This is a genomic window from Streptomyces sp. NPDC046349, assembly GCF_055587885.1.
Genome location: NZ_JBVJFK010000023.1, coordinates 1 through 55,743 on the forward strand (window position 1 = coordinate 1; position 55,743 = coordinate 55,743).

Consider the following 55,743-nt stretch of genomic DNA (forward strand, 5'->3'; position numbering starts at 1 on the left):
ACCAGGCCCTCCGCGTATCCGCCGAGAACCAAGCGGCGCACTTCCAGGTAGCCCGGCCGCCAACGCGGGTCCAGAGGCCGCGTTGCGTCGGCGATCTCTCGCACCACCCGGTGGCCTTCCCGCTCGGCAAACCGGCGCGCGGCCGCCAGCGCCTCCACCGTGAACTCCCCCGGCCGAACGACGGCGTACGCAACAAGGCGGCGGGAGTCGTCCCCCAGCCGGATGTTTCGCAGCGACTGGCGGTTGTAGTCCTCGCGCAGCTCGCCAAGGGCCTCGATGTGGCTACGCGGCCGGGTCTCCCACCGCTGTGTCCCTGTCCGCCGGGCGGCCGGCCGCTCGTGTTCGGCCCGGATAGCTGGGCGCAAAAAGCTGATCGTTCCCATCGCTTCCCTCTCCAGTCGGTCGGGGACGGTGTGAGGCCGGGGGACGGCGGAGCCAAGGACTCACACCCCGGCCCCACACCAAGGGGGGGCCGCCACGGAGCGGCCGGTAACTACGTTCCTCCTCCTTCGACTTGAATTTCAATCTGTATCCACCTTGATTGCGTCTTGAAGGCAAAGTGGTATATGACAGACGCGAACCGAGGCCAACTTGCCGCGAGCCGGGCCGTGTTCGAGGAACACCGGGGGACTTTCGAAGCACACCGGGGTATCCCAGAGACGAACCGGCGCGATGCGACAACGAACCGAACGGGGGTGACCAGGTGGCAGCGAACGTCGGCAAGACGTTCCTCCGGATCGTGCTGGGCCAGGAGCTCACACGCCTGCGGGAGCAGGCCGGGCTGACACTCGCACAGGCGGCGAAAGACGCAGGCTGCGCAACGTCGACCGTGCACAATGTCGAGAGCGGGACCACCGGCTTCCGACGTATAGAGCAGCTTGCCGCCCTGCTCAGCGCTTACAAGCTGGACAAGGCAGACCGGGCGATGCTGATGGATTGGCACCGCCAAGCCAAGGGTGATGACTGGTGGACGACCAGCGTCTCCCACCTCCCCTCCGGCATGAACCTCTACCTCGCCATGGAGTCGGGAGCGAGTGACGCGAAGTGGTGGTGTCACGGAGTCATCAACGGCCTCGTTCAGACGCCGGCCTACGCCCACGAGCTGATCAGGTCGGCGAAGGTAGCCAACGACACGACGGAGGAGTTCATCGAACAAGCCGTCGACGTTTGCATCAAGAGGCAGAAGCGGATCACTGAGGAAGGGATGGAGCTAACCTGCATCATGGACGAGGCCGCGCTCACCAACGTGGTCGGCAGCTCCGAACTCATGCGCAAGCAACACACGGCCATCGCCGAAATGAACGAGCTGCCCAACGTGACGATCCAGATCATCCCGAAGAGGGCACCCACCTACCGCGCTGTTGGCGGAGACTTCGGGATTTTCAGCTTCGCCCCCGCTCAACGGCTGGAGCCAGCGGTCGCCAGCGCCACGGTGGATGGCACCACGCGGGTCTCCTCGAAGGAAAGGCAGACCAAGCAGTTTCTTCGACGCTTCGAAGTGCTGGCCAGGGGCGCACTACCCCCGTACGAAACAGCGAATTTCCTCAAACAACTCGCACGAGAGGTCTGATCGACATGAGCACCACCCCCAACGACGGCTGGTTCAAGTCCTCGTACAGCGGCGACCCCAACGGCAACTGCGTGGAGGCCCTCTACCAAGCCAGCAAGCAGGTGAACATCCGCGACTCTAAGCAGCTTGACGAGGCCAGCGGCTACCCCTTCCTGTCGTTCTCGCGGGCCGCCTGGTCGGCCTTCACCAAGCACACCAGCGGTCGCTAGTCTCCGAGGGTGCCCTCCCCGCGGTCATCGGGGAGGGCACACCTGGCGACCAGCTTGCCGCACCACACGGACAGCCAACAGTCACCCGGCGGCGAGCCTGGCGAGCATCTGTCTATTCGCGGCCGGAAACCGGGACTGAGTCAGGCGACCGGAAACACCTCACCGCCATCATGCGTCCACTCCTTGAAGACGGTGCTGGGATTTGTCGACTCGCTGGGCAGCTGGATCCGCGCAGTCGGGTGGCTTTCGTACAGCCCGATCCACCCGTTGTACGTCCGCTCAGCCGCCGCGAGGTGCCCCACCAGCCAGTATCCGCGGGCCCCTCCTCCGAAGCGGAGGACGACCCGGTAGCCCCCGCTCACCGCGCTGACGACTCGGTCGCGGTGGCCGCAGCGCGGGCCTGCGTAACTGCGGCATGTGCGGAGCCCCCGTACATTGGCCCTGACGCCGTTGCCAAACCGGCGCGACTGCTCCCCAGTGGCGCAGTCCCGGTACGTCGGGGCTGCGCGGATCAAGAGGAGGGAGGGCGCGGTGGGAGCACTGCGGATCGACACGGACGGCACGGTGGGAGTCGTGCCGTGGCCGGAGGAGGATGCGGAGCGGCGGGACGTGGTGCGTTCTGCGGTGGGCGGCTTCCCGGATGAGGCGGTGTATCACCGGCGGGCTTCGCTGCACGTTCGCGGGAGCGGGCAGATCGAGCGGTTGCCCTTGAATCTGTCGGCGTGGGTTCTGGCGTCGAGCTGGCGGGGGATGGAGATCCCCTACGGTCTCTACGGGCCGGCCGTCGTGACCGGGCCGCAGTTGGCTGGCCTGGACGAGGACCTCGCAGGCGCGGTGCAGGCGGTGTGCGCGGCGGTGGCGGAGATTCGTCTGGAGTGGGTGACACGGCCGCCGGTGGGCGAGCCGCAGGCCCGGGCGGAGCTGCTGGCTGCGGCGCGGCATGCGATGTCAGCCTTCATCGCGTAGGGACAGGTGCGCGGATGCCAGTGGGGGCTGCCTTTGGGCAGCCCCCACTCGTTCCCGGTGGGCGCGTCAGCCGGTGGTGAGGGGGGTGGGCCGGTTGGACAGGACCAGGTTGATGGTGTCTTCGGTGAGGCTGTCCAGGGTGATGTCGTAGGTCCGCGCCATCTGCTGGAGGCGTGCGACGGTCCTGCGTACGGCGGCGGGGTTTCCTGCCGCCCGTTCGATGTGGAGCAGGTCGCGGTAGAGGACTTCGGACGTCTCCTCGATGTCGAGGGCGTGCAGCACGGTCCGGCGGGCGGCATCGAGGTCGGGTGTGTCGCCGTTGGTGTGCCAGCGGGCGAGGGTGTGGGCGGTGTCGGTGATTCGGGACAGCATTTCCTGGATGACCGGGTCGGCCCATGGCAGAGTGCGGCCGTCGAACGGCCTCCCACGCACCAGCGCCATCGCGCTCTCCAGGTCGGCGATTCCTTGCGCCGGGCCGCCGGCCAGACCGGCGGCGGCCAGCTGTTGGAACTGCTGCCAGTCGGACGTTACGGCGGGGTGGAAGACGTATCCGGCGCCGTTCTTCGGGCGGGGCAGCAGCGGGGTCTCGTCGTCGGCCAGGCCGATCTCGTTGCGGAGTTCGGACAGCCGTGAGTGCAGGGTGCGGGTGCTCCACGGGTTCACGGGGTCCATGGCCCGGCACAGGTATTCGGTGGTGCGGCCGGGCCGGAGGTGGATCAGGGCGGCGACGGCTGTGGTCCGCAGGGTGTGGGCGCCTGTGGCGCCGGTGCCGCCGGTGATCCGCAGCGGTCCCAGCATCTCGATCCGCACCCCACCATCCTGGTCGGCCGGTTCGGCACGCGGTCCGGCGGGCTGCTGGGGGAGTGCCGGAGAGGCATTGGCGCTGCGCTCGGTGTCCTCCTGGCCGTCCTTGCCGCGGCGGGTGTCGGCGGTGTGGGGGAGTTCGAGATCAGCCGGCGGCGCGGTGGCGGCTCCGACGAGCAGGGCAGGGAAGGGGTTGCCGGGGTCCTGGGTGGCGTCGGCGCTTGTGATGCGGACCGTCAGCGGCTTTCCCGCGGCCGCAGGCGAGGCGTGGTCCTCGCTGAACTCCCAGGGCCCGGTCGCGGGGACCGGCTCCTCGGTGGAGACCGACAGGGCGTGGACGTACTCGCGGTACTGCTCGTCGGTGACTCGCTGCAGGGTGACCGGCGTCTCCAGCGTTGCCGGAACTGGCTGCTTGCCGTGGGTCGCGTCCAGGATCTCGGCGTGGGGGAACGTGCGGCGGGTGTGGTCGGTGGCGGGCAGGACCACGGCAGTCTGCAGGTGTCGGGCGGTGGAGAGGGCGTCGGCGAGCTGGATGACGTCGGTGTCGGCGTGGTCGCCGGCGCCGATGAGGAGCCAGGGCAGGACCTGCTCGCCGCTTTGGTGGGCTTCGAGGAGGAGTTCGCCGAGGTCGGCTGCGACGGCGGGCAGGTGGGGCATCGTGCGGATGCGGCCGTGCGGCAGCAGGCCGGCGAGTCGGGTACCGAGTCCGGTGGTGAGGATCTCGCTGTAGTCGGTCCACCGGCAGGTGCCCAGTTCCAGCGCGAGGGCTCGGGCGACTTCGAGGACCTCCTCGTCGGTGCCGTCCAGGAGCAGGACCCGGCAGGTCGTGAGGTCGGTCAGCAGCAGTCCTTGTTGGTCGGCGCCCAGGGTGACCAGTCCCGGATAGGGCGCCTGTACGTCGTGCACTTCCGCGGGGCTCGCGATGGTGCCCTGCGGGTCCAGGATCCAGGTCCGGGTGTCCGGGCCGGCCGTGAACGGGGGGAGGGGATCGGCGGGCTCGTCGAGCAGCAGGGTGACGCCGTCGTCCTTGCTGAGGCGGGCGCCACGCAGGGCGGGAAGAGCTCGACCGGTCTCGGCGCTGTGCTGGGCGAGTGTGCGCAGGACGGTGTCGAGAAGCTCGACGCCGGCGGGCTCCGCCGCAGCGGCCATGGTCTGCTCGGTGGGGGTGGGTTCGGCGTCCTGGGCGATGGTCTGCCCGGCACGGCGCTGACGTTGCTGCAGGATTCGCCGTACGCCCAGTGCGCCGGCGAGGGACGCGGCCAGCAGCGTTCCGACCCCTGCGACCAGAGACCAGTTGATGCCCGCGCTCGGCTTCGTGGGGTCGGCGGCGTCCGGGGCGCGCGTCGTGTCGGCCGGTGTCGGCGTACTGACGCTGGGCGCCGCTGTGGGGGCGCTCGTGTTCGGTGCCGAGGTCTCCGGGGCGGGTGCGGGGGTGGCACGCGGTTGCGTCGTAGCCGGTGGCGGCGTGGGCGTTGCCGCGACTGGGGGCTTGGCGGCCGCTTCGCCTTCGGCTTCCCTGGCATCCGGGGTGGCGGCGCTGGGCTCGGTGGGGACGGCGCCGCTGTCCTTCGGGAGGGTGAGTCGCTGCCCCGGGTAGATGAGATCCGGGTCGGTGAACCTGCCCGCGCCGTCGGGGAGGGGCTCACCGCGGTTGAGTTCGAAGATCTCCGTGTACCGGTCGGCGTTGCCCAGCTGGGTGCCGGCGATCCGGGACAGATTCTCGCCTTCCTGCACCGTGTACTCAGCACCCCCGCCGTCGACGCGGTCGGTGAACGCCCCTTGTGTCTGGATCCCGGGCGTCTCGGCCGTGACGGGAAGGGCGAGGACCCAGCCGGCTTGGATCGGGTGGTTGGCACGGAACAGGGATCCGTCGACCATGGTGCGCCCCTCGTTCAGCTGGGCGATCTGCTCCCATCGCTGTCCGTCGCCCAGGGTCTGTTCCGCGATCGACCACAGGCTCTCTGCCGGCTTCACGTCCCGCACCGTGTAGGTACCCGGTGTGCTGGTGCCGTCGTCGCTCGCCGCGGTGGCGCCCGGCACGGCACCGCTGACGGTGGCGCTGGGCGCAGGGGCGCTGACGCTCACCGGCGCCGTGGGGGCGTGGGCTGCGGTGGCCGGGGCGGCGAGGGCGGTGGTGGTGGGCAGGGCCAGCAGGACCGCGCCGACGAGGGTGGCGGCGGCGCGCTGGCCGACCAGGCCGCGGATCTGCGGGGCGGCGCGGCCGCGGAGCTGGGCGGGGATCTCCAGCAGCACCGCGCACGCGAACAGGGCCCAGCCGATCCATCCGGCGATGGCGAGGGCCAGGAGGAACACCTGGCCGGAGTCGTCGGTGGAGAACAGGGAGCCGAGCGCGGCAACTCCGGGCGGGCCGACGATCGAGGTGGCCCACCACAGCAGGATCGGCAGGCCGGCCAGGAGCCCGGCCAGGAGGAGAAGGCTGAGCAGGCCGCGGGCCACGGCGGCCGCCGTCTGGGCGCCGCCGCGCGCGGGCCGCGACGGCTTCGGGGTGGGCTTGGACATGTTCGGGTCCTTCTCGATCGACGCCCTATTCGGGCTGGGTCACGCCGTGCAGGAGGCGGGCGCTGCCGTGCCCGGAGACGCTCATCGAGCCGATGCCGACGACGGACAGGAACTTGGTGGCATAAGAGCCGTTCACGGTGACGGTCAGCTGGGTGCCGTCGGCGGAAAGGCCGACGCTGCCGCGGGCGTCGGCCCGGGAGAGGTAGGCGTGCGCGGCGGCCTGGGCGGCTTCGGGGTCGACGCGGATCTGCTCGCCGGTCACGGCAGCGCCCGGGTCGATGGCCTGTCCGGCCGCGCGGGCCGCTTCCATGGCGACGGCGTCGGCGCGTTCGGTGGCGCGCAGCTTGCCGCCGCCGTCGATGGCGAGGCCGATGATGCCCAGCAGGGCGATGGTGCAGATCGCGGTGTAGACGGCGACGCCGCCCTCGTCGCCGCGCAGCCGTCGGCGGCCACGGTGGGGTGCGGGATCGGGCACGAGGTCACCCCTCCCGGGAGCGGTAGGCGTCCACGACGGACGTGAACGTGCTGGTCATGGTCTTGGAGCCGGGCATCCCGGGCAGCAGGAGGTCGGACAGCGGCACGGTGCAGGAGATCGTCACGGTGACGGTGCCGACCTGGCCGAGGGGGACGGCGAGCCCGGAGGCGTCGATGCTCGTGGACGTCGAAGCGCACCGGATGCCCTGGTCGTTCAGCGAGCGGGCGGCGGCCTCGGCGGCCTCGCTCTCGGCGCCGGCGTGGGTACGGGAGATGGAGGCGGCGCGTGCGGCGTCCTCGGCGGCGGCGTCGACCTTCGAGCCCGAGGTGACGATCCGGCCGCCGGCGATCGCCGTACACAGCAGCATCAGCAGCAGCGGGGCGACGATCGCGGTGGCGATGGCCTCACTGCCCCGGTCTTCCCGCAGCCGCCCACGCCAACCACCACCGGAACTCGTGCCGGTCATGGCGTGGTCCACCGTTCGCGGGGAGCCGACGCCGACTGCGACACCGACAGCCCTGAGAGGCCCGGCACCATCGAGGGGGCGCTGCCGGTGACGGTCACCCGCACATCGGTGGCCGTGCTTCCGGCGGTGCTGACGGTGGGCGCGCGCAGGCTGTCGCCGGCGATCCTGCCGAGCGTCTCACGGGCGCGGTCGGCTCCCGCGCCTTCCGGGGACTGATAGGTGCGGGCGGCGGCCACGCCTTCGCGTGCGGCGGTGAGCGCGACGTTGCGGGCGTGGACCCACATCGCGGCCTGCACCACGGCCACCGTGAGCAGGATGACTAACGGGAACACGATCGCCATCTGGATGGACGACTCACCCCGATCACCACACGCCAGGCCTTGGGCACGGTCGGCCCGTTGCTGCCGGTCGGCCTGGACGTCGTTGTCGTGCGGCACGTTCCTCCTTCCCCCGCACACTTCGGTTTCCGTCTCGGGCGCGGTCAGATGCCGGAGAGGGTGGTGTTGTAGCGGCCGATGACCACCGCGATGGTTCCGGCGATGGCGATCGCCCCGGCCACCGCGGCGACCCAGATGATGATCGTGGTGATGGAGATGTCGCCCCGGTCGGCCGGGCCACCCTGCTCCAGGCGGGACTTGTACCAGCGCACAGCGGAGTGGGCGGCGGTCGTGGCACGAGCGGTGATCTTGTTCAGCATGGTGTGTGGCCCCTTTCGGGTCAGGTGTTGAGCATGCGGATGATGGCGGGGAAGGCGATCAGGAGCATCACCAGGACGGCGAGGAGCGCACCGGGGGCGGTCATCTTCTCGCTGTCGGCGTTGGCCTCGGTCGCCTGCGCGGTGAGGAGCTCGGTGCGCAGGTTCTTCGCGCGGGAGCGCAGGGTGGCGTAGACGGAGGCTCCGTCGTCGGCGGACTGCCTCATGATCGCGGCGAGGTCGTCCAGGACGGGCAGGTCGAGCTCGGCGGTGAGGCGGGCCAGGGACTCCCAGTGGGGGACCTTGTCCACCCGCGAGCGGGCCAGGGCCTGCTGGATACGGACGAAAGCCCAGCCCTGGCCGGTCTGCGCGGCCTGTTCCATGGCCTGCTCGGCCGACACGTTCCCCGCCCGGCGCAGCGCGACCAGGTCGAGGTAGGCGGCCATGGCGTGCGCGAACTCCGCGCGGGCCCGCTTGGCCCTGTCCCGCAGCGCCAGGTCGGGCGTGAACCACAGCAGGGCCGCAGCGAGGATCCCGACGATGGCCGGCAGGTACAGGGGCAGGCCGAGCAGCAGGAGCGGGATCGTGGACAGCGGCGGCAGCAGCAGACCCCCGGCCGCCAGAGCGACCTTGGTCAGCATGAACTTCGCCGGGGTGGTGCCGGTCAGCGCGAGATCCTTGTGGGGGATCCGTACGCCGGGGACGTCGGTGAGGTGCTCGACCAGCCACTGTCCCCACCGCTCGTCCCGGTCGGCTCCCGCATCGGCGGGGCGGGGTGGGGCGGGCTGGTTGAGGCGGCGCAGCGCCGGGGCGAGGGCGGGTGCGGGGCGCAGGACTTCGCGGATCAGCAGGGCTGCGCCGGCGCCGATCGTCGCCCCGGACAGGATCGCGGCCACGGGCATCATGCCGGCACCTCCGTGCTCTCGTGCCCTGCCGGATCGGCGGCCGCGGCGGGCGGGGTGACGGCGCTGCGCGGGTCGGCGACCAGGAAGCGGGGGACCGGCTTGGTGTCGGCGATCTGCCGCATCAGCGCCAGCACACCCACGAAGCCGGCCGCGAGGACGGCAAGGACCAGCTGGCCGAGCAGCGTCCCGTAGGGGGCGGTGTAGGAGGGGATGAGGAAGCCGAGGCCGATCACGGCCAGGGTGATGATGGTCATCCACCGCATCGTCGTACGCGGCTTGGCCCGGTCCGCCTCGATCGCCCGCCGTCGGGCGACTTCCTCGTGCACCGACTCGGCGAGGTCGTCCAACGCCTGCGCCAGGCCCGGGCCGCGGTCGGCGGCCGACAGCACGAGCGCGGCCACGACCTTGTCCGCGGTCACGTCGTTCAAGGCGTCGCCGAACAGGCGCAGCGCATCGGCCGGGCGCCAGCCGACGTGCAGCCGGTCGACCAGGTCGCCGACCTCGTCGGCGATGTCCTCGGGGCAGCCCTTGCGGGAGATCTGCAGGGCCTCGTCCAGGCCGCGGCCGAGACGGAGCACGTTGGCCAGGCGCTGGGTCCAGTCGCCCAGCGCCTCCAGCTTCCCGATCCGGGTCGTCGCGGACTTGGTGGGCGCGAGCAGCCACGGCACCCCGATCACGGCCAGGAACACCAGCGCCCCGGCCACGAACACCCCGGTCACCAGCCACAGCACCACCGAGGCCACAGCGCCGCCGGCCAGCCGGGTACGGCGGGCCATCCGCTCGTCCCGGCCGGCCAACTGCCGCCCCGCACGCAGCCGCGCAGCGACCGTAGGACCCTGGGGCGCGGTGGTGCCCACGATTGCGGCCACCAGCCCCACCAGCCCGCCCGCGAGGGCGAGTCCGGCCAGCACCCACATCAGCAGCGTGGTCACAGGGCGGCTCCCTCATCGACGAGGAGCGGCAGGGCCGCGGGCCAGGCCCCGCCCGGGACGTTCAGCAGGCCGGCGTCGAACCCGGCGCGGCGCAGGTCGTTGATGCATCGGGGGTGAATGAGCGGCACCGCCCGCAGCTCACCCCACTCCGGGCGCGGCCCGAAGATCGCGTTCGTCTCCGGCCGGCCGCCCTCCCCGATGCCGGTGACCTCAAGGACGTGGGAGACGAACCGGTGGCGGTGACCGCCGATCTTCGTCTCGTCGATGGAGGAGACGAACACGATGAAGTGCAGCCCGTTCGCGGCCTGCCGGTAGGCGAGCGCCTCGCTCATGTTGGCCTGCGCGAGCAGGTAGAGCTCGGCGATCCGGTCGAACACCACCGACGGGTGGATGGCGTGCAGGGTGCACAGGTTCCCGCCCGCACCGTTGGTCATGGCCTGGAGCATCGCGACGATCTCGGGTCCGCGGACCTCACCCACCACGATCCGGGTCAGCGTCATGCGCAGCGCCCGGTACATCAGGTCCATGAGCGTGATCTCACCGGCCGCCTGCCCGGCGACCATCTCGCCGTTGGACTCGCGTGCCTCCATCGGCACGACCTGGCGGTGGTGGCCGTTCTCGTGGGCGAACAGCTCGTACTCGGTCTCCAGGGTGGCGAACCGTTCGTCGGGGTCGATCTCCCGCAGCAGGGCGCGCAGCAGGGTGGTCTTCCCCGCAGCCTGGCCGCCCACGATCATCACGTTCTTCTCCGCGCGCACGCAGGCGCGCAGAAACGCCTCCAGGGTGGAGTCGAGCATGCCGCGGTCCACCAGCTCCGGCAGGTCGGCGTGGCGCATGCTGTGCCGGCGGATCGTGACGTAGGTGCCGGGAGTTACGTCGATGACGGCCTGAAGGCGGGACCCGTCCGACAGCCGCAACGCCAGGAACGGGTCCGCCGTCGACAGGCTCCGCTCGGCCTGCCCGGTCGTACGCCGAGCCAGGTCCCGCAAAAGTTCGCGCAGCTCCTCGTCGGAGTCGGCCACCGGTGCGACCTGGACGCGGCGGCCGTCGGTGAAGTCCAGCCACACATCGGCGTACCCGTTGATGAAGATGTTCTCCACGGCCGTGTTGTCCAGATGCTGCTGGAGCCGGCCAGCCCGGAACTGCAGGTCGAACACGGCCTGCGCGATCGCCGCGTCCTCGGCCGGGCTGGTGGCGGCGCCGCGCTTGACGGCCTCGGCGTCCGACCACACCGCCACCTGCTCGTTGATCAGGTGCCGGCCCTGCTGCTCCTGCGCTGCCGCGCTCATCCCCGGCCGGGCCCGCAGCAGATCGGTGAGGCGGTCCCCGACCTCCTTCTTGATCAGGCGGACCGCCGCATAGTCCATCGTCGCCACTGCCGACGTCACCGCAGGGGCCAGCGCCGCCCGGGGATCCGCCGACGCCAGCCGGGCCGGGGATGCACCGCCCGCCGGTACCGGGCGGGGAGCGGCGAGGCGGGCCTGCAACGTGCCTGCGGCGACCTGCGGGTCACCGTGCAGAGGGCTAGCGCGCATGACTGACCACCCGCCCCTCGACCGGCCCGGGCGGTGGGGCGAGCCGGGAACGCCGGATCTCCACCAGCTCCCGCACCCGCACCGCAGCGGACCGCGCGGAGCGCATCAGCGCCCCCGACTCGAACCGGCGGGGCTGCTCAGCCCCGTCGGACAGCACCTTCGCCTCTTTGGGCTGCCACGGCAGGACCGCCGTGACCGGTACGCCGAGCGTCTTGCGGACCTCCTCCTTGGAGAAGGGACCCTCGTCGACGAGCAGCATGCCCACCTCGACGCTGCCGCCCACGCTCTCGCGCAGGGCCTCCAGCCGGACCTGGGCGCTCTGCAGGCTGCGCAGGGTGGAGCGCGCGACCACCAGGACGACGTCGGCCCGCTGCGCCAGAACCGCCGACGGCCCGAACGCACCACGCCGGCCGAGGTCCACCAGGACGTCGTGCCCGTGCTCCTCGATCCCGGCGAACAGGCGCGCCAGCGGCGCCCATACCGGTTCCATCGCGGAGGCGTGCGCGGGGTCGTAGAGGCCGGGCAGCACCAGCCGGTCGCGGCTGCCGGCGTCGGTGACATCGACCAGCTGACGCCAGAACGCCTCGACCAGCTGCCCCTGACGGGCCGCGATCGCCAGATTCCGCAGACCGTGCGTGTTGCCCAAGGTGCCCTGGAGCGCACCGGGCAGGATCGCCCCGCCGTCCGGGTCGGCCTCGGCCAGTATCACGCGGTGCCCGTCCTCGAGCGGCCACGTCATCAACAGCGCCATGGCGGCCGTGGTCACCCCCGGAGCCCCGAGCCCACCGGCCAGCGCGACGACCGCCATCAGCTGCCCTCCTGCGGCGCCAGGATCAGCGCGATCGCGCCGGTCGCCACCCGCGCGGCCAACGCCGGCCCATCCGTCGCCGGCACCGCCACATCCACCACCACAACACCCGTCGCCGGCGCGGCCGCCCCCACCGCGACCACCGTCGCGGCCACCGTCTTCGGCGCACCAGCCAGCTCAGCCGGCTTCGCCCCACCCACCGCCTGGGCGCTGTCCGGAGTGGAGACGATCAGCACCTTCTGGCCCGGCGCGAGCCGGCTCGCCGGCAGCTGCGACGGCTTCAACGCCACACCCACCAGCTGCTCACCGGCCTTCACCAGAGACACCGACGTGACGTGCCCCGGGGACAGCAGCGCACCGGTCTTCAGCGCGACCGCGGCGCGCTGACCGACGATGGACTTCTTCTTCGTGACGGGGACGGCCTTGACGGCCGGGTCCAGTGCCAGCGACGCCGGGGCCAGGTCGGCGTCGGTGACCGCAGCCCCCACCGGCACATCGCGAGCCACGACCAGGACGGCGGTGCGCTGCCCCGACGCGGTAAACAGCAGCGCGCCGGACAGCCCGCCGGCCGCGATCAGGGCCACGGACAGGGCGATCAGCCCCGGGCGCCGACGCCGCTGGCGAACAACGCGGGGGGCTGCCGCCGGCTGCCCGCCGGGGCCACCGGGCGCCGGTACGGCGGCCTGGCCCGGCGTCGCGGGCGTGGTGGTGGTACTCACGTGCTGTGCCTCCTGAGAGGGGAAAGGAAGTACGGGTCGTGTGGCCTACTGGCCGACGACCTGGAGTTCTCCGATGCGCACCGCGGCCTGCGAACTGCGCGTCGTGGTCAGATCGCCCTGCTGGCCGCCGCCGACCCAGTGCACGGCCCACGTCGTCGTCGCGGTCACCGCGTACTCACCGACACGGGAGTAACCGGCGATGCCGCACTGACCGCTGGCCTGGCTGGGCGGAGTCAGCCCGAACGACGGGCTGTAGGGGGTGCCGGGGAACGGGCAGGACACGCTGGTGCCGTTGCCGAAGTTCCACACGACGTCCTGCACGGTCGCCGTGGCGGTGACGGTCACCCCGAGCGCGGTCGCACTGGCCGACGTCGGCCCGGTCGTCTGCGGGCTCGGCCCGTTCCACACCCAGACCGGCACGCCGACCGTCCCGGTACCGCCCTGCTTCGGAGCGATCCCGATGTCCGCACCCATCAGCCGCATCTTCGTGACAGCCTCCTGCGCCAAGGCCTCCAGGTTCGGGCCGCCTCCGTATCCGGGAGGGGGGTTCTGGAACCAGCGCAGCCCGCCCATCACGGGCTGGCCGGGGCACTGGCCGTTGTAGACCGCGCCGTCTCCTGGTGCGTGCCCGTCCCACACAGGGTCATTGGCGGCTGGTGGCGGTTCCAGGAGCCGCCAGTAGCAGGAGCTCGACGCGTCGAACCAGCCTGATTCCTCGTCGTAGCAGGGCACCTCGAACGTCCCGCCGGAGCCGTCCCGAGCCATGCACTTCGTTGCCCCGCCCCCGCCCCCGCCTCCGCCACCCGGCTTACCGTCATCGCCGGGCTTGTCGGGCTTCGGAGGCTTCTTCCCGTCGGCGTAGACGTCGCAGTCGATTGCACCTGGCGGGCAGTTGGCGCCCGGCTTGGGCTCGTCCGCTGCGGCGGGGACGGCATACAGCGCCCCCGCGAGCAACAACCCCACGGTGGCGATCCGTCTCGTCCCGCTCAGCACAGCCGGTCCCGGGAGATGTCGAAGTCACGGATCTGCCAGGCGCCCCCGATTTTGAGAGCCGTATACGTGGCAACGTGGCGACGATTCTGGTCCATCGTTTCCACGGGCTTCCCGCTTTGCTTCTCCACCTGGATGTAGTTCGTGCTGTCGATGCAGTCGGTGATGGTCGCCTTCGGAGGCTCGGCCGCCGACTCCATGGCTGAGACCTGCGGCGACAGGGTGGGCGCACCCGTCATGACGTAGCCGTTGTCCCGGTAGTAGATCTGAGTCGCCTGGACCTTCGAGTAGGCCTTGTCGGCACCCACCGCTTCCATCCCGCTGTTCTTCATCGAGCCGGTCGAGTAGGCCTTCACCGATGCGTCCCAGAAGGCCCGGTAGACGCCGAGGAGTGCGTCCTTCTCGGCGGCCTGCGGATCGGCTGTGGGGGTCGGGGACGCGGTCGGGCTGGGTGGAGGCGCGGCCTTGTTCTCCTTCGTGCAGCCGGTGGTGACAGCCGCAACGGTTGTCGCGAGCGCGGCGGCGGTGAGGAGCATGCGGAACCGTGTGGTTCGGGTGTGGTGCTGGCGTGCTGTGGTCACGTGGAAACCCCCCAAAGTCACCGTGCAGGTTGGATGGACAGCAGGCCCCGTCATCGCTTTCGCAACGTGTTCGCGGCATCGCGATCTGTCGGTACAGCGCACCCTATGACGCAAACGGCCGGTAGGCCTATGGGGTTCTTGGGGCGCAGGTGCTGATCGTGTTGTTTTGACCGCAATGCCGTTGCGGAATATGCCAGTTCAGCGTTGCGTCGCGTACTGCCTGGTGGGAGGGTCGTCGGCCCCGGAGAGGCAGTGCCGCACCGAATCGGCCACGTGGCGTGTTCTTTGCGCTTGTGACGGTCGGGCGAAAGGTGCGGCCGCTGCTCACAGCTGCATCCAGCCGCGGCGCTCGCCAGCACCGGCCAGGGGCGTCCACACCGGACCGGAAGGGCCGGCCTCTTCGAGGTCTTCGAGGACGGCGGCGCCGAGCGGAACGTGGGAGGCGAGGCGGGTGACCAGGTCGTGGTCGGCGGTCATCCGCCGCAGGTCCGCGATGCGGGCCGTGAGCGTCGCGCGGGGGGCCCCGGTGAGGACGAACAGGATGCGGGGGAAGCGGGGGTAGAAGCGCTGCCACGCGAACAGGGCCGCGCCCTGGTCGGCGACGGTCCCGCGGCGTCCGGCGGGCTGGGGGGTGTAGTCGTGGAAGCGGGCGTATGTGATGAGCTTGCGGGCGAGGCGCTCGCTGCTCATGGTGGTGCGGTCGATCTCCACGAACGCCCGGTACTGCAGACGGCGGGGCCGGGCGGCGGTGTAGTGGAGGACGGCGTCGGCGATGAGCCGGTCCTCCCCGCCGGTGTCGGGCAGCCGGTGGGTGACCTCGGGCACCCAGTCCAGCGCCTGGTACTCGTCGCCCCGTTTACGGGCTTCGGCGAGGAACGCCAGGTGGGCGCGGACACCGGTGAGGGTGTGGGCCGCCCGCATGGAGGCCGCGGCGGGACTGGCGATGACGGTGGCGGTACGGCCCCGGAGCTCGGGCCAATTGGCTACGGCCTGGGCTCCGGCGGCGGTCAGGAAGTGGGCTTTGAGGCCGCTTCGGACACCCAGCGCGGTGTGCGCGATGAGTCCCTCCGCGCGCAGCGGGGCGAGGACCTTGTGGATCTTCCGGGGCGGGACGTGGGGCATGAGCATTTGGTGGAGCTGGGTGCTGGTCAGCAGCCGGTGCTGGGCGATCAGGGCGAGTGCCCGGTGGGCGTAGGTGTCGGCGGCGTCGGGCTGGATGACTGCAGGGGCGGTCACGCGAAGTGCTCCTGTTCCTGGTTCTGGTTGTCGGTGGTCGGGGTCAGGCCGGTGAGGAACTCGCGTACCTGCTCTTCCTGGCTTGCGGCGAGGGCGCTCTGCTCGGTCAGGGGCCGGGCCCCGGTGTTGGCGTGGGCGGCCCGGAGCAGTCCCTGGGTGCGGGAGGGTTTCGCGAGGCGGCCGAAGACCTCTTCGAGTTCAGGTCCGCGGATCTGCAGGGGGCCGAGGCGTTTGCCGGCGACGGTGAAGGAGGCGTAGTGCCACCACCGTTCCAGCCCGGCTGCGTCCTGCGGAGTGACGCTGCTTGCCCACTGGGTGGTCACCGGCGTGATCGCTTCGACCGAACCGGCGGTGGTCGACAGGCAGGAGGCGTTCTGCAGGAGCGCCGCGCGGGTGGTGGGGCTGAGCCGGTGCAGGAGCTGTGTCATGCCGTGCAGGCGCCCGCCGAACTTGCGGAGCTGTTCGGTGATCTCGGCCAGGACGGTGGCGCCGCCGTCCAGGGAGATCATCTCGTCCAGGTAGAACCGGAACGGGTGCCTTTTGCCCTCGGGCAGGTCGCGGCGGGACAGGCCGGCGCGCAGGAAGTCGCGTACGAGCAGGGAGATCAGCAGCCGGTCGGTCGGTCCGGTGCCGGGCGGGCAGATCCACACCACCTGGCTCTCGTCCATGGCCCGGCGGATGTCGTAGCCGCTGACCGGGCACCCGAGGAACGCCCGGATCACCGGGTTGGCCCCGAGCCGCTCCAGCGGGTTCAAGACGGTGCCCAGACCGTCCTTCGGCAGGTCGGGGAAGGTGCCGGTCCACCACCCCCGTGTTTCCGGATCGAGCGCGCCGACAACCAGGTACCGGAAGGTCGGGTCGGTCAGGAGCGGACGGATCTGGAAGACGGTGGCCTGCCGGTCGGATGCGCCTGCGGCGACAGCGAGGGCGTTCACGCAGACCAGGGCCTCCACGGCCTTGGTCAGGATCGTCAGGGCCCGCGGCGCGCTCGCGTCGTCCCACCCCAGGGACGCGGCAATCGCATCGACCACCGCGGCGGACACCTCGTACGGGCGGGGACCGCCGGACATGTCGAGCAGATTCCAGCAGGCCAGCAGGGCACTGTCGTCGTGCACGGTGAGGTCGAAGACGGCGATCCGTTCCATGATCTCGTCGTGGGCCAGGTAGCGGGCGACGTCGGTGAGGGAGTCGCCGTGCGGGTCGACGAACGCCAAGCCCCGTCCGTTGTGGGCGCTGGCGACGGCCTGGACCTGGGCGCGCATCGTCTTGCCCCACCCGGCCTTGCCGGACTGGACCTCGAAGAGGGTGTCGTCCTCGTGGGTGGCCAGCAGCCGCTCCCGCCCGTCCGGGCCCCGGTACCAGCCCTGCGGCAGCAGGTCCTCGCCCACCTTGTAGGTCGGCATGTCGCTCTCCAGCAGCGGCAGGTCTGCCAACGCGGTCGGCGGCTTGAGGAGTCCGGCGATCTCCTCCAGATGCGCCCACCCGCTCCGGGCCGGCCGCATCAGAGCCTGCTGCCACCGCTCGTCGAACCGCGGCCGCCACGGCCACCGGTCCGGCCCGATCCGCACCGGCCCCAACGACCACCCCTGCGACGCCAGACGGGACGGACCCGCATACACGTCCATGGCCGCGTTGATGCGTGCCAGCCGGGCCTGCGCACGGTCGGCCTTGTCGGAGGCGCAGCGCACCAGGATCTGCACCCGGACCAGCCCGGCCCCTTCGGCGAGTTTGCCCAGCACGGTCTCCCGGTCGACACGGCGCGGCTGCGGCGACATCACCAGCTGCCCACGGGGTGCACCCCGCCATTGCGCCGGGTCCAGCAGCTTGCCCACCGTCACGGGCAACGGGTCGGTCGATTCCTGGGTGAGCCAGCGTGCCTCGCGCTGCGCCTCACGTCGGGCTTCCTCCCGGGCCAGGCGCATTCCCTGCGCGCGCCGGACGGCGAGGTGCCAGCGCGAGGCGGGTGACAGGTCGACGCAGACCTCGGCCAGGTCCCCGAGTTCGGCGCGCAGGCCGGCCACGGCGTCGATCAGCGGCTGGAGCGGGTCGGGCTCCAGGGGTACGTTCCGCAGCCGGGAACCGGGCTTGCCGCGCAGAGTCAGGACGGCCCGCACGACGTGCTCGCGGTGCTTGTCGGCGATCGGGCCGACCGGCTTGGCCCGGACCCGGGCGCCGTAGGGGGTGGTGGTCAGCAGCGGGTGCGCGGAGGCCGGTGCCTCGATGCGGTAGGTCAGGGGCCGGGTTCCGTCGGCGCGCAGTCGCAGCCGCACCGTGCGGGCACGGCGCGGAACCCACCACGGGCCGGATCCGGCGGCCCGGATCAGGAGCAGGCCCTGCCGCCAGATCTGCTCGAGACTCGGCTCGAACGTGGCACTGGGCACCAGCTCCACGCAGGCCCGCTCGGCCAGAGCCCGTGTGGCGAGGCGATGTTGCAGCGCCTCCCACCCGATCACGAAGGCGCCGAGGAGGCATGCCAGCCACCAGGAGTTGGCGAGCCCCCACCGGGCGAGATCGCCGAATACGTCGACGATGCTCGCGGCGGTCCCGAGAGCTTCTGCTGTCGTCACGTACGCGTCCATGATCCTTCTCCGTTGCGGATGTAGTGGAGGGCCGCGGTTCGGCCGTCCAGGTAGGTACCGGCCGGGTCCGCGCCGGCCCACACCAGGCGCACCACCGCACCATCACCGTCCTGGTCGGGCGCCCGGCGGGCGGTCGCGGCCTGGATACGCACCTGCGTGTACCGGACGGTCTCGGCCAGCCACGCGGCACGTCCGGCCGTGACCAGGTGCTGCTCGTCGGCGGGCGGCAGGTCGGGCCGGCTGGCCCGGTCGAAAGCCTGCTGGATGAGCGGATCGGCTGCCGGGCCCTCGCCGGGCGGAGGGAGTTGGTCCGCCGGTGCCGCACCGCCCGGCGAACCGGCGGGGCTTGGGGAGGCGGCCGTCGGTGCCGCGATCGCCGGCCGTGAGTCCGATGGGGTCACGACTTCGGGAGTCACGTTCGGGGCGCTTGCACTGGACGCTGCAGGTCGAGCCGGGGCCGCGGGCACAGGACGGTTTGTGGGCGCGACGAACCCCGGTGAGCCGGCGGTCGGCTCGGTGGCGGCGGAGGTGAGCCCGGTCGACAGCATCCAGATTCCGGCGCCGGCGAGGAGGCCGGCCGCAGCCAGGAGGCGGCCGCCGGTCCACCAGGAGGAGGTGTTCACAGCAGTCGTGCCCCTCCCGCGTAGTCGGGCAGGGCCGTGACCGGGTCGATGCGGACGGGCTTCCCGGGCCGGGGCGCGTTGATCATCTGGCCGTCTCCGAGGTAGAGGCCGACGTGGTGGATGGTGGAGTCGTTGGTGGGGCTGTAGCCGTAGAAGACGAGATCGCCCGGCAGCAGCGCACCGACGCCCGCCGAGGCGGGGATGCGGCGCCCGGCGCTGGCCTGGGCGGCCGCGGTACGCGGCAGGTTGATCCCGGCCTGGGCGTAGGCGTAGAGGGTCAGGCCCGAGCAGTCGAAGCCGTTGACGGTGCGGCCGTCCTGCCCGCCGGGGGAGCAGCAGATCCCGGTCGAGCGGCCGCGGGCGTTCCCACCGCCCCAGGAGTACGGGATGCCCTGCTGGGCGAGCGCGGCCTGGATGACAGCCCCGACATTCCCCGAGGGGATCTGCGGGCTTGCGCCGAGGGCGTCGTACCGGTCGATCCCCGAGAGGACGTCGTCGACGTACGCCCACGACCGGTTGTAGGTGTGGATCGCCGCGCGCAGCTGCTCGCGGTCGGTGAGGTCGCGGCCCTTTCCGCACAGGTAGACGGCGGCGGAGGCGGCGGCGTCGTCGGCGTTGTGCGGGTTGGTGATGCCGTCGCGGTTGCCGTCCTTGCCGTAGGCGCGGAACGTTTCGGGCAGGAACTGGAAGGGGCCGACGGCCCGTTCGTATGTGCTGTCGCCGTCCCACTGGCCGTTGTCGGTGTCGCGGATGGCGGTGGTGTTGCCGCCGGCACCGGAGCCGTCCAGGCGGGGGCCGGTGATGGGCGGGGTGATGTCGCCGCCCGCGCTGACGGTGCGGCCGGATGCGTGGTCGGACTCCACCCGGGCGATCCCGGCGAGGATCTGCCAGCGCATCCCGCGGCAGGCGGGGACGTGGGCACTGATCTGGGAGGCGCCGGTGAGGTAGGCGGCCAGCATGCGCGGGGGAATCCCGGCCGCTGCCGCGTCGACACCGGCACCCGCGGCAGGGGCGGTCTGGCTGCGGGCCGCTGCCAGCAGGACGGGGCCGGTGCAGCACACCGCGGCGAGAAGGAGCAGCAGCGTGAGGCAGCCCATCTTCTTCCACCGCTTCACCGGCCATCGTCCTCACGACGTCGGCGGGCGGCGGCCGCCCGCTCGGCGAAGATCCGGCGCAGCCGGGCCGCGTTCGCCTCGGCCTCGGCGCGTACCCGGTCCTCATCAGTCGCCTGACCTGCACCCTGGGGTGCTTGCGGGGCCTCCACCCGGTGTCGGGCCGGACGGCTGCGGCTCGGGCTGGTGCCGCCGACTGCCGGGGCGTGAGCCGCGGACACGGGGGAGGGTCGGCGGCCGGCGGGGGTGCGCGGGGCGGACACGTTGGTGTTCGGACGGCCGGCCGGGGTGCCGGTCAGCGGGGCCGCATGGAGGGCCGCGGCGAGGGCGGTGTCCCGCACGGTGCCGGCCGGGTCGTGGACCTGCCAGGCGGTGGCCAGGGCCTGCCCGGCGTGGTCGACGGGCTGCATCCAGCGGCCTCCGTCCTGGCGGACCCGGTGGACGGCGACCCTCAGCTGGGTGCGGGCATCAGTGGTGAACTCCGAGGCCGCCGCCCGCGTCGCTGACAGGGTGCGAGGCAGCCCCAGAGTCGCGCCGTAGGTGACGCGTGCGGCGCGGGACGCGCCGCGGTAGCCGCGCAGCCGGCTGGCCCGACCATGGATCCGGGATCCCAGCAACGGCCGGTCGGTAGCCGGGTCATACAGGATCTCGCCCGTCCACTCGTCCACCACCATCTCCCCGCCACCCGCACCGCCCCCGGACCGGCCTGTAGCCGCCCCGTTCGCGTACGCGTGCAGCCGGGCCGCGGCCGGATGCCGGCCGGGCGGCGGCCCGATGAGTGCGGTGTGCGCCGCGCGCAGCGCGATGGCCAGCGGTGCAATTCCGCGTCGTCCCTCGGCGACGGCGTCGCCGAGCAGCCGGCCAGGGTTCATTGGCATGCCCGTGGGGTCGGAGAGCGCGGCGAAGCTGCCCAGAGACCGCAGCCGAGCCCCGAACGCACCGTGCGCCGCGGAGGCCCCGCCGCCCAGTCCGCCGGACCCGCTGCCCTGGGTGGAGCCATGCATGGCGAGCGCGGCGCCGAGTTCGGAGTTGTCGCCGGGCAGGTGGCTGCCGCCGACCTTCGCGTAGCGCATGCGGGTCGCCATGCGCTGCCCGAATCCGGCCGTCGCCCGCAGGATCCGCCGGTGCAGCACCAGAAACGCAAGCGCGAGGGCGTCGACGAGGAACAGTCGCTCCATCATCTGATCAGGGCCGCTGTCCGCCAGAATCGCGTCCACAGCGATCCCGAACAGGGGGAGCGCCATGGCGGCCATGAACGACACCAGCGCGGAGATGACGAATACCCCGAGCCACCGCCAGAGCAGCATCCGGGAGGGGCCGGGCAGCATCGCCCACACCCACGCGACCGGCCCGCCGGCCGCTGCGGCTGCGTCGGCGCCCTGGGCGCCGAGCATCACCACCGACATCGAGACGACCATCAGAGCGACCACGATCACAGCGATCAGCAGGGCCAACACCGACCACACTCGATCCCATGACGGCTTCTGCGCGTACGCGGCCGCCGACTTGCCGACGGCGCCGGCACTCTCCAGTTCCTGGATCAATCCCGGAAAGCCGTCCTTGCCGACGACCTGGTCGCGGCACCGCTTCTCGCTCTGCGGGTCCAGGTGTTCGCAGTTCTTGGCCTTCTCCCGCCGCTTCTGTGCGTCCTCGCAGTACGTCTTTGATGGGCCGTCGAGCAGCGCGCACGGGTCGTCCCCGTCGGCCGACGGCTGTGCGGCCGCCTGCCCGGCCGCGTTGCCCTTGACCCACTTCAGGTGCGCCTCGTACGCGGTCTTCTCCCCCTCCTTTTTCGGGTCCAGGATCCGGCCGTACTGCAGGAGCATGTAGGGCTTGACGACGAGGGCGTCGGTGAGTGCGGCCTGGATCGGTGCGGTGACGGTCTTGGCGTCGGCCTGTTCGGCCACGCATGCGTCGTGGGCGGGGCCGACCGCGGTGTCGCAGGGGCGGCCGCCGCGGGCTGGGGTGTCGAAGTAGGAGGCGGTGGTGATGGAGGCGACTTCGATGGCGGCCTGGTGGGTCTGCTGCAGCGGCCCGTCCTTGCCCAGCAGGTAGTCGGGCCGGACGAATGCACTGGCGGCCAGCGCCGTGATCACCAGGGTCAGCACGATCTCGCCCAGCCCCTTGCCGACCTTCCCGCGGACGAAGAGGATCAGGCCGAAGACGAAGGCCCACGCCAGCAGAAGGCCTTCGAGGCCGAGCGCGCCGACGACGTGCCGCTGGTAGGCATCGGCCAGACGCTGCGCCGGATCGGTAAGGAGACGCAGCACGGGGAAGTCGAGGACGGTAGCGCTCGCCCAGCCGGACAGACCGACCAGCAGACGCACGAGGGTGAACAGGCCATTGAGCAGGAGACGCTGGGTTTCACCGATGACGTCGAACGGCATGCTGCCTCCCACGACGACGTCCTCGACACGGTCCCCGACGGTCTGGGAGGCGACGCTGCTCTCCAGCTGGTAGCCGCTGAGCGGCACGCCCTCGCGGGTGATGATGTCCAGCGGCCCGAGCAGGCCACCGCCCGCCCCGGATCCGTCGGCGGCCGCCGCCACCGCAGTGTTGGTCACCAGGAAGACGACGGTCAGCAGCGCCACAAACCCCGCGGACCTCAGGGTGCCCCGGTCGAACCGGCCTCGTACGCGGATCACCGGGTGCTCCCCTCGGCCGGCTTCTTTGGGCGGCCCGGGGTGGTGAAGATGTTCTCCTTCAGGCGGGCGACGGGCGGGACGACGACCTTGATCCGGCCGACCTGCATCCGCGGGTCGCGCAGCAGCATCTCGCCCTCCCGGCCGGCCTGCCCGACGGGGGACAGTCCGGTGGTCACCAGTCGGATCAGGTCCTCGTCCTCGCTGTCCAGTCCGAGGAACTTCAAGCCCCGGGCGGCGCGTGCGCTGTCGGCGGTGCGAGCCAGGAACCGGTAGGCGATCAGCCCGGAGTCCTTCCCGAGCTCCGCCTCGTCGTGGGCGCCGAGGAAGACACCGGCGCCGTGCTTGCGGCCGTCGTGGAGGATCTCGTGGACCAGGGCCGCGCCTTCGGCGGAGGAGGTGAGCCAGTAGCACTCGTCCAGCGCGACCAGGCAGAACCGGCCCGGGTCGGTGAACGCGGCCTGCCGGGCGATGGCCGCGATCAGGTACAGCACGGCGCGTCCGATCAGGGCCTCCAGCGGCTGCTGGCGCAGGACCTCGACGTCGGCGAACGCCTCCCGCGGGGGCAGGGTGAGGCCGGTGGTGGTGACCACCACCATGTCGGCGCCCAGGTCGCCGTCCAGGCTGACCGCGGGCAGGCCTGGGTCGAAGACCATCGCCGCGAGGGGGTTGCCGGCGACGATCCGCAGCAGGTCGGCCATGGTCGCCGCAGCGTCCGCGCGACTGCTGGTGCCGGTCGCGGCCAGCGCGGTCAGGACGTCCAGGACCTTGCCCATGGACGGCTCCGGCCCGTTAGAGACCTCTTCCACCGCGTGGTGCAGGACCGCGCCGGCCGAGGTCATCGCCCCGACTCCCAGTTGGAGGGTCAGGTAGGAGAGGGCGTAGTGGGCGCCGACCGGGCCGCCGAACACCCTTAGCGGGTCGATGGAGATGCGGGCCTGGGCGGCGTCGATGATCTGGCAGCGCTCGCCCACCGCGGCCCGGGCGAAGCTCGCCCACTCGCGGATCGGGGTCCGGTCGATCACGATCGCCCTGCCGCCCCGGTCCACGACCGCGGAGGTGACCAGCTTCTCCAGCACGCTTTTGCCGCTGCCCAGGTCACCGATCACGGCGCTGGACGCGGACGCGTTGACCTGCGGGGCGTCGGCCGGGTTGAGCAGAACGGGACGGATCGTGCCGCTGTCCAGGTCGTGCCCGATGAGCATCCCGGCCGGATCACCCACCCGTGACAGGGTCAGCGCCCCACCGGCAGCCCAGTCCTCCGACAACTGGTGCTGGGTGAACTGGCCCACCTTCGGCGCCCGGACAGCGCCCGGCAGCCCCAGGGCGAAGAGCTCCTCCTGCATCCCGTAGGGGCGCTCCACCCGGTAGTCGCCGCCCGACAGGGCCGCGGACAGCTCCCGCGCCCGCGCATCACAGGTCGCCGCGTCCGGGCCCCACACACTGAGGACCGTGACGGACTGCACCTCGACCTCGACCGAGGTCCGCGCCATCCGCGCGTCCTGCTCGGCCAGGTCCCCGGCCGCCTCCGGCAGCGAATGCGGCATCCCGGTGGGCTGCGCACCGTACTGCTCGGCCTGGTCCAGAAGTTCACGCTTCTTGCGCTGCACCTGCTCCCGCGCCTTCTTCGCCGGAACCACGCGCAGGTCCACCGCGACATCGACCGGGAACGGCAGCCCCTCCAACTGCGCCAGGACGTCCGCGCTCTGCACCGCCACCGCCGGCGGAAGCTCCGCGAGCACCAGGTGCGCCTGGTAGCCGGTGCCGGCGTCGGACTCGACCTGCAGCCACTTACGCCCCAGGGGCGAGGACGCACCAGAGCGCCACCACGGCGTCCTGTCCGCCTTCACGGACTCGCCGAGCCCGCGGCCGCCCTCGGCGAGCCGGATCTGCCCGAGGTCAGCGTAGGAGGGAGAGGACAGCTGCCCGTCGCGGACACGGCTGCCGAACAAGGGGCTGTGCTCGGCGTCGCCCAGCAGCGGCTCCTCCGCCAAGCCCCGGTGGACGGCGTGCTGGAGCATCCACACGATCTCCGCCGGCGACGCCGGGCGCAGGCCGAGCCCACCGCCCAACGACGTCTGCACCCGCCCGGCCTCCTCCACCGCGGCCTGCACCTCCGCCTCCGCTACGGCCACCGGAGGCAGATCCAGCGCCGCCGACAGCTCCGCGTACAGGGCACCGAGCGAGGCACCGGCGGCGGACTTCTTCGCTGCGAGAGGGACGGCGAGCCACAGGGTCCGCTCGTGCATCTCCTGACCGGTCAGCAGATCCACCGCAGCCGCGCAGCTCTGCGCCCACGCGGGCAGGCGCTGCCAGTCGACGCCGGCGACCATGCGCTCGGCGATCTCGCCCGGGTCGGTCCGGGCCGCCAGTACGAACAGGCGCGGCTCCATCCCCGGCATCGAGCGGACCAGGGCGGTGACCCGCCCGAGAAGCTCCTGGTGCACCCGGGCGGGCAGGTAGCCACCGGGCAGGGGCGTCACCCGCCACAGCGCCCACACCTGCGACGTGGTCGACCAGAGCAGATGGCCGTGGATGTGCCTGAACGGAGTCCGCATCACGCCGCCTCCTGTCCCGCGCCGGCCAGCAGCCGCGACAGACCCGAGCCGGCCGCCGCAGCCACCGGCAGCGCAGTCACCGCTGCCGCAGGGGCCGGAACTGGCGCCATGCTCAGGGCCGGGGCCGCGAGCGGCTTGCCGGCCGGCGTGAGGGTGAAGCGGCAGCGCAGGTAGGAAGGACGCCGGTCGCGGGCGATCCGACCGCCCACCCGCCCGGCAGGATGCCGGGTGAGCACAACCAGCACGCCGAGGAACGCGGTGAACGGGTTCTGCCCGGCGATCTGCGCACCGCGCACCGCCCACACCGCCCCGATCCACAGCACCACCGGGACCGGACCCGCCCACGACCACAACGCGTACGACTTGATCAGGGCGAACGCCCCGCCGCCCAGCACCACCAGCTGCGCCGGCGTGTACGGGCCGAACGGCACCGTCCAGTCGCCGAGCTTGCCCAGCACCCACGGGTGCCGGCGCGCACTGGTGTAGACGCGGACAACTGCCTGCCTGCTCACGGCGTACCGCCGTCCGCATCGGCGTGCGGGGTGACCACCACGACGGTCTGGCCGGTGCTTTTGGCCGGGTTCTTGATCTCGTCGGAGAAGATCGACGCGAGCGAATCACGCGAGTTGTAGATGCCCAGGGCGAGCACCATAGCGATGAGCGCGCCGATACCGGCCTTGAGAGAGAACTTCCGCGCGACGGTGATCACGACCACCAGCGTCAGCGCGGCCTTGAGTCCGCTATCGGCCCAGCCGGCCAGGGTCCCGATCAGGGAATCGCCGAGGACGTCCAGCTGTCCGGCCAGCACCACGGAGTTCGGCGTGGTCATCGCCCACCACCCGAGACCGCCGCAGGAGAGGAAGAGCTCGTACCTGCTGGCAGGTCGGTGATACCGGACTCCAGCGCGCTGACTTCCCACCGCCCGGCCCGGGCGGTCACCTCCGCCCGGTACACCAGCGGCCACCGGACGCCCAGCTTGTCCTCACCGCTCACGCGGATCCGCACCCGCGCCTTCGTCCCGTCGGCGGGGACCGCCGCGACGGTGGCGGCCTCGGCGTCGGCGAGGACGTCGGCGACCTCGATGCGCACGTACGGCGCAGTCTTCGGCGCGGACACCCGCAGCCCCGGCGACAGGTACCGCTCCAGTCCACCGCCCTGCCCGCCCCCGAGGTACGCACGGACGAACTCGCCCAGGGACACCTCCAGCGCCCCACCTGCGCGGACCCGGTGGGTGAACTGTGCAGCAGGAACTGCAGCCGCGTCGGGGGCGGCGACCTCGGCCGGTGCGCCGCCGATCGTAACCGGCGCGCCTTCGGTACCGCCGGTCCCGGACACCGCGTAGTACCGGACGAGAGGCGCCACGGTGTCCGGACCGCCTGCGGGGGCCGGATCGGCCTGGTCCCGGAGGGCCGCGACCACCACCGTCCACGTACCCGGCCCGACCACCGTACGGACGGCGACCACCCGCCCCGCGACCGCGACAGGGGCGTTGGTGGAGCGTGGCCGCTTGGGCAGGTCCACTTCGGGAGCAAGCGCCCGCACAGCGGTCGCGATGCTGCTGTCGGTCTTGGCACCGTCGGCACGCAGCCACAGGTCCACGAACAGCTCCGCCGCACCCCGGGGATCAGCGGGCGTTCGTGCCTCGGTGGAGTGCGGTGCGGGTGCAGCCTGCACCACAGCGGTCGGCGGCGCGTAGAGCGTGGCGGCCAGGGCGAGCGGGCCGGCGCCCAGAGCGCTCCACATCGCAAGACGGACCAGCCGGGGCCCGCGGGGCGCCGTGCGGACCGGAACGGTCTCAGGGCAGCGCTTGCGCAACGACGGCAGCACAGACCGATCGGCGACACGGCTGCGGCGCCTGCGAGGAGGAGGAAGTGTGGGAGCCATGGGGTGCCTTCCGGGTGAGGTGTTCTGCTCTGCCCTCACGAAACGGCGGCGTCCTCACCAGGCGGCTCACCAGGACAACCCCCACCGCATCACGACTCGAACCAGCCCGCAGTGGTGACTCCCCAGGACCTCCCCACCGCAGGCCACAGCCTCAAGACGGCCCGACCGGTGCAGTCCAAAGCCTGTGCACGCTGTAAGGACCGAGGCGAAGGCGCAGGAGTAGCTCCCTGGTGGCAGATAGCGAGTGCAGCTGAAGGTGCCCGGTTCCCGTCACAGCGCGGGCGGCCCCATGCCCTGTTCGGCAACTCTCGCAGTGGAGGGCCTTCCGCGCCCGCCACCCCTACCCAGTCCGTCCCTGCAGCCTGCGGGCGCGCCCAGCTGCGGAAACCGGGAGCGGTCGTGGCGTGGGTGGGCTGTGCTGCCGGATCCGGTGGCGGAGGGCTTCTACGGCAGGGATGGGGTGGGGTGGTGGGGTGTGATGAGGGTGGTGAGGTGGCGATGGGTTTCGGGGTCGGTGGAGTGGACGCGGGTGGTGTGGGTCCCGCGGGTGAGGAGGACTCGGTAGATGTTGAGGGCGAGGGGGAGGTACTCCTCGGATGTGAGGTCGCGGAGTTTGGCGTCATGGCTTTTGTCGGGTTGGGCGGTCCAGCGGTTGTCGCGCCAGGTGAGGTCGGGGCCGATGATGACGGCGGAGTGGTGGTACTCGAGGCCTTGGGCGGTGTAGACGCAGCCGACTTGCTGGTGGCCGCCAGTGTGGCTGGCCCAGAGTTGGCTGGGGGGCGCGAGTGGTTCTCCGTCGGCGGTGGTGAGGGCGGTGGAGGCATTCCACGCTGCTTGCCAGACGCTGGTCCCGCCGTTGGGCGAGGTGACGGGGATGCGGATGTCCAGTGGCAGGGTTCGATCGGCCTGGCGGGTGGGGGTCCACGGCCAGCAGAACCCGGCGGTGATTCGCGCGCTGTGTCCGGCGGCGGTGGCGCGTTCGACTTCCTCCTGGAGCGCGAAGGGGCTCTCACACAGCCCGAGATCATAGCCGGCCTGTCCCGTCCAGGGCTCCGGTGAGCCGTAGAGGAGGCCTTCGACCCAGTCGGTGTAGGCCTTCGAGCCCTGGCAGCGGAATGAACCGCTGAGCTGCAGGGCGTGGTGGCGGCGTCCCGTCGCGTGAGCCAGGGCTGCGATCTCGGCGACGGACACGCCTTCGTTGGGCCGGATCACCTGGCGCTCGTCCATGAACACCACCACCAGTGGGACATGCGAGAGGGCCGCGGCGAGTTCGGGCGCCATCCGCCCGCCGGTGCGCGCCATGCGCTGTGCCTCGTCGATGACGACGGCTCTGGCTCGGCTGGCGGTGCTGCGCAGGCTGGAGGCGGCGGGGAACAGCTCGCGGGCTCCGGGGTGGCTGGCGGTGGCATCCAGGAGGTGGGCGCGCAGTGTGCCCGAGGGGGTGACGAATCGAGGGGAGGCGTCGGGGTGGGCACGCATGAAGTGGCTGAGCAGGCGCACGGCCAACGCCGATTTGCCGCTGCCGGGCCCGCCGTGGACTGTGATGATCGCCCCCTGTTGCGGAGGCGGGCTGTCGGAGCCGGCTTCGCCTTGGGGGCGGGGTGCGCTGCGCGGCAGGCTGCGGGCGGCCTTGTCGCGGATCCGGTTGAAGGCGTCCTGCTGGTCGCCTATCAGCGCGAAGGCCGGCTGGCCAGCCAGGACGGACCCGACGTGATTGAGGAGGCCGGCCGACGGCGCCCAGCGAATGCCCTCGAAGACGGCGCTTTGGGTGGGGCTGATCGTGCCCACATCGTCGCAGCGCAGCAGGCGAGCCAAGGCCGCTGGGGGAGCTGTCAGATCGCCGGCGGTCAGGACGGGGATGTCCTCGAAGCCTCCGGCGGCGGAGCTGAGGGCGGCGCCCTGCTCGGCGGTTGCGTTGTGAAGGACCACGGCCGCACGCGACTCCAGGCGCGGTGCCCCCTCGGGCCGCCAGTATTCGAAGAAGCTCCGGTAGGCGGCGACCTGGTGGACGGGATGCGTGGTCACCACCCCGTCGCTGCGCATGACCCGGCCGCCGTCCAGGATCCGGCAGGTCTGCCACTGCTTGAGCTCGACCACCACGAGGGTGAGCCCGCCATCCGGCGCGGTGCCAACCAGCAACGCGTCCAGGCGCCTGCCTCCGCCAGGAGTCCCGTACTCCAGGTACACCCGCAGATCCGACAGCCCAGCCCTCACCATGGCCGCGAAAAGGGGCGGCCAGCTCGCACGCCAGCTTCGCACCTCACCCTCGTCTGGAGTTCCGAACCCCGAGGCTCGGTATCGGTTGACGCACCTTGCGATGAACGCGGGGCTGTGCACCAAGGCGGCGATCTTCCCTACCGTGCCCGCCGCCGCGCATGCGACACCCGCCGACTGCTCCTCGTCGAAGTTCTGAAGCCCTAACCGGACGGGAACGAAGTCCCTCTCATACGGCATCTCCATGTCGCTCATGGTGGTTCCCCCGGCATCCTGTCGACGAGTGCGCTCGCCCGCTGCCGCCGAGCCCACTGGGCGTGCGAGTCAGCTGCCATGCGGTCGCGACGCACTCGCTGATTTGTTGTCAGTGGGTGCCTGCACACTGGGAGTTCGCTCCCCAGCACCCTCGATCATGAGACGAGGAAACACTATCGACCTGTCGATAGCAACCTGCTTATGATGGCCTGCATGAAGATGTCGACGTTCGTCATGGTCCATGTCGGCCAGAGCACCGAATCCCAGCGAAACCTCGAGCACGGCATCGAGACCCTCTCCTGGGGCTTCCCCGAGAAGAAGCCCGAATACGACACCGCACAGCCCCGCTTCGCGATCCTCGCCACCGGAGCCTCTCCCCGCGTACAACTGCCCGACTGGCTCGGCGGCACCGCCACCCTCTACCTCTTCCAGGTCCGCGGCGGCTTCTACGAAGGCCAAGCCTGGCACTGGCCCGACGAGGAAGCCGAACGGCGCCTGAAGTACCCCCAACGCTTCGGCATCGAGCCCCTCGCCAAGCTCGAGAACGTCCCCCTCGGCCCCGAAGGCCCCCTCACCGAGGCCGGCAGCGACGCCATCCGCCGCTCGGGCACCGACCGCGGCATGGGCAAACTCGTCCAGATGCCCGCCCAGCGCCTCCTCGACCTCGCCGGCATCCCCTTCGACCCCGAGGAACCTGAAGACGTCCCCCTGGACCAGTCACCCGGCTTCACCGCCGACCAGGTCGACGGCAAGAAGAAGCCCCAGCGCCGCCGCCGCGGAGCCGGCTACATCTCGGACCCCAAGAAGCGCAAGACCATCGAGGAGCACGCAGAGCGACTGGCCATCGACCACTACGAGAACCAGGGCTGGACCATCGAGAAGCTCGGCAAGCCCTACGACCTGCGCTGCACCCGAGGCACGGAGGAACGCCACGTCGAGGTCAAGGGAACCACAGGCGCCGCAACCAGCGTGGAACTCACCATCAACGAAGTCCTCCACGCCCGGGACAAGGACAACACCGTCGACCTATACGTCGTCAGCGACATCAGGGTCGACACCCACACCGATCCCTACACGGCCAGCGGAGGAACCGTCTCGCACTACACCGACTGGGAGCCCGCCGAGGAAGACCTCCGGCCCCGCAAGTACGAATACCGCCTCCCCGAAGACACAGCGCGAGACGCGCGCGTTATCAGGAAGCGGTTGATGCGCTGAACGCCCGGTCGCCGACCTGCGACCGGTCCGTGTCGGCCGTCGTGGCGGGGCCCGGCCGCGGCCGCCGGGTGACCCGGGGCCGCGATGACCTCGCAGCAGACCGGGGCGGAGCCGCCGCGCGTGGGATTCCGCTCTGCCAGGAGTGCCCGGCCCGGCTTGTGGAGTCACAGCAGACCCCCCGAAGCCTGACGCGGCAGGGCCCACTGGCCGTATGCGCCAGGCGTTGCGCGACGAACTCGAGCTCGTTCACGAATTTACGGCCAGAGCCTGGAGATTCCGCAGGAACCGAGGTGCCGTACCGCAGTGGGGGGAGACTGACGGGGAAGCTGAAGGGGAGACTCGGGTAGGAACCTGAGGGGGAGTCTGAGGGGGACGGCCAGCTGCCAACGTCTGACCGTTCTTGCAGGTGACCACCTGTCCGGCGGATGGTGACTGGGCTGACTCACCCCTGTGCGCGGGAAGAGAAGAGAGATGGGGACGGGTTCGGGGCGTGCTCACTGCCGTGGGTCGCTCTGGGTGCTCCGCACGGCCTCACCGCCGAGGGCTCGTGTCGTGAACTGAGCCGGCTTCTACCGAGCGGCGCGGAGTGGCCCATGGCAGGCCGAGGGCGGCGAGCGCGGAGAGCAGCGCCTGGTCGAGAGCCGACGGCCGGCTGCGCCTGGTCCGCTGCACCGCCTCCCCGGAGGCCTGGCGATGGCCGGCCGTCGTCTGGAAGGGGGGTGTGCTCCGCAACCGAAGGTCAACCCGCCTTTCTCACCGCGGCTCGCAGATCCGGACGCGCCACTCTGTCCGGGTGCGGTTCGCACCCCTGTCAGCGCGTCAACGGTCGGCCTCACCCGGAAGAGGGGTGCAATAGCCACTGCTGGGAGCCGCCCTCGGACGGACTGTTCCCGGCCCCCGTGGCGCTGTCGACCGCGGGCAGGTCCTCGGCTGCCGTCACACGTCGCCGGTCACCGCCCCGGTCGACAGCAACCACACCGGCACCGGCACCGCACAGACCCCGCCACACCGGACCACAGCTTCGGGTGAACCCGCGCAGGACGGTCTGCGGGCCGTCGGCCCCGACTGCTTCACTGCCCGCATGCCCGACGCCCACGAGGACCTGGAGCGAGCCCTCCGGGCGCTCTCCGCCACGGACGCATGCGCGCAGATCGAAGGGGTCCGCACGCTCATCAACATGGCCCTCCACGATGCCGCCCACCGGCGCCAGGCCCTCGACGCGCTGGAGGAGTTCGTCGCCCGTCGCCGGGGCAGGGCCGGCTACCGATCCGCGGCAGTCCAGTACGCGCGTACCGCCTTGTGCGCGTTCGCCCCGGACCGTGCCGTGCGTGGCCTCGTAATTTTGGAGGCCACCGCGGCCGCCATGCTCGCCACGGCGGCCGTGACGGGCCACCTGCTCGGCGACACCGGCCTCACCAGGGTGCTGATTACCGTGACGGTCTGGATGATGCTGTGGGCATCGGTCGCGGGCTTCCGCCGGTTCTGGCGCCCGTACCTGGGCGCGTGGGCGATCCTCTCCCAGTCGGCCCGCTGGTGCCGGACTGCCGGAGTCGTGGTCCTCGCCGTCTTCCCCACCGGCATCATCCGCAACGTACCCACCTCCCCCTCCACCGCCCTCCTGTTCGCAGCGGCAGCCGGCGCGGCGGGATGGCTCCTCTGGCTGCGCAAGCCCCACGCACCCCGTTTCTGACGAGCCCGGCACGGCGGCGCATTCCCCCTCCTGGGGTGACACTTTCACCGGCTGCGGGGCGCGAGACGGGGTGGGTGCGGCACGCTGGGACCCACCGGCGCAGGGGCCCGGCCAGCACGCCGTACGGCGGGAAAGAAGGTGGGGTGCGTGGACCAGACGCTGAGGGACTTGGGGGCTGCGCACGAGGGTGCGGTGGGGGTGCTGCTGGAGGACGGCAGTGAGCCGGGGCCGGTGTACTTCGACGTGGGCAGCGGCGGGCACATGCCGTCGTCGACGCAGTGGCACGCGTACGACGGCCGGTTCGGCTGGCCGAGTACCCGCTCGACTGGACCGTGCTGGACGACCAGCGGCCTCTGTACGAGGCGGATGTCGATCTGGCCGGGCCGATTGCAGCCTTGACCTGTGGTTTTAGGTGAACAGGGCGGCCAGGTCGGTGTTGCACCGTCGTGTTGCAGACTCACGCTGCACTCCTGGGCGTGTGGACAAAACTCCTGCTCACCATGACTGTCGAGGTGGAAGCATGTCCTCATGACGGAGGCTGCGAAGAAGATCCTTGTGGACACTGCGGATCTGGGGGCGGGAGACCTCTCCCGGTTTCAGGCTGTGATGGAGCAGCAAAGCCGTGAGTGGCGTGTGCACTTGGGCCAGCAACTGGCTACTGCTGTAGCGGCAGTTATCCCGGTCTTTCCCCGGATCAGCCTCCCACCGATGGTGGAACTCGATCGCTTCAACAAGGTCCTGGGCCAGCAGCTGGCCGAGCTGACGGTCTTCAACGACAGGCTCCGTCGGGCCTTCGAGCCGGTCATCGAGCCGCTGACTGCGGCCTTCGCCTTCGACGACTGCTGGCGTGATCAGTGGCGCGATCTCTTCGCATCGATCAGCGGGCTGGTCCGCAACCTGTACCCGGAGAACATCCGAGAGGCCCTCCCAAGGTTGCGGGAGCTGCAGTTGCTGGAGGTGCTACTGATCGATGAGGGCATTCCACTGATGTGGGTGCCTGGGCCGCAGACCGTCAGTGCCTTGCTCGACGCCCCGGACGCGGTAACTCGGCGGCGGTTGATCGGGCAGCGCTGGAAGGGCATCGTCACCGACTGCGAAGTGGTCCTCGAAACAGTCGACCACCCACAGCTCAGGGAAGGCCGTGACTTCGCCCTCGGCGCGGTGGCCGCATTGCGTGATGGCCATACCGCAGCGGCTCAGGCCCTGGCCGCGAACCCGACCAGGAACGACTTCAAGGCCAAGGGCATCAGGTTCAAGCTGGACGAGTACAGGGTGACCATGGCCTTGACCTTTGCCCCGGTCTGGCACGCGCACGCCAAGTACTTCCCGAAGAACGGCGACCCCATTCCCAGGGTCTTCGGTCGCCACCCCAGTGCTCATGGAATTTCCCGTATGCAGTACTCCAGGGTGAACACGGTGTACGCGCTCATGCTCGTCACATCCGTCATCAAGTTCTTCGATGTCGAGATGTCCTAGCTGTACGGCCCTGTGGGAACGGAGGCCGCCGGGACGCCCGTCCCGGCGGCCTTGCTGCCCGCGACCGCATCACACCGACGAAGCCATGGGACCGGCGCCCAGCAGCTCGTCCGCAAAGCGCAGCAGCGCTGCGCCCTAGTCGCCTCCTCGATGGCTGGGACACCTCGGATGGGCTCACTAGCAGGTGGACCAGACACCTTCAAGTCGGATGAAAGCGTGATGATCGGTCCGCTAGCGTCACCTCCGGTGGCGCCACGAGGAGCCCCACGACGCGTCAGTTCCAGGGGGCCTGTTTATGGTCATCGACTTCTCCACCTTCGGATCGGGGCCCGCCCCGACACCCACCGACCCGCGGGTGCTGTTCGACGCGCTGCCCGGACGGGCCGGCGCCGCGTCCGGCCTGGCCGTGTCTGCGGAGCCCCTGCCGTGCCCCCGTACCGGCAGGGGCTGAGCCGGCCAGAGTCGCGGGACGGGCGCGGTAGCCCCAGTGGGGCCCGGGTCAGGCGGCCGTAGTGCGCCGGAGCCCGGCCCGGGCCCACACCAGGCGTGGGAACGCAGGAGGGGACCGACGTGCTCGTACGGGACCTCCAGAGCGCCTTTCCGCTGCCGGTTGCCGGTACTGAAGGCAGCCTCCGCTGCGGCGCCGGTCCTGTCGCTCGATGCTGGTCTACGGCCAGTGATGTCGCCTGGCGGCACCGCGAGCATGCCGAGGTCTTCTTCAGGCGCGGCCGGTACCGAGGTTGCGAGCCTGTTGTCAGTGGTGGGTGGAAGGCTGGCCCGGTGATCACCCCACAGCTGGCTGCGACATACCTGGCCGATGAGATGGAGCGCTGCCCCATTCCGATGGCGCCGGGTCGTTTCCGCTACAAATACAACCGGGACGCCAGGCACGACTTCGTCTTCTTCGGACACCAGCCTGTGCGCGCGTACAAGAAGTCCAATCGGTGGATGTTCCACGAGCCAGAGGTCCGGGCCGCCGGGCGTGCCATTGCCGTGCTGCCATGGGACCCGGACGACGTGGTCGACCCGCGTCCAGGCGGCCCGAGCAGGCAGGGCGGCAGTCTTCTCGAGCCCACGGGGTGGCGCGCACAGATTCATGGGTTGGTCGACAGTGCCGCTCGTACCGCACACGATCGGAGCGGCTGCTCGTGCGACACCCGGTGGGGATACAGCCCTGAGAAGAGTTGGGGTTTGAGGTGCGGACTGACCGCGGACACCCTGCGCGGCCAGTACAGCGAGTACGCGATGGCCTGCGTACTACCCGTGCCTGCCCTGGTATGGACCCGCGACACCTGGCTGATCCCCCGAACCCTCGCCCTGATCCTCGACCAGTGGGAAGAGACCGACGAAGCCCTTGGCCGCACTCCCACCCCCTGCAAGGTGTGCGGGGCCACCGTTGCCGAACCCGGCCTACGCGGGGCCACCGCCAGCGGCGGGCAGAGGTTGTGCCCCACCTGCGCGCAGACTGCGCTGCTCAGCTACGCCGGGCAGTTCCAGGGGCGCGCCTACTCCAAGATCCGTGAGAACGGACCCCGGGCCGAGGAATACCTCTGCCTGCTGTGTGACCCCCCGCGCCCGGCTGCTGTCTGGGACCACTGCCACGACCACGGCCTGGTCCGTGGTCCGCTGTGCGGCGGTTGCAACACCATGGAGGGCCACGGCAAGGAGTTCTTGACTCTGAAGGGCGCCACGGCACATCTGCTGCGGTGCGCCCAATGCCGTACCCGCCGGACCCTACCCACGAACCACCGCCTCGCCGTGTTGCGCCGACATCTCCACCGCGAACAGGCAACAGAAGGCCGGGACTGCCCCCTGCACATGTGCGTGCGGATCACTGCAGAGGACGGCGGCGGATACACCTACACCGTCATGTGCGCAGACCGGGCGCAGTCCTTCCACTTGCCCGCCGAAGAAGCATCCCGCATTCAGGCGGAGGCAGTCAGGGAGGGACTCGCCCACCCGTCCCAGCACCCCGAAAGACGTTGAACATCTCGCGGGGACGCTCGCCGCCGGCTGCTCCGGCACCACCAGTGCTCAAGATCAACGAGTATCGGGGGATGTTGGCGGCCGTGTGGGCCGCGCACGCGGAAGGGGACCTGCCCACCGCGGTCGCCCTCGCCTACAAGCTGGAGACCGCCCTGGCCGGCTGGTTCGGCGAGGACGCCGCCACCATCACCGTGTTGACCGCCCGGGCCTGGCTCACCCTCTGCCAGCGCACCGACTGGCACGGGACCACCGAGCTGCTCATCACGACCGCCCTGCGCTGCCAGGCCGCCCGATACCGCCCCGAGGCCGACACGATCCGCACGGCCCGCAACGCGCACGCCTGCTGGCACCTGCTCCGCAAGGAATTCCCGGAGGCGGCTGCCGACCTCGCGGGCCGGCTGGCGGACATGCTGGCCATTCTCGGCGAGGACTACCGCCGCGACGACGTGCTCGCCTGGACCGCGGTGCCCGCTTCCAGCTGACCGGACGTGCGATCGACGCCCGGGCGCCAGGGTCGCTCGTCCGAGTCGGTTTCGGGGCGGGGTCGTGTCGCGGCGGCGGTCCCGGCATTGACCGGGCATGAGCACCATCAAGCGCGCGGCGGTAGCCGCGGTGGCCGTGGTGGCGGTGGCGGCGCCGGCCGCTCCCTCCGCCACGGCGGCCCCGGCCTACAAGTGCGCCAGCAGCACGAAGGACATCGACGACGGCGGCTATGACGGGCCGTGGCCGGACAACTGGAAGGTGACGGTGAAGACGTGCGCGGCCCGGTCCGGGGGCACCGTTTATGCGTACGCCGAAGTGCGCTGGGACGGGGCGAGCTTCTACCCGGTGGACGACCCGACGATTTTCGACGGGGCCAAGCTGCGAGTGCAGATCAAACAATCCCGCGAGGGCACCGACCCCGTGGTGGCCGAGCGCGACTTCCCCCAGCTCGAGGAGTGGCTGGAGGACAGCACGTCCAGCGGGGCGCGCACCGGCACCTACCGGACCGCGACCATCAGCCACCGGGCCGGCGCAGCCGCGCTCGGTGACTCGGTGCTATTCCTGGACTGGCGCCGCGACGGACGGGGGTACCAGCGCCACGACTACACGGCTTCCCCGGCCGTCTGAGCTTGTCGTCGGTCACCACCGACAACGACACGACGTCGCTGGCCCCGACCGGCGCCGGCGACAGACGAGCGAGCGGAGACCGTGCACCGCCCCCGCCGTGCGGGGAGCCGATCAGTCGGCCTCCGGGGTTGGTCGGGGACGGAAGAAGCCCCTGACCGGGGAAGGTCGGGGGCTTCATATCCGTCCTCGCCGGGCGGGGACAGCTCCTCGCGGCAACGAGGAGGGTGCGTCATCTTCCGGACAGGGAGACCACGACCGTGCCCGAGGGCACTGACTCCATTGACGTGCCTGGGAGTCGAGAACGCAAGAGAAACTCGGAATATTACTTTTGTGTAACCACTTGACCGGATCGAACAGTTGAGGTCGATGGACACAGGGCCGTGGCTGAGGTAACCCTAATATTCCGCTTTCTCGGCTTGTCATATCCTTACAACCCTTCTTTGGGGATGCTTATGTGACGACCTCTCGTACAACGGCGCCGGCAAGCGCCGGAGAGGCCCTCTTCCGGACACAGGCCCGACTGCCGATGGAGGTCACACCCCCGTGAACGCGCGTCACCGAATGATCGGTATCTGCATCGCCCTCACCCTTTTCATCGCACTGACGATCACGATGCTCGCCTTGGGCCAGACGGCGGCCGCGGCCATTTCCTTGATCCCCGCGATCGCCTTCGGCGTCCGGGAGGTGGCCCAGGCCTTCGCAGGCGTACGCCCCCACGCTCCGAGCCCCACCGACCCGAAGACGACGCCCGGCGCCAGCGACGAACTCCCCGGCGAGCAGCCCACGTGAGCGAGAAGCCCGGGCCCAAGCCGCACGACATCGCGCCCGGCGTCAAGGACAACCACCGTGCATGGATCACCCCGCTACGCGCCGCCTGGCAGGAGTCCGGACTCAGCCTGATCGCGCTTTCGTTGCAGACCGGCATCCGCGGCCCGCAAAAGGTGCAGTCGTCACGAATTTCCGAAATGCTCAAGGGAGTCGCAGGCTACCCGCGGTGGGAGTCCGTCCTGTCCGTCTACCAGGCGCTCTCCACGAAGCCGACCAATAGCCTTTCCGGCATCACGGAGCGCGAGCTGCGGACCTATTGGACGCTCGGGGCCCAGGACCTGGGCAAGAAGCCCGACTGGATCGAAGGAAACCTGACCGAGGAGCGGGACCGCCTGGCCCGGCAGAGGAAGTGGATGATCGGCGCGGCGGCATCGGTGTGCGGCACCCTCCTGGTCTTCCTGGCCCTCCTCGGTTACTTGGGCACGACCGTCGGCGGCCCGCATCCCTGCGACGGCGGAGCCTGCCTCGTGAGCCCCGGGGGACCCACGAGCACGCCGTATCCGACACCGACCTTTCCGCCGAGCTCACCGGTGCCCGGACCGACCGAGACCCCCTGGTCACCGGAACCCCTGCCGACCGACCTCTATCCCGGGCGCCCGCAGCCAAGCCCCACCGAGAGGCACGCCTTCGTTCTCGGCCCGACAGCGGTATACCGCTACGAAGCGCCCGAGCCACCGGTGGCCCGCTGGCGGTTGCCGGCTGGCGCCTACTACCGCCTGGAATGCGAGGTGTTCATCCAAGGCCACCTCTACGCCCGTATCGCCGGTACATCAAACGACTACGTCAGCATCACCAGGAACCCCGGACTCGGCGTCATCGACGTCGGAATGAACTGGTGCTACGACGTACGCCCCTGAGGCCGAAAGGCCGCCGACTGCCCGGCCTCGACCACTGGCCACATCCGGCGCTCACATCACCACCCTGCGATCTCTCGCTTTCGAGTCAGCACATGACCTGCGCGTCTCTCACTCAATGACAGTGACCCCACGCCCTGAGACAGTCCCCGGGTGGATGGCCGGCCGTCACCCCCGACAGCTTCCCAGGTTTCTTCTTGACCTGATCAGCCGCGGGCGGGTGCGTCGTTCTGACCGTGCGCGAGGGTCGGCAAGAGGGCCTCGGCGGTGTCGCACAGGGTGCAGGGGATGGTGCCGGGCCGCGCGAGCGCGTCGAGTGCTTGCATGGTGCCCAATGGGTGCGCGCGGTCGGTGGCGCCGGAGCAGCCTTCGGCGTGGATGGTGGCGGGCCGGCCGTGGGTGTGGCCGTCGAGCAGCCACGCCCACCGGGCCGGCGCCGGGGTACTGGTACGGGGGTGGGCGGGGATGCGGCCGAGGTCGACCCCGGGCAGCGGGCGCAGCTGTTCGGCGGTGACCCATGTGCTGTACTCGGCCGGTTCGACGCCGCCCCCGCACTGGTGGAGAGGCGGTATTCCGAACCTGCGCTATTCCTGTTGCTGCGACTGGTTCCTTCGGGGCTGGGGCACTGTGTCGGGCCATGGACTGTCCGGCGGCATGGCCCTCGCCGCTGGGCGTCCGGTGGCGATTCTGGTTCCCTCTTGAGCCTGCCGGAACGGGGGAGTGAATTTCTGCGTCGTAGCGCCGGAGCGCCGTGTCACGCCCCACTCCTGTCGGCTCTGTGTGGAATGTGTCGTTACTGTGCTCTCATGTCGTTTGACCCCGCCTCACGCCCCGCCGAATTCGCCTCGATGGACAGGGCGGAGTTCGCCTTTCCTGGTCCACTGCGCGACCGGCTCGTCGCGGCGATCCTTGACGGTTCAAAGACCTCCACGACAACGCTCGTCGTCGACTATGAGCACGAGGGCGAACCCCTGCCGGAAGTCGGGAGTCGTTCGGTGGTCATCGACTCCGACGAGCGTCCGGTCGCGATTATCGAGGTGACCGGAGTGCGCGTCGTCCCGCTGGCACAGGTGGACCTCGCGCACGTCGTGGATGAAGGGGAGGGGGACACCAGCGTGGCCCAATGGCGCGCGGGTCACGAGGAGTTCTGGCACAGCGAAGAGATGCGTGCCGCGTTGGAGGACCCCGAGTTCACCGTGAACGACGCGACGCCGGTGGTTCTGCAACGCTTCCGCCTCATCACCGACCTTCGCCCCGCCCATTGACCATTCTCCTGTCACTCGGTACTCCAAATGATCTTCGAGTGGGGTGGCCTGGACAAAGTGGTGCAGAGGGCGTTCACTCGCCCCGCGCCCAAGGGCGCGGACACGCAACTGGTCGCGCAGCTCAAAGCCACGAAGTCGGCCGCCGAAGCGCTCGGGATCTCCCGGTGGCAGGTGGAGCGGTACGTCGCGGGCCGGGCCAAGAAGCCGCGCGCCGGCCTCGCTGCGTGCCTGGAGCTCAAGGCCGAGCGGCGCCGGCAGCCACAGATCCGGGCCAAGGCCCGGGAGAAGGCGGCGCTCACCGGCGCATCGTCATCGACGCCCGCCTCGGGATTGCGTTCCAGGCCGGGGTAGCCGACGTTGAGTGACGTGGGTTGTTGCCTCTTGCGCAACAGGGCGGCGACGGCGCAGTGGATCTGGCCGCGGTTGGCCGGCAGATCTCGTCGAGGGTCGGTGGTATGGAGTTGGCAGAGCATCGGCTGGGCGCGGCCGGTAGACGCCCGAGGACCTCGCCCAGATCTCTCCGTAAGTCGCGGAGGAACATCCGCCTGTTCGGCGAGTGCGATGGCTTCGCGAACCGCACCTCCTTGAAGGGGTGCCCAGGGCAGCGGCGAGGTGCTCGCTGACCTGTCGCGCGGCGTTGGGGCGTAACGTGACCGTTCGCCTCCGCAGCCGGTCGCCGCGTCGGTGCTGCCGAGATGCGCGTCGAGCGACGTGGTGGGCGTTGTGCCCATTGGTTGCTCGGCTGGTCCACCACGAGGGATGCCGATCTGGTGGCCTGGCTGATGGCGGGGGAACTCGGAGCGTCCGTGAGGTGAGTGACGGACCTTGGCACGGGTCGTGGGGGGCTGGGCGGGGTCTGCGTACGTGGGCCCGGCACCGACCCTCCGGCCGGGGCGCTGATCGCGGGGATGGCGGCCCTGTGTTGCAGGGTTCCTGCGGCGCGAGATGCTCGGCTGCATGGAACGCTGGCGGGCCTACCGCGAGGCGCTCGAGCTGGAGTGACCGGTGCCGTGCCGGTTTGTCTATCTGCAGTACTTGTCGGCCGCTGTGGAAGCTCCCTTATCCCAGGCCTCGTCGTAGGTAGTGCGGCCTTGGGTTCCTGACTGGGTGCGCTGCTTGGCCTGGCACTCCTTCTTGACCCCCTCGTAGCCGTCGACGTAGCCGGTGGCCCTCTCCTCGTTGTCGTTCTTCGGGGCCGGGAAGTTCTGCTTGTGCGTGGTCACCGTGACCGTTCTCTTGATGACCTTGCCAAAGCGGTCCTTCAGGGTCTTGGTGACCACGGTGGTCGTAACGACCTTGACCTTGTTGCCGTGGTGGTCCCTGGTGGTCTTGGTGACCGTGTCGGTCTTCGTGGTTACGGTCTTGCCGTTGGGGTGGTGCCGGGTCGTGGTCCCCGTCTGAAATTTGGTGGTCGTGGTGCTGCCACCCGTGTGCTTCGGCTGCTCATGTACGGTCTGCACCGCTGTGACCTGCGAGGGCGCGGGTGCCGCGAAGGCGCTGGTGGGCAAGAGCGCTCCACCGGCGGCGAGCGCCCCGGAGGCGCCGAGGAGGGCGAGACGCTGGGTCAGCGTGGTACGGGTCATGCTGGTGCTCCTTGACATGCGAGACGACCGGGAGGCCGGGAGTACCGGCCCTGCCCGGCGGGCCCCTGTTGGGCCCGTGAATCCATTGGGCTTCAGCGAGCGCCTGCTGGTCATGACCCTGAAACTCGGGGCTTGACGGGCACCCATCTGCTGGACGGAGGGACCGCGCTGGTGACGACCCCGGCAGCGCCGTGTCGGCGCCGCCGTGCTGGCGGAGGGCGGCGCTCACCGCGTACGGATGGCGTGCCGACCGGTCTGGGTACGGGACCGTAGACCTGGCCCTGAGCCTGCTGGCCGGGGCGGTGGTGCTGGTCGGCACATCCCGCGGCCCGCTCCGCCGGCGCCGGACACCGCGCGCACTGGTGGAGAGGCGGTATTCCGAACCTGCGCTATTCCTGCTGCTGGGACTGATTCCTTCGGGGCTGGGGCACACTGCGTCGGGTCACTGTTCGGCGGCATGGCCCTCGCTGCTGACGTCCGGTCACTCTGTCCTAGTCCTCCTCGGAGGGGAGCGAATCCCATTCCGTCCACGCGCCGTCGCGCGGCACCATGAACAGCGGACGAGATCGCAGGACTTCCCCAACCGGTTGAGCGCGCAAGACGATCCCCGGATCATCCGGCCCTGCGTGGCCCTCGCACGTGTAGCGAAGCTGCACGTCATGCGCCTCGGCATACGCGATCATGTCGCTCTCCAGCTCCCCCATCTCCCTCCCGACCAGCAAGAGGCCGTTGTACGCGACCTGGGGGCCCTGCACAGCGTCGCAGGCGACGCCGAACAGGCCCGCGTCCTGGCTGACGTAGGCCGTGACGGCCGGTGTAGAAGACGCGCCCCTGCGGTGTATGTCGACTGACCGCGCCCGGTACCGGCCCGCTGGCGGTGCCGGGCGAGGTGCGGGTGATCGACCGCTTCCGTTCGGGGTCGGGTGGCCTGCGCCTGACGCTGGCCTGGCCCGCCAGCCTGCGCGGCACCGCCGCCCCGGGGCCGGCGGGCGGGGTGGTCCGCCACGGGGTCGCGTACGCCGGTCCGGGCGAGGCCTGCGTCTGTACGCGGCACGACTGCGGCGGCGTAATCCCGGTGTCCTGGTGCGCCGAGCACGGCGACGCGGTGGCACCCCGGCGGCGGGATCCGCTGCACCGACCTGTCCCGCGCACGCGGCCTCACGGCCGCCGGGGGTCGGGCAGACTGACCGCCCTGCCAGAGATCGAGAAGGCCGACGTCCTGCGCGAGGGCATCGAGGCCTACCTGGGCGAAGTCGACGCCGAGGACCTGGACGCCGACGACCTCGCCTGGACGCTGGTGAACGCCCTGCGCCGCGCGGAACGGCGAAGAGCCCCGCGTGAAAACGCTGCTGCCGGCCACGTCTGCTGCTGCGCCCGCGGCACCGCAGCGGACGGGGTGCCGGGCTGCGCATCCGTCCGAACCTCCCCGGCCTGGGCCACGGCGTTCTAACGTGGCCGGTAGCACCCGCGAGGAGGAGCCGATGAGCGCCCAGCCCGACCACACACCCACCACCCCGTACGCGCCCGCACCCGGCGCCCCGGCCGAGCTCCTGGCCCAGCTCCGGGCGGACCGGCGTGCCGAGCAGTGGGTGCCGGCTTTCGAGCGGGACTGGACGAAGGCACTGGAGGACGCCCGCCACGCCTTCAGCCTCACCCCCCTGCACGAGGTGGTGCGCATCTGGCAGTTGCGCGTGGCCGTGGCCCCGGACGTGGATGCCTTCATGGACTCCGGCCAGGACGACACAGGCTTCGTGGACCTGGACGACGTCTTCGGCGGCCGCCCGTGACCGACGAACACCCGTGGGCGGTGCGCCTGTCCCCGCAGGCCGCGAAGACCCTCACCGAGCTCCCCGACCCGGCCCGGGAGACGGTCCGCGACGTCCTCGACATCGCGGTGCGCTCCCCGTGGGGCTGGCCGCAGTGGAACGCCGGCGATCCCGAGGGCGAGGACGTCCGGGCTGCGGCTGTCGGTCAGCTCTCCGTCGTCTACGTGGTCAACCGCCTCTCCCGGCGGCTCTCCGTGCTGGGCATCGTCTGGCTCGGTTAGGTCTTGGCTGCGCCGGTTCCCCTGGTACCGGGCAGGTGCGGCCCTGGCGCTGGTTGCGCCGTGTGGGGTGGGCTGAGGCAGCGCCGGAGAATCTGTGCGTTCGCCCGACAGGCGGTGCGTCTTCCCGGAGTATGGAACCGCGTTGCAGTGAGGCGGTTCTCGGAGTTCGTGGCTGTGGCGAGGGGTTCGGACGGGGAGGGGGCTTCTGTGTCGAGGAAGCAGCGGATCGCGGTGATGGTGGGCGCGATGGTGGGAATCGTCTCGACTCCTGTCATCTGGTTGCTTGACGGACCGGATACCGCAGGAGTCGTGGGAGCCTCGATTCAGGCCGCCACCGGAGTTGCGGCACTGGTGTGGGCGTGGGCCCAGCCGCGGGCCGACACGGCCGACGCGTCAGGGGACACCGCGACGCAGACAGGCCGGGCCGAGGCCATCGGCGGCGGGCAAGCCCATACAGGCGTACGACGCCGTGGGGACGGCAGCCCTGGCACGGCTCGGGTTCAGGGCACCGGTGACGCCATCGCGCGAGGCACGGGTAGCAGCGCCGGCACCGGCATCGACTACACCGATTAAACGCGGCCATGCAGGTAGAGCCGAGGCCGGACGCGGCATGAGGTGGCGCCGAAGTAAGCAGCGTTCATCCCCTTCGAGGGACGATCTCGCGGCCTCCTCGGTCAGCGAGAGCGGTGACGCCATCGCGGCGGCGGCAGGCGCAGTGGCCGTCAGCGGCCATGTGGATCACTTGACGATCACCCACGCCGGTCCGCAAGGGCCAGTTCAGTGGCCGCTCCGCCTGGGATCGGTTCCCGCACTGGCATCTGCGTTCCAGCACCGGCCTGAAGTGCGCAACGCGATCGACCAGGCCGTCACCGGGCACACCGCGGTGGTGCTGACCCAAGTTCTGTCCGGGGGCGGCGGTGTCGGCAAAACCCAACTCGCCTCCGCGTACGCCCACCAGGCCCTGGTGGACGGCATCGACCTGGTGGTCTGGGTCGACGCCAGCGAAACGGACCAGGTGATCGCCCGCTACGCGGTCGCCGCCCACGTCCTTGATGCCCCCAACGCACTGGCAGGGCAGACCGGAGAGCAAGACGCCAGGGCCTTCCTTCAGTGGCTGGCCACCACCAAACGATCATGGCTCGTCATCCTCGACGACATCACCGACCCGGACGCGATGCAGCCGTGGTGGCCGCCATCATCGGTATGGGGCTGCGGCCGAGTGGTGGCAACCACCCGACGCCAGGATGCCGTCTTGTCCGGCGGTGGCCGTGCGGTTGTAGACGTCGACACCTACAGCCCACAGGAGGCCGACACCTACCTTCGTGCCCGGCTCCGAGCCGCCCGCGCGGAGCATCTGCTGGACACGCAGACACAAGCGCTGGCCGCGGCGCTGGGCAATCTGCCCCTGGCGTTGTCCCACGCGGCCGCCTACATGATCAACGAGGACGTTCCGTGCGCGGAGTACCTCCTCCGCTTCAACAGCAGTGCCGCGAAACTGGACGACCTGCTCCCGCGCCACGCGGACACCGAAGGCTACGGACGCCACGTCGCCGCCGCCCTCCTCCTCTCCCTCAACGTTGCCCAAGCCTGCGAACCCGTGGGCCTCGCCATCCCAGCACTGCGCCTCGCCGCCGTTCTCGACCCGGCCGGGCATCCACGCGACCTCTGGGGAGGACAGGCGGTCACCGACTACCTCACTGCCCACCGAGTACCCACACCGGGGGCAGACACCCTCACTCCGGTCGACGCCACCCAAGCCAGAGCGACGCTGAGGCTCCTGCACAGGTACAGCCTCCTCACCGACGATGCTCAGGCCGGATTCCGCGCTGTGAAGCTGCACGCTCTGACTGCACGCGCCGTGCGTGAACACACGCCGAGCGGAGAACAACGGGAGATCGTAAAGACGGCAGCCGAAGCACTCACAGCGCTGTGGCACAAAGGCGTGGAAAGGGCTGTGCTGCACACGAACGTCGACAGCCTCAACGACTTCGCAGGGGACATGCTGTGGGAGGTCGAAGGCCACCACCTGCTCCGCTGGGTAGGCCACAGCCTGAGCACTCGGGGCCTGGCCACCGTCGCCGTTCCGTACTGGCAGCGGGTAGCAGACACGAGTGAGCGCCTGCTCGGACGGACCGACCGCAAGACCCTGCTGGCCCGACGTGAGCTGGCTACGGCCTACCTGAGCGCGGGACGCACGAAAGATGCCTTCGCCGTGTTCCAGGAGGACTACGCATACGATGCCGAGGTACTCGTTGACACCTGCCTGAAGAAGCGCCCGGCAGGGGTCTCTCCAGACCCCCTAAGCCTGTTGGAAGACACGCTCGCGGTCCGGGAACGCCTCCTCGGCCCCACAGCCCCCGAGACCCTCTCATGCCGAGTACAGCTCAGCTTGGCCTACTGGAATGCGGACAAACAGTCACAGGCCATCAGCATGTTGAAGCTGGTCCTTAAGCACCGGAACGAGGAGTTGGGTAGTCATCATCCCGATTCAAGGGCAACGGCGCTCCGCCTGAACGAATTGCGATCTAAACGCAAAGGGCGGTGGTGGAAGACACCAGCCGGACCCTGACTCCTCGAAGTGCGGGCCAGCACGAGCAGCCGTCATGCGCGGGTGACGGTGGTGGGGTCGGCGTGCCATTCGCGTCCGCGTGCTCTGGGGAGATGAAGGCGACCGGGCGCCGGCCGCGGTCGTACGGCGGATCGGAGGGGTCCTCCCACACGGGGCCGATGTCCCGCAGGATCCCGGCCCTGCCGTAGGCGTCCTGGAGGCGGTGCCCGATGTCGTTGCGGTCGATCAATCCCGCCACCCCCGGTCAGGTGTGGGGATGGTGGCGGATACATGTGCCCCATCCGCACACGGCCCGTCGCGCCGCTGCGCCCCTGGCCAAACGCCAGGGGCTTCGGCATGCCCCAGGGGAGCCAAGAACGGCTGGCTCGGCGGATGGCGGTCTGACCAGCGAAATGTCACAACTCCCTTGATGTTCAGCTCTGTTGGTGCAGGTTCGTTGTGCTACCGATGTGAGCAAGGAGAGACGAGAGTGGATCCGGTTGTGGCAGGGGCGGTGACGACCGTTCTGGTCAGCGCCATCAGCGCCGTGGTGAAGATCGTGCACCGTCGTCTGGGTGCTGACGTGGAACTTGCGCGTATCGCCGACGAGGGGGCGACGGCAAGGGTCCGGTACGCGGCCCCTCGCGGAGCACTGCAGGAGTCGGCCGGAGCGCGCCGCTTCTGGTTCGCACCGGAGTCTCACGGGATTGGGGGTGGCTGCAATGGAGGATGCCGCCAGTCCTGAACTTCTCGTTGACGTCGTGCCCCACGTTCCGCCGCTGGAAGCGCCTACCGAAGCGCTGCCAGGCAGGGAGCTGGCTGAGGCCCTGCATCATGAGCAATATCCGGCGCTGGTTCGATTCCTCCTCATGGCTGGCGCCTCATGGTCGGAGGCTCAGGATGCCGCCCAGGACGCCTTCACAAAGATGTGCACCCCGGGCCTGGCCATCACCTACCCGAAGGCGTGGCTGCGCAAGGTGGCCTGGCGCTCCTGGGTCAGCCAGCAGGTACGCCCGGAAGACGCTTGCGCGGACCTCCCTGAACCCCACCACACCAGCCTGCGCTGGCAAACCCCAGCCCAGGCCGCAGAGATCGGCGAGGAAGAGCGGCAGGTCATCGCGCAGCTCCTCAGACTTCCCTCCAAGCAGCGCGCCGCCCTGGCCTGGACGCTCGATGGCTTCACCACCGAGGAAAGCGCCCGCGCCATGGGTACCACCCAAGCCGCCGTCCGCCAGAACCTGACCCGGGCACGCGCTGCCCTGAAGGCGGGCCTCGATCTGGAGAGCGGGCACCAGCACGAGGAAGCGCCGAAGGGAGAATCATGACCAGCGCCCCGACCCCCAACACCCACAACGACATCGACCAGCTGGAAGACATGCTGGTCTCAGCACACCGGATCCTCGGCCAAGCCGTGCGCGACCGGATTGCTGCCCAGGGAGGTGCTCCCGAACTCCGCGACCCCGATCTCGCGCTGGACCGCCTGCTGACTGCTGCCCACCGGGCTACCGGTTCCGCCGTCGCCGGACGTCTGAACCGCACTGCCGAGCCGGCCGATGAGCGCCAGCCGCTAGCCCCTGATGCATGCTCGCCCTACCAGCCGCTCGTGGGCCGCCGGGCCTCCGTACGGCTGAGGTACCGACGCGAAGCCCTCCACCTCACCCGAATCTACTGGCCACGAGACTTCACCCTGGCCGTCCGCAGCGCCCTGACGACGCTCAGGAAGTTCAGCGAGTTCCTGGAAGCCGGGGCAGTTCCGCCGAACGTCACCTTGTTCATCCAGACTCTCGCCACGCAGCTCACACACCTCGAAGTCCAGACTGCATTCGAGGACCGACCGCAATCCGAGCTGACCGGGGTCGACTATCTCACCGACGTCCGCGCCCTCCTCGAATCGCACCTCGACCAGCTTCTGCGCGACGTGCGCAACGCCCGGCACCTCGTCGAAGACGAACTGCTCCCGCACCTTGATCCTGCGGATGCCGACACGGCCGGCCTTCTGGGCGCTGATGTGATCACGCAGGACCTCGCCGAAGATCTGGAGCAGGCCCATGACAAAGCGCAGGCACTGCACCGTGTGGTGGTTGCCGTGGAACGCGTAAGCAGCGACTTCGTCGGCGAAGACCTGAGCCAGGCCATCCTGGACGACGTGCCGCTCAAGGGCATCCGCTGGGATGCCTCCACGCTGTGGCCGGTGGAATGGGAGACCTTCATCCGGCAGGCTTCCACGCCGGCCAGCGGTGAACAGGGCGTGCTGATCGTCGCCACCGAACCGCATGACACCGTCGTAGCAGCCGACGTCTAGCGCCGTAGGGCAGACGATCACTGACCCGCGGGGCTGGAGTCGATCGGCAGACACACGGGTGCCTGAGGCGCCGCAGCGCGAGCTGCCGAGTCAGAGCTAAAGGGTGTTGCAGAAGGCTCGGTTCCGGGCTCGGCGTCGAAGTCGCCTGCACCGAGCAGGTCAACGCCGCCACCACCCGCCTCAAGGAAGCCAGCCTGGCCACCCTCGAGGAGAACGACACCTCCTGCTGCTACGCCCTCCAGGACAAGGTGTGGGTCACCGGCCCCGGCAAGGAGCCCTGGGAGGTCTACGCCGTCAAGGCCGACGCCGACCAGCTGGGCAAGAGCGCCGTCTCCGGCGGCGACGCCTGCTGCTCCGGGCAGGAGAAGAGTGCCGAGTCCGTGCCGGCGGCCGCCGGATGTGCCTGCGGCAGCTGAGCGGAGCATCCGTCCCGGGTGGCGGCCTGCCCGCGGCGCCACCCAGGGCCGCGCCACCCTTCGACTCGCCCCATCAACGACAACGGGTTGCATGTAGTATGCGGAAATAGTATGCAATCTGCTATTCTTGCATGCATGATGGGTGTTGAGGATCTCCTCAGGCTCACGGTTGCAGCGCTGATGACGCGCACCGGTGAGCGCCAGAACGATCTCGCGGACGGGCTCGGCCTGTCCCAGGCGCAGGTCTCACGCAAGCAGGGCAACCGGCAGCACTGGTCCCTTGAAGATGTCGACCGGCTTGCCGCGCACTTCGGCCTGCACTACCTGGACCTGCTGGCCGGCCCCACCCACGCCGTCGGCGTGCTCCACGGCTCGATCCCCGCCCTGCGCCCCGCGGACGCCATGGCGCCCTTGGCCGTCGCGCAGCCGGCCCCCGCCGCCCTGTTCCCCGCCGAGCCCGCTGCGGCTGCCCCCGTTGCGCCTGCTGCCGCGGCGCCGGTGGGGTTGTGCGTGCTGTGCGGGCAGCCGACGAGTGACGAACTCGAAGGGTTCCCGCAGCACTTGAGCGCCGAGGAGTGCGCGGCCGCCGTCGCCGCCGCGACCCCTACCCCGGCTGCGCCGCCCCCGCCCGAGCGCGTCGCGCCGACAGAGCTACTGGTGCTGGCCCGGCCCGAGCCGTCCCCTGCTGCGCATCCTGCGCCGGCTCCGGAGTCCCTGGCTTCGGCACCCGCGCCGGAGCCTGCTGCGAGGACGCGGAGCCCGCGTACGTACGCCTCCGAAGACCTGATCGGCCGGATCACCGACCGCGTCCACGATGTCCTCGCCGAGCACGCCGGCGACGTCGACGCCGCGCAGGCCGCACTGCTGAAGGTGGCGATCCCGGATGTGATGGCCCTGTTGAAGGCCTCCCGGGTCGGCGGCCGCTACGAGCACTCGGAGTTCCCGCCGACCGCGGAGATCCTGCGGAAGCGCTCGCAGAAGGGCGCGGACGAGATCTGGGAGGGCCGTCCGAAGTGGCGCAACGCCGAGCTGGTGGCGGCGGCGAAGGCCGGCGCGGAGCTGGAGGTGACGGCTCTGGACATGAACGCCGCCTACCTCTCCGCGCTCAAGTGCTGGCTCCCGATCGGCCAGCTCCGTGAGGACACCAGCGGCATGCACGACCCGAAGAAGGCCGGCGTCCACCTGATCACCCCAGCCTCCTGGGACCACGCCGACCTCCCGAACCCGCTGGGCAACCGGATGGAGCCGGGGGAGTTGTGGGTCAGCGAATCCACCCTCCGCCTCCTCCTCGACTGCGCCCGGCAAAACCTCGCCGACGCCCCGACCATTCACCGCTCCCTCGTTTCCGGAGCCACCGAGGGACTTTTGGAGAAACTGCGCCGAGCACTGGCAGAGACGAGGAAGACTGCATTGGCTGAGGGGGACGAATTGACCGTCGCCTACGTGAAAGCCATGTATTCTAAATTGGTATCGACGGTCGGTGAGTCGACCGCGAACCGTGAACTGCGCCGCCCGGACTGGATGCACATTATCCGGGCGAAAGCATTCGCGAATCTGTGGATGAAGGCCAATAAGGCACACAAGGCAGGATTGCAGGTCGTGGAGATCTCCGGAACGGACGAACTCCACGTGATCGGTGACTGGCGGCAGGTGTTCGCCGAGGGCCGGGACCTGAACCAGGTGAAGGAAAAGAACACCTACGTGCTGGGGGGTAAGCGCTGATGGCCGGTTCCGAGGACCTGTGGGCCCGCTGGGGCGACTGGGGGAAGCACGACGCCCGGGGCATGAAGGGCGGGGAGGCCCTGATCCTGGAGCTGAACCGGATCGTGCACTCCTCCGGCATCGTCTCGCCCGTCACCTCCCGCCGAGGACTCGCCGCACGCCTGCGCTACCTCAACAGCCCCGCCGGCCGCGAAGCCCTCGCCGAACAGGGCGTCACGCCCCGTTCCCTGCGCTCCTGGACGCGCGGGAAGGCCACGCCCTCGGCGGCGTCCAGGGAGCGGATCGATGCGGCGTACTGGTGGCGGCGCCGGGAGAACCTGATCCGCTCCGGCTGGCTCGTCCGCCACCTCGACAACGACGGCCGCGGCAGCCGGATGGAGATCTACCCGGTCGACCAGAGCCACGTCGACTCCAAGTACAGCCGGCCCCTGAGCGACCGGTCCATCACCGTCCGGTACATCTGGCCGGACCTCGTCCAGGCCTGGGCCGACCGCGCCGAGGCGATGGTGGACGAGATCTGGGACGACGTCATCACCGACCTCGACTCCGACTACGCCGCCTACGCCTACGTCTCCTCCGTCGGCATCGGCGCCTGACCCACACCACCCCACCCACCCCGCTCCGCGACTGCGCCTTCGGCCAACAGGTCTGGGGCGCAGCTGCGTGTGGGCGTCGTGTCGTACCGGCTGTTCCCTCTTCGGTAGTCCGACGGGGTGCGGCGTGCTCTCCCGAGCAAAGCGGAATCCATCCACCCGCCTGTCGACTAGAGATCACAGACGGCCTACTCTGCGTGTCCGGGGAGTAACGAGATGGGGGGGCGGATGGCCGATCCGATCGAGATCGAAGCGCCGGACGACACCGGTTCAGGCGTGGTGCGACGCTTCGAGTACCAGGTACACATCGCCGTGCAAGCCGTCCTGGAGATGCTCGCGGGCGGAACAGTCGTACACGTGACCTGCGAGCACATCGAAGACATCGTCGTGGCACGCGAGGGCGACCCCCGGTGTACCGACGGTGGTGTGTTCTGGGATTTCCAGCAGATCAAGACCAGGGATGCCGTGGAGCCCTGGACGCTCACGGACGTGCTCGCCAAGAAGCCCCTCAAGAGCCTGTGGCGCACGTACGAGGCCGTGGCAGGCAAGGACCTGACCTACCAGCTGACCGCAGGCATCGAGGGCCACCTCGACCCCGCAGACGCCGCAGTCGTGGCCCTGTCCAAGGGACAGGGCCACGACAACGCAGCGTGCCGCAAGCGGGTCGCGACGCACCTGAAAGTCGAAGAGGACGCGCTCAGCGACTTCCTTCCCCTGGTGCGTATCAGGGCTCTGCCGCGACGCGGCGACATCGAGCTGCGCAACACGCGGGTCCTGGCCGATCTCGGCCCGGGACTCACCGTGGCGATGATCGACGCCCTCTACAACGAGCTGCTCCGGCGTACCCGCGATGCCACCCAAGGTCTTCCCGTGGCCCGGTGGACGGAGCTCTTGGTCCTCGACAGCCCGCCTCCGGCTGTGCTCAGCAAACGCGTTACTGCAGCATCCGTTGCCGACGTACGCCAGCGTCTTACTCGTCCCGACCACGTTCTGCTGGAAGACCTTTCCCAGCAACTGCATGGCGCCGAGACCGCGCTCGTTCGCAAGCTCCGGGCAGGTGCAGCCTCCCAGGAGGTCATCGAGGAGGCACAGATGCTGCGTGCCCACGCTGACCGCCACCGGTTCAGAGAGCTGGCCCTGGGCGCCTGGCCGGGAGACCAGGCCATCGAGACCGACCTCGACCAGCGTCTGCTACTGCTCGCCCGCCGCACTGGCCGAGCTCATCGAGGACAGCTCCAACCCGCTGACGTCATCTTCGACGAGCTGCAGCGCCAACTGGATGCCACTCCCGGCACGTACGACCGCCATCCCCTTTATGCCCAGGATGGTGTGCTCCTGATGGGCCGGGCATGCGCGATCTCGGACGAGTGCAAGTTCGACTGGGGGACGGCCCGAGATGCCTCCTAACGCCCCCGCGCCCCCTACCGCCGCGCCGCCCACACAACCACCCTCGGCTGATGCCCAAGCCCGCCTGCTGCTGCTCATCGACGTCTTCTCCGCAACCAAGGCGAGCAAGGGCATCGAGGGGCGCATGAAGCTGGCCAAGCTCGACTTCCTGCTGCGTTACCCGGCCCACTTCAACCGCCTCATGGCTGTCCGGCGGCCCGACGTCGACGCCGGCGAGAACCCGTGGCTGACCGGCACCATCGAGCAGAGCATGATCCGTTACAAGTACGGGCCATGGGACCCCACCTACTACAGCCTGCTCGGTGCCCTAACCGGCAAGGGCCTCATCGAGCCCAGGCACGAAGACGCCATCGCGACCTACTGCACGACCCCGGCCGGGCATGACGTCGCTTCAGCTCTCGCTGAAAGCGAGAGCTGGCGCCCCGTACGCGACCGCGCAGTGCTGCTGCGCCGACACTTCAACCTGACCGGCACCACCCTGAAGAACCTGATCTACGAGACGTTCCCCGACATCGTCGAGGCGGACTGGGGGACCCACCTATGAGACTCCGCATCGAAGAGCTCACCATCGTCGGCACCAGCCGCACGATCCGCTTCGAACCCGGTATGAACGCGATCGTCGGCTCCATGAGCGGCGGCAAAACTGCCACCGTCAGCTGCCTCCGCGCCCTCCTCGGCGCCGACGTGAGCGTCGTGCCGGAACTCCGAGGACGGACCATCGCCGGCACCGTACTGGTCGGAGATCGCCGGTTCCGCATCGTCCGCCCCCTGGTCACCACCTCGAACGCGATGGTGGAGATCGCCGAAGTCGAAGGCCGCGGGGAAGTCTGGCGGCTGCCCGCCAGCCAGCTCCAAGCCGGATACGACGCGACCTTCCGTGACTGGTGGCGCGATGCACTCCAGCTGCCCCGCCTCAAAGTCCCGCGCGCTCCCAACGACGACACGAGCCCCCTCGTACCCGTCACCATCAGCGACTACCTCATGTACTGCGTCCTGAGGCAGAAGGAGATCGACTCCTCCGTCTTCGGAACCCCGGACAACTACTCCAAGAACATCAAGCGCAAGTACGTCTTCGAGATCCTTTACGGCCTCTACGACCCTGAGGCAGCCGGCCTGCGCGACCGCCTGCGTGTAGTCACCACAGAGCTGGCAGCCCTCACCGCAGATGCCAACACCCTCGAACGGATCCTGCAGACCACTGCCTTTGCCTCGCGTGCCCAGTTGGAAGTCGAGCGCCAGGAGACCGAGCGGGAGCTCACCCACGCTCGCCAAACTGACGTCGATCTCGCCGGCAGGATCAAGCTCCCCGGGCCGACCGTCCTACTCCGCGAACGGATCGCCGAGACGGAAGCAGAGATTGCCCGGATCGCCGGTGCAGCAGAAGCCGAAGCCGTATCCGTTGCCAATCTCCGCGAACTGCACGGACAGCTCATCGCCCAGAGCCGCCGACTTACCCGTGCCCTGGTCGCCGAGCGGCTCCTCAACGACTTCGAGTTCCACACCTGTCCCCGCTGCGGGTCTGGCGTACCGGATAGGGGCGACGAGCACACCTGCCGCCTGTGCCTGCAAACCCCGCCCAACCTGCCGGCGCCGTCCTCGCTCGCCGCCGAGCAAGACCGAGTCATCGAGCAGGTGACCGAGACCGAAGAACTCATCGACCGGAGCAACAACCGCCTCACTCAGCTCCAGACCGCGCTGGCTACCCAAACTCAGCACCGGAAGGACCTCGGCGCAGAACTGGACCGAGCGACCTCCACCTACATCACCGACCAGGCAGACCGCATCCGCAGCATTGCCGCTCGGCAAGCCCGACTCGAGGAGCACCTCGCTCGTCTCGACGACGGCCTGGCCCTTCACAACAGGCTGGCAGGGCAGGCCGAACGCGTGGCGCAACTTGAACGCGAGCAAGAAGACCTCAACAGCAAAATCGACGCCACCCGCCACAGCAACGAGGCCGTCACCGCACGTCTACGCAAGCTCGACAAGGCTTTCGAAGCCGCTCTCCGCAGTTTCGACGCACCCCGCTTCGACGATGAGCCAGGCTCCTACATCAACAAGAAGACGTACCTGCCGGTCGTGGACGGCCGCTCCTTCGCCGACCTCCAATCTCAAGGCGTCGAGGTACTGGTCAACGTCGCCCATGTCCTTGCACACCAACACGTTGCCCTCAACGACCACGACATCCCCCTGCCCAACCTCCTGATCATCGACGGCATCAGCAGCAACGTCGGCCACGAAGGCGTCGACCTCGAACGCCTACGCAAGATGTACGCCAGCCTCCTGCGCACAGCTACCGAGCACGTAGACCGCCTGCAGATCATCGTCACCGACAATGACTCCCCTCCCATCAAGGGCATCCACCGGCCGCTGGAGTTGTCCGACACAGACCGCCTGGTCCCCATGCCCCCTGCCGAACCTGGTGACGAGCAGTCTCCAGACGCGCCGGCAGAGCAGACAGGCGCCTGAGGACTGCAGCGGGGCCGGACAGGAACACTGTCCGGCCCCGCTGCACGTCGTGTCGTTCAGCCCCTGACCTTCCGGTTGCTGCCGACCCGGTGGTGGTGGCCCGCTCCCGCTGTGTCTGGGCTCCCGCCCGCCTGCTTCGTGGACGTGAAGTGCCCGTCCCACGCGGTGTCGACTCCGTCGTTTATGGCCCACGTAAGAGCCGGGACGGAGCCGTCGGATGACTCTGCACGGGCGAAGGATCGGCCCTTTACCCCAGCTCGTTGACCCTCCATTGAGCTTCTTTCTACGCGACTACAGAAGCTATGCAGTTTCACCCATCTTGCTCTGACTCCTCTAACACTTCGGCGCACTGTTTTAATTTTTGTTATGAGGAGGGTTTTTGCGGTGGATTGCGGGTTGCACATTTGGTATTCGGCCGAGGGTGTTTTTCGGTTTTGGTATTTGGCGTGTGGTCGGTTTTCGGGGGTCGGGAATTGGGTGTGTTTCCTTTTGTCAGCGATCTTTATGGTGTAGACCAGTGTGGTTTGGTAGCGGGGTGTGGTTGTTACGTTGTGTAGTGGGGTGTGGGTGGGTGGACAGGGTGTGGGCCGGCGGGCATACTGCTACTGAGAGGGAGCGCGCAGCGCGACCGGTTGGTCTCTGGGTGGTCTCGGCCCCGCAGGGGTCGCCCTCTCGAAAACCGCTCCTGACACACCATCAGCAACACCTGATAGTCCATCAAAAACGTTCTGACCTGCTAGAATCGACTACAGCAAAGCCGAAGAGCCCCGCGACAGGCCCCCGCTCCCTAGCCAGCCGGCCACCGCGGACCCGAGGTCCCCGAACAGACCGGGACCACCCCGCAGTCAACCGCAGGTGACTGCCTACCGGCCCACTCCGCCCGGCGTCGCGCAGCGACGCAGCCCCTCTTGGAGTGACGCAGTCACTCCGCGTCGTGTCTCCGCAGGAGACCGCGCGC

General features: G+C 70.0%; 51 protein-coding genes and 1 pseudogene. 26 read left to right on the forward strand and 26 right to left on the reverse strand.

The window, feature by feature from the left end; all coding sequences use genetic code 11:
- Window positions 1–383: hypothetical protein (locus tag ACZ6JS_RS34950; protein ID WP_469304062.1), on the reverse strand; the 383-nt coding region annotated here is incomplete at its 3' end.
- A 320-nt stretch (window positions 384–703) separates the two neighbouring features.
- On the opposite strand from ACZ6JS_RS34950, the gene ACZ6JS_RS34955 reads away from it, so the two are divergent.
- From ACZ6JS_RS34955 to ACZ6JS_RS34965, 3 genes are all read left to right on the forward strand, one after another.
- Window positions 704–1,570: a helix-turn-helix domain-containing protein gene (locus ACZ6JS_RS34955; protein WP_469304064.1), complete on the forward strand. Its 867-nt coding sequence runs from the start codon at window positions 704–706 to the stop codon at window positions 1,568–1,570.
- A gap of 5 nt (window positions 1,571–1,575) precedes the next feature.
- Window positions 1,576–1,779, forward strand: coding sequence for a DUF397 domain-containing protein (locus ACZ6JS_RS34960; protein WP_469304066.1), 204 nt, complete (start codon window positions 1,576–1,578; stop codon window positions 1,777–1,779).
- A 531-nt stretch (window positions 1,780–2,310) separates the two neighbouring features.
- Window positions 2,311–2,745 carry a hypothetical protein gene (locus tag ACZ6JS_RS34965; protein ID WP_469304067.1) on the forward strand — a complete coding sequence of 145 codons (435 nt, stop codon included), beginning with the start codon at window positions 2,311–2,313 and terminating at the stop codon, window positions 2,743–2,745.
- A gap of 66 nt (window positions 2,746–2,811) precedes the next feature.
- On the opposite strand, the gene ACZ6JS_RS34970 is transcribed toward ACZ6JS_RS34965, so the two are convergent.
- From ACZ6JS_RS34970 to ACZ6JS_RS35075, 22 genes are all read right to left on the reverse strand, one after another.
- Window positions 2,812–6,069, reverse strand: a complete 3,258-nt coding sequence (locus ACZ6JS_RS34970; RefSeq protein WP_469304069.1) for a LysM peptidoglycan-binding domain-containing protein — start codon at window positions 6,067–6,069, stop codon at window positions 2,812–2,814.
- A gap of 25 nt (window positions 6,070–6,094) precedes the next feature.
- Window positions 6,095–6,544, reverse strand: coding sequence for a pilus assembly protein TadG-related protein (locus tag ACZ6JS_RS34975; RefSeq protein WP_469304071.1), 450 nt, complete (start codon window positions 6,542–6,544; stop codon window positions 6,095–6,097).
- A 4-nt stretch (window positions 6,545–6,548) separates the two neighbouring features.
- Complete coding sequence (locus tag ACZ6JS_RS34980) at window positions 6,549–7,010, reverse strand: TadE/TadG family type IV pilus assembly protein (protein ID WP_469304073.1); 462 nt, start codon at window positions 7,008–7,010, stop codon at window positions 6,549–6,551.
- A complete protein-coding gene (locus ACZ6JS_RS34985) occupies window positions 7,007–7,447 on the reverse strand; it encodes a TadE/TadG family type IV pilus assembly protein (protein ID WP_469304075.1) in 441 nt (146 codons plus the stop codon). The genes ACZ6JS_RS34980 and ACZ6JS_RS34985 overlap by 4 nt, the downstream gene beginning before the upstream one ends.
- A gap of 44 nt (window positions 7,448–7,491) precedes the next feature.
- Window positions 7,492–7,707 carry a hypothetical protein gene (locus ACZ6JS_RS34990; RefSeq protein WP_469304076.1) on the reverse strand — a complete coding sequence of 72 codons (216 nt, stop codon included), beginning with the start codon at window positions 7,705–7,707 and terminating at the stop codon, window positions 7,492–7,494.
- A gap of 20 nt (window positions 7,708–7,727) precedes the next feature.
- Window positions 7,728–8,609 (reverse strand): type II secretion system F family protein, encoded by an 882-nt coding sequence (locus tag ACZ6JS_RS34995; RefSeq protein WP_469304078.1) that lies wholly within the window; start codon window positions 8,607–8,609, stop codon window positions 7,728–7,730.
- Entirely contained in the window at window positions 8,606–9,526 is a 921-nt protein-coding gene (locus ACZ6JS_RS35000; protein WP_469304137.1) for a type II secretion system F family protein, read from the reverse strand. Before ACZ6JS_RS35000 ends, ACZ6JS_RS34995 begins: the two co-directional genes overlap by 4 nt.
- A gap of 11 nt (window positions 9,527–9,537) precedes the next feature.
- On the reverse strand, window positions 9,538–11,076 hold the full coding sequence (locus tag ACZ6JS_RS35005; RefSeq protein WP_469304080.1) for a CpaF family protein: 1,539 nt from the start codon (window positions 11,074–11,076) through the stop codon (window positions 9,538–9,540).
- On the reverse strand, window positions 11,066–11,884 hold the full coding sequence (locus ACZ6JS_RS35010) for a hypothetical protein (protein WP_469304081.1): 819 nt from the start codon (window positions 11,882–11,884) through the stop codon (window positions 11,066–11,068). Before ACZ6JS_RS35010 ends, ACZ6JS_RS35005 begins: the two co-directional genes overlap by 11 nt.
- Entirely contained in the window at window positions 11,884–12,603 is a 720-nt protein-coding gene (locus tag ACZ6JS_RS35015; protein WP_469304082.1) for an SAF domain-containing protein, read from the reverse strand. The genes ACZ6JS_RS35010 and ACZ6JS_RS35015 overlap by 1 nt, the downstream gene beginning before the upstream one ends.
- A gap of 45 nt (window positions 12,604–12,648) precedes the next feature.
- The gene (locus ACZ6JS_RS35020) at window positions 12,649–13,368 is read right to left on the reverse strand and encodes an ATP/GTP-binding protein (RefSeq protein ID WP_469304083.1); all 720 of its coding nucleotides are present in this window, start codon (window positions 13,366–13,368) and stop codon (window positions 12,649–12,651) included.
- 221 nt (window positions 13,369–13,589) lie between these two features.
- Complete coding sequence (locus tag ACZ6JS_RS35025) at window positions 13,590–14,174, reverse strand: hypothetical protein (protein ID WP_469304085.1); 585 nt, start codon at window positions 14,172–14,174, stop codon at window positions 13,590–13,592.
- A gap of 324 nt (window positions 14,175–14,498) precedes the next feature.
- A complete protein-coding gene (locus tag ACZ6JS_RS35030; RefSeq protein ID WP_469304087.1) occupies window positions 14,499–15,410 on the reverse strand; it encodes a replication-relaxation family protein in 912 nt (303 codons plus the stop codon).
- Window positions 15,407–17,989 carry a type IV secretory system conjugative DNA transfer family protein gene (locus tag ACZ6JS_RS35035; protein ID WP_469304089.1) on the reverse strand — a complete coding sequence of 861 codons (2,583 nt, stop codon included), beginning with the start codon at window positions 17,987–17,989 and terminating at the stop codon, window positions 15,407–15,409. The genes ACZ6JS_RS35030 and ACZ6JS_RS35035 overlap by 4 nt, the downstream gene beginning before the upstream one ends.
- Window positions 17,974–18,390 carry a hypothetical protein gene (locus ACZ6JS_RS35040; RefSeq protein WP_469304090.1) on the reverse strand — a complete coding sequence of 139 codons (417 nt, stop codon included), beginning with the start codon at window positions 18,388–18,390 and terminating at the stop codon, window positions 17,974–17,976. Before ACZ6JS_RS35040 ends, ACZ6JS_RS35035 begins: the two co-directional genes overlap by 16 nt.
- 218 nt (window positions 18,391–18,608) lie before the next feature.
- Window positions 18,609–19,727: a C40 family peptidase gene (locus ACZ6JS_RS35045; RefSeq protein ID WP_469304091.1), complete on the reverse strand. Its 1,119-nt coding sequence runs from the start codon at window positions 19,725–19,727 to the stop codon at window positions 18,609–18,611.
- On the reverse strand, window positions 19,724–22,369 hold the full coding sequence (locus tag ACZ6JS_RS35050; protein ID WP_469304093.1) for a hypothetical protein: 2,646 nt from the start codon (window positions 22,367–22,369) through the stop codon (window positions 19,724–19,726). Before ACZ6JS_RS35050 ends, ACZ6JS_RS35045 begins: the two co-directional genes overlap by 4 nt.
- Window positions 22,366–24,924, reverse strand: a complete 2,559-nt coding sequence (locus tag ACZ6JS_RS35055; RefSeq protein ID WP_469304095.1) for an ATP-binding protein — start codon at window positions 24,922–24,924, stop codon at window positions 22,366–22,368. Before ACZ6JS_RS35055 ends, ACZ6JS_RS35050 begins: the two co-directional genes overlap by 4 nt.
- The gene (locus tag ACZ6JS_RS35060) at window positions 24,924–25,436 is read right to left on the reverse strand and encodes a hypothetical protein (RefSeq protein WP_469304096.1); all 513 of its coding nucleotides are present in this window, start codon (window positions 25,434–25,436) and stop codon (window positions 24,924–24,926) included. The genes ACZ6JS_RS35055 and ACZ6JS_RS35060 overlap by 1 nt, the downstream gene beginning before the upstream one ends.
- The gene (locus ACZ6JS_RS35065; protein WP_469304097.1) at window positions 25,433–25,753 is read right to left on the reverse strand and encodes a hypothetical protein; all 321 of its coding nucleotides are present in this window, start codon (window positions 25,751–25,753) and stop codon (window positions 25,433–25,435) included. The genes ACZ6JS_RS35060 and ACZ6JS_RS35065 overlap by 4 nt, the downstream gene beginning before the upstream one ends.
- A complete protein-coding gene (locus ACZ6JS_RS35070; RefSeq protein WP_469304099.1) occupies window positions 25,750–26,667 on the reverse strand; it encodes a conjugal transfer protein in 918 nt (305 codons plus the stop codon). The genes ACZ6JS_RS35065 and ACZ6JS_RS35070 overlap by 4 nt, the downstream gene beginning before the upstream one ends.
- A gap of 585 nt (window positions 26,668–27,252) precedes the next feature.
- The gene (locus ACZ6JS_RS35075) at window positions 27,253–29,277 is read right to left on the reverse strand and encodes a DNA/RNA helicase domain-containing protein (RefSeq protein ID WP_469304101.1); all 2,025 of its coding nucleotides are present in this window, start codon (window positions 29,275–29,277) and stop codon (window positions 27,253–27,255) included.
- A 213-nt stretch (window positions 29,278–29,490) separates the two neighbouring features.
- Here ACZ6JS_RS35075 and ACZ6JS_RS35080 point away from each other — a divergent pair, with 213 nt between their 5' ends.
- From ACZ6JS_RS35080 to ACZ6JS_RS35120, 9 genes are all read left to right on the forward strand, one after another.
- Entirely contained in the window at window positions 29,491–30,492 is a 1,002-nt protein-coding gene (locus tag ACZ6JS_RS35080) for a protein NO VEIN domain-containing protein (RefSeq protein ID WP_469304102.1), read from the forward strand.
- Window positions 30,493–31,573: 1,081 nt separating this feature from the next.
- The gene (locus ACZ6JS_RS35085) at window positions 31,574–32,182 is read left to right on the forward strand and encodes a hypothetical protein (RefSeq protein WP_469304104.1); all 609 of its coding nucleotides are present in this window, start codon (window positions 31,574–31,576) and stop codon (window positions 32,180–32,182) included.
- Window positions 32,183–32,710: 528 nt separating this feature from the next.
- Window positions 32,711–33,658, forward strand: a complete 948-nt coding sequence (locus ACZ6JS_RS35090; RefSeq protein ID WP_469304105.1) for a hypothetical protein — start codon at window positions 32,711–32,713, stop codon at window positions 33,656–33,658.
- A 295-nt stretch (window positions 33,659–33,953) separates the two neighbouring features.
- A complete protein-coding gene (locus ACZ6JS_RS35095) occupies window positions 33,954–34,109 on the forward strand; it encodes a hypothetical protein (protein WP_469304107.1) in 156 nt (51 codons plus the stop codon).
- A 329-nt stretch (window positions 34,110–34,438) separates the two neighbouring features.
- Window positions 34,439–35,644 (forward strand): endonuclease domain-containing protein, encoded by a 1,206-nt coding sequence (locus ACZ6JS_RS35100; protein WP_469304109.1) that lies wholly within the window; start codon window positions 34,439–34,441, stop codon window positions 35,642–35,644.
- A gap of 71 nt (window positions 35,645–35,715) precedes the next feature.
- Entirely contained in the window at window positions 35,716–36,126 is a 411-nt protein-coding gene (locus ACZ6JS_RS35105) for a hypothetical protein (protein WP_469304111.1), read from the forward strand.
- A 97-nt stretch (window positions 36,127–36,223) separates the two neighbouring features.
- Window positions 36,224–36,754 carry a hypothetical protein gene (locus tag ACZ6JS_RS35110; protein WP_469304112.1) on the forward strand — a complete coding sequence of 177 codons (531 nt, stop codon included), beginning with the start codon at window positions 36,224–36,226 and terminating at the stop codon, window positions 36,752–36,754.
- Window positions 36,755–37,297: 543 nt separating this feature from the next.
- A complete protein-coding gene (locus ACZ6JS_RS35115; RefSeq protein WP_469304113.1) occupies window positions 37,298–37,543 on the forward strand; it encodes a hypothetical protein in 246 nt (81 codons plus the stop codon).
- Window positions 37,540–38,439, forward strand: coding sequence for a hypothetical protein (locus tag ACZ6JS_RS35120; RefSeq protein WP_469304114.1), 900 nt, complete (start codon window positions 37,540–37,542; stop codon window positions 38,437–38,439). The genes ACZ6JS_RS35115 and ACZ6JS_RS35120 overlap by 4 nt, the downstream gene beginning before the upstream one ends.
- A 203-nt stretch (window positions 38,440–38,642) precedes the next feature.
- Here ACZ6JS_RS35120 and ACZ6JS_RS35125 read toward each other — a convergent pair whose 3' ends face one another.
- Window positions 38,643–39,008, reverse strand: a complete 366-nt coding sequence (locus ACZ6JS_RS35125) for a DUF6233 domain-containing protein (RefSeq protein WP_469304139.1) — start codon at window positions 39,006–39,008, stop codon at window positions 38,643–38,645.
- Window positions 39,009–39,242: 234 nt separating this feature from the next.
- On the opposite strand from ACZ6JS_RS35125, the gene ACZ6JS_RS35130 reads away from it, so the two are divergent.
- Window positions 39,243–39,701: an ASCH domain-containing protein gene (locus tag ACZ6JS_RS35130; RefSeq protein ID WP_381628672.1), complete on the forward strand. Its 459-nt coding sequence runs from the start codon at window positions 39,243–39,245 to the stop codon at window positions 39,699–39,701.
- Window positions 39,702–39,728: 27 nt separating this feature from the next.
- The gene (locus ACZ6JS_RS35135) at window positions 39,729–40,052 is read left to right on the forward strand and encodes a hypothetical protein (RefSeq protein ID WP_381628669.1); all 324 of its coding nucleotides are present in this window, start codon (window positions 39,729–39,731) and stop codon (window positions 40,050–40,052) included.
- A 671-nt stretch (window positions 40,053–40,723) separates the two neighbouring features.
- Here the strand turns inward: ACZ6JS_RS35135 and ACZ6JS_RS35140 are convergent.
- Entirely contained in the window at window positions 40,724–41,284 is a 561-nt protein-coding gene (locus ACZ6JS_RS35140) for a hypothetical protein (RefSeq protein ID WP_469304115.1), read from the reverse strand.
- Between the two features lie 491 nt (window positions 41,285–41,775).
- Window positions 41,776–41,967, reverse strand: a complete 192-nt coding sequence (locus tag ACZ6JS_RS35145; protein WP_469304116.1) for a hypothetical protein — start codon at window positions 41,965–41,967, stop codon at window positions 41,776–41,778.
- Between the two features lie 212 nt (window positions 41,968–42,179).
- Here ACZ6JS_RS35145 and ACZ6JS_RS35150 point away from each other — a divergent pair, with 212 nt between their 5' ends.
- The 12 genes and pseudogenes from ACZ6JS_RS35150 to ACZ6JS_RS35205 all read left to right on the forward strand — a co-directional run bounded on the left by ACZ6JS_RS35150 (window position 42,180) and on the right by ACZ6JS_RS35205 (window position 54,785).
- Entirely contained in the window at window positions 42,180–42,734 is a 555-nt protein-coding gene (locus ACZ6JS_RS35150) for a hypothetical protein (protein ID WP_469304118.1), read from the forward strand.
- Window positions 42,735–42,765: 31 nt separating this feature from the next.
- Window positions 42,766–43,071, forward strand: a complete 306-nt coding sequence (locus tag ACZ6JS_RS35155) for a DUF6247 family protein (protein WP_469304120.1) — start codon at window positions 42,766–42,768, stop codon at window positions 43,069–43,071.
- On the forward strand, window positions 43,068–43,331 hold the full coding sequence (locus tag ACZ6JS_RS35160) for a hypothetical protein (RefSeq protein WP_469304121.1): 264 nt from the start codon (window positions 43,068–43,070) through the stop codon (window positions 43,329–43,331). Before ACZ6JS_RS35155 ends, ACZ6JS_RS35160 begins: the two co-directional genes overlap by 4 nt.
- A 742-nt stretch (window positions 43,332–44,073) precedes the next feature.
- On the forward strand, window positions 44,074–45,900 hold the full coding sequence (locus ACZ6JS_RS35165; RefSeq protein WP_469304123.1) for a tetratricopeptide repeat protein: 1,827 nt from the start codon (window positions 44,074–44,076) through the stop codon (window positions 45,898–45,900).
- Window positions 45,901–46,601: 701 nt separating this feature from the next.
- On the forward strand, window positions 46,602–47,204 hold the full coding sequence (locus tag ACZ6JS_RS35170; RefSeq protein WP_469304125.1) for an RNA polymerase sigma factor: 603 nt from the start codon (window positions 46,602–46,604) through the stop codon (window positions 47,202–47,204).
- Complete coding sequence (locus tag ACZ6JS_RS35175; protein ID WP_469304126.1) at window positions 47,201–48,181, forward strand: hypothetical protein; 981 nt, start codon at window positions 47,201–47,203, stop codon at window positions 48,179–48,181. Before ACZ6JS_RS35170 ends, ACZ6JS_RS35175 begins: the two co-directional genes overlap by 4 nt.
- A 128-nt stretch (window positions 48,182–48,309) precedes the next feature.
- A pseudogene (locus ACZ6JS_RS35180) lies at window positions 48,310–48,597 on the forward strand (glyoxalase/bleomycin resistance/dioxygenase family protein); the annotation flags it as partial.
- 135 nt (window positions 48,598–48,732) lie between these two features.
- Complete coding sequence (locus tag ACZ6JS_RS35185) at window positions 48,733–50,319, forward strand: helix-turn-helix domain-containing protein (protein WP_469304129.1); 1,587 nt, start codon at window positions 48,733–48,735, stop codon at window positions 50,317–50,319.
- Window positions 50,319–50,915: a hypothetical protein gene (locus ACZ6JS_RS35190; RefSeq protein ID WP_469304131.1), complete on the forward strand. Its 597-nt coding sequence runs from the start codon at window positions 50,319–50,321 to the stop codon at window positions 50,913–50,915. Before ACZ6JS_RS35185 ends, ACZ6JS_RS35190 begins: the two co-directional genes overlap by 1 nt.
- Window positions 50,916–51,140: 225 nt before the next feature.
- Window positions 51,141–52,319 carry a dsDNA nuclease domain-containing protein gene (locus ACZ6JS_RS35195; RefSeq protein ID WP_469304133.1) on the forward strand — a complete coding sequence of 393 codons (1,179 nt, stop codon included), beginning with the start codon at window positions 51,141–51,143 and terminating at the stop codon, window positions 52,317–52,319.
- A complete protein-coding gene (locus tag ACZ6JS_RS35200) occupies window positions 52,309–52,863 on the forward strand; it encodes a hypothetical protein (RefSeq protein WP_469304134.1) in 555 nt (184 codons plus the stop codon). Before ACZ6JS_RS35195 ends, ACZ6JS_RS35200 begins: the two co-directional genes overlap by 11 nt.
- On the forward strand, window positions 52,860–54,785 hold the full coding sequence (locus tag ACZ6JS_RS35205; RefSeq protein ID WP_469304136.1) for a hypothetical protein: 1,926 nt from the start codon (window positions 52,860–52,862) through the stop codon (window positions 54,783–54,785). Before ACZ6JS_RS35200 ends, ACZ6JS_RS35205 begins: the two co-directional genes overlap by 4 nt.
- The last annotated feature ends 958 nt before the right edge of the window (window positions 54,786–55,743 follow it).

Coding starts and splice junctions, on each gene's coding strand:
- ACZ6JS_RS34960 (WP_469304066.1), top strand. CDS start 1,576: ATGAGCACCACCCCCAACGACGGCTGGTTCAAGTCCTCGTACAGCGGC.
- ACZ6JS_RS34970 (WP_469304069.1), bottom strand. CDS start 6,069: ATGTCCAAGCCCACCCCGAAGCCGTCGCGGCCCGCGCGCGGCGGCGCC.
- ACZ6JS_RS34980 (WP_469304073.1), bottom strand. CDS start 7,010: ATGACCGGCACGAGTTCCGGTGGTGGTTGGCGTGGGCGGCTGCGGGAA.
- ACZ6JS_RS34990 (WP_469304076.1), bottom strand. CDS start 7,707: ATGCTGAACAAGATCACCGCTCGTGCCACGACCGCCGCCCACTCCGCT.
- ACZ6JS_RS34995 (WP_469304078.1), bottom strand. CDS start 8,609: ATGATGCCCGTGGCCGCGATCCTGTCCGGGGCGACGATCGGCGCCGGC.
- ACZ6JS_RS35000 (WP_469304137.1), bottom strand. CDS start 9,526: ATGTGGGTGCTGGCCGGACTCGCCCTCGCGGGCGGGCTGGTGGGGCTG.
- ACZ6JS_RS35005 (WP_469304080.1), bottom strand. CDS start 11,076: ATGCGCGCTAGCCCTCTGCACGGTGACCCGCAGGTCGCCGCAGGCACG.
- ACZ6JS_RS35010 (WP_469304081.1), bottom strand. CDS start 11,884: ATGGCGGTCGTCGCGCTGGCCGGTGGGCTCGGGGCTCCGGGGGTGACC.
- ACZ6JS_RS35020 (WP_469304083.1), bottom strand. CDS start 13,368: ATGGCTCGGGACGGCTCCGGCGGGACGTTCGAGGTGCCCTGCTACGAC.
- ACZ6JS_RS35035 (WP_469304089.1), bottom strand. CDS start 17,989: ATGGACGCGTACGTGACGACAGCAGAAGCTCTCGGGACCGCCGCGAGC.
- ACZ6JS_RS35055 (WP_469304095.1), bottom strand. CDS start 24,924: ATGCGGACTCCGTTCAGGCACATCCACGGCCATCTGCTCTGGTCGACC.
- ACZ6JS_RS35065 (WP_469304097.1), bottom strand. CDS start 25,753: ATGACCACGCCGAACTCCGTGGTGCTGGCCGGACAGCTGGACGTCCTC.
- ACZ6JS_RS35070 (WP_469304099.1), bottom strand. CDS start 26,667: ATGTGGAGCGCTCTGGGCGCCGGCCCGCTCGCCCTGGCCGCCACGCTC.
- ACZ6JS_RS35075 (WP_469304101.1), bottom strand. CDS start 29,277: ATGAGCGACATGGAGATGCCGTATGAGAGGGACTTCGTTCCCGTCCGG.
- ACZ6JS_RS35080 (WP_469304102.1), top strand. CDS start 29,491: ATGAAGATGTCGACGTTCGTCATGGTCCATGTCGGCCAGAGCACCGAA.
- ACZ6JS_RS35085 (WP_469304104.1), top strand. CDS start 31,574: ATGCCCGACGCCCACGAGGACCTGGAGCGAGCCCTCCGGGCGCTCTCC.
- ACZ6JS_RS35090 (WP_469304105.1), top strand. CDS start 32,711: ATGACGGAGGCTGCGAAGAAGATCCTTGTGGACACTGCGGATCTGGGG.
- ACZ6JS_RS35095 (WP_469304107.1), top strand. CDS start 33,954: ATGGTCATCGACTTCTCCACCTTCGGATCGGGGCCCGCCCCGACACCC.
- ACZ6JS_RS35105 (WP_469304111.1), top strand. CDS start 35,716: ATGTTGGCGGCCGTGTGGGCCGCGCACGCGGAAGGGGACCTGCCCACC.
- ACZ6JS_RS35110 (WP_469304112.1), top strand. CDS start 36,224: ATGAGCACCATCAAGCGCGCGGCGGTAGCCGCGGTGGCCGTGGTGGCG.
- ACZ6JS_RS35130 (WP_381628672.1), top strand. CDS start 39,243: ATGTCGTTTGACCCCGCCTCACGCCCCGCCGAATTCGCCTCGATGGAC.
- ACZ6JS_RS35135 (WP_381628669.1), top strand. CDS start 39,729: ATGATCTTCGAGTGGGGTGGCCTGGACAAAGTGGTGCAGAGGGCGTTC.
- ACZ6JS_RS35140 (WP_469304115.1), bottom strand. CDS start 41,284: ATGACCCGTACCACGCTGACCCAGCGTCTCGCCCTCCTCGGCGCCTCC.
- ACZ6JS_RS35145 (WP_469304116.1), bottom strand. CDS start 41,967: ATGATCGCGTATGCCGAGGCGCATGACGTGCAGCTTCGCTACACGTGC.
- ACZ6JS_RS35155 (WP_469304120.1), top strand. CDS start 42,766: ATGAGCGCCCAGCCCGACCACACACCCACCACCCCGTACGCGCCCGCA.
- ACZ6JS_RS35170 (WP_469304125.1), top strand. CDS start 46,602: ATGGAGGATGCCGCCAGTCCTGAACTTCTCGTTGACGTCGTGCCCCAC.
- ACZ6JS_RS35175 (WP_469304126.1), top strand. CDS start 47,201: ATGACCAGCGCCCCGACCCCCAACACCCACAACGACATCGACCAGCTG.
- ACZ6JS_RS35185 (WP_469304129.1), top strand. CDS start 48,733: ATGATGGGTGTTGAGGATCTCCTCAGGCTCACGGTTGCAGCGCTGATG.
- ACZ6JS_RS35190 (WP_469304131.1), top strand. CDS start 50,319: ATGGCCGGTTCCGAGGACCTGTGGGCCCGCTGGGGCGACTGGGGGAAG.
- ACZ6JS_RS35195 (WP_469304133.1), top strand. CDS start 51,141: ATGGCCGATCCGATCGAGATCGAAGCGCCGGACGACACCGGTTCAGGC.
- ACZ6JS_RS35200 (WP_469304134.1), top strand. CDS start 52,309: ATGCCTCCTAACGCCCCCGCGCCCCCTACCGCCGCGCCGCCCACACAA.
- ACZ6JS_RS35205 (WP_469304136.1), top strand. CDS start 52,860: ATGAGACTCCGCATCGAAGAGCTCACCATCGTCGGCACCAGCCGCACG.